Below are 40871 nucleotides of genomic sequence, written 5' to 3' on the forward strand. Positions count from 1 at the left end.
GGCATGGGTTAGTCTCCTTTGCTGGATTGATAGCAGGTTTGACTTTGGCAACGCTCATTTTTGATAATGATAATCATTATAATCACAGATGACAATTTTGTCGTCGGTAAAAAATCGATTTGAGTCAGTTGCCACCGTCCAAATGAACAGCAGGGGACTCAAGTCTGGCGGGTAATGTGTGCGATCGCATTGCTTCGTCCCAATTCTGAGGCGGCGCGAGGTGTTGAGGGGAAACCGTCTCAGGGTCATCAAAGTGTTAGCGCCAGTCTCTGTGAGATGATTAGGGTGGCGGATGAGGAAGAACTGGAAGCCGCTATGCTGCTTTCTTGTCCGTCGTATGGAGAGGGCGTCAAACAGAGGTTGAACGGGTTAAATCGACTCTTTGACTCCCGAACAGTGGGTTACATCTGAATTAAAATGACTGGAAAGTAGGAGGACAAGCAAGCCGATGAGTTTAGTTATTTCTGATGAAATTATTAGGGCAAGTGGATTATCTGAACCTGATTTCCTCTTAGAAATTGTTCTGTTGCTATTTAAGCAGAAAAAAATCAGTCTGGCTAAGGCAAGTCATTTGTTAGGGATACCCCGAATTCGGTTTCAGCACGAATTAGCGTCTCGTCAGATTCCGATTCACTATGATGTGGAGGATTTTGAGACAGATTTAAGCAATTTACGGGCAGCCGGACGATTGTGATTGTTATTAGTGATACGTCTCCTATTACTAATCTGGCGGCTGTCGGACATTTGTCTTTATTGCAGCAACTCTATGGGGATATCATTATTCCTGTTCTTCATTTATAGAGTTCATCTCTCTTTTAAATAGTCACAGGTAACTGGCTAATTATCTCAAGGTATCAATCCTCAGTAAAGTGAGTATTTATGCTTAGTGTTCTCGGAGACCAACCTGTAACCTATCGTGCTACATATTGAAGTGCGGACTGTGGGTTATAGGGCGGTGAGTGTCAAAAATTCGTGAGTAACCGAGTTTTGGTGAGAATCAAGTTGAGAACGGTTTCTTCTGTGGCGATAATATCGGCTCTGCCTTCCATACCCGATTGAATGACACAAGGGCGTTCACCTTCACTCAACTGAAACATTCCTGGCTGAATCGTGACTTCATAAACAGCATGATTAGCAGAGGTTGTACTGGTTTGAGTGGAACTTGCGATCGCCTGTGGGGTTAGGGTGGGCGTAGTCACATCTGGAGAAATGGCAGTCACTGTACCTGGGAGAGTGCCGTAGTCCGGATAGGGACAGGCTGAGACGCGCATTTGCACCCGTTGACCCATTTCGACTTGGCTGATATCTTGAGATGACACGAAGGCTTTAATCACCAAAGGTGCTGCACTGGGGGAAATTTGCGCGATCGCATCTCCGGCACGGACAACTTGTTGGACGTTGCGAAGATGCAGTTGCTGGATAATACCAGAGGCTGAGGCGCGGATCATCGTGTTTTGAAGTTCCGTTTCAATTTGCTGAAGTTCATCCTTGTTGCGACTGAGTTGGTTCAAGAGTTCCCCGCGACGTTGAATGAGCTGCTCTCGTTCTTGGTTTAATCGAGATAGGCTGGCTTTTCCAGTGGCGCGTTCTTGGGCAATTTTCTCCTTCGCCATTGTCACCATTGCCTCACTGGGGTTGAGCGCGGCTAATGCCCCTTTTCGTCTAGCTTGGGCAGCATCTACACCCGATGAGAGTCGTTCAATCTCTTCTTTTTGTGCCAGGATGGTGGCTTTTTGGGCTTCTAGGGCTTGTTCTTGTTGAGTCACAGCAAGTTGAACTTCCTGGAATTGATCCTGAGAAAGAGCGCCAGATTCGGCGATTGGCTGATAGCGATCGCGTCTGGCTTTGGCAGCGTTTAACGCGGCTTCCGTAGAGTTTAAGTGAGCTTGGGCGGCGTTTAACTCAGCCTCACTTCTTTGTAACTCTTCTTGCGCTTGCTTCAAATGGGCTTCGGCTTCTTGGACTTGGGCTGTTGCGGTTATTTGTTGATCTTGGTACTCCCGTTGACTGCGACTGAGTTCGGCTTGCGCTGAGGCAACTGTGCGTTTCGTGCGATCGCGTTCAGCAATAATCTGCCGATCAAGCGCCATTATCTGGGCATCGATTTGAGTCAGTTGACCCTGGTTGTGTTGAATATTACTTTGAAGCTGACTCTTTTGCGTCTGGAGGCGAGAGTCGTCAATCGTGGCAATAATGTCCCCTTGTTCAACTTGCTGGTTCTCCTTCACTTCAATGGTTTTAACTGTTCCTTCCATTGCCACTTGTACGAGGCGTTGTTCACCAGAAGGACGAATTGTCGCCCTGGCGTTCACGGTGACGTTGTAGGTGAAAATAGCTGCTAGGGTAAACGCTGCACCGACTGCGCCGACTAAACATAGTCCGCCCCAACTCAGCCAAGGGCTGATGGGAGGCAGAAAATCTGCATTCTTAACTGTTGATAGGTTTGCCGATTGGTCACGGTTGAGTATTCTTTCGGAAATCATGGAGTGTAAACTAGGAAAAGACCCAGAAAGGGTTCCGGGTCAATACACAATGGCTTAAAACCGTCACCACAGGTGAATTTGAGAAAATCAGCCAAATCCAACTCAGTCACCTTGGCTGGCGTTTTAAGCCCTCAACACTGGGCGATCATGACCCATCGTTGCCTAGCCAATGGTCAAGCCATCACCAGGTTCAACCGAAATCTTGCAAGAGCTGTTGTAAGTGTGAATCGTGGGTATAGTCGTCCCCGTGCAGGTGGTGCAGCCACCGGAGAGCGACGACATATCTTCATCGCTCAGTTCAATCAACCCCGCCGGGTTTTCCGGCAAGAGGCTGAGTTGTTCGGCACTCAAACTGGCACGGTAGTCTTCATCTTTCCACGCACGGATGATATCAAGTTGAGACATTTTCGTCCTCCTATTGATCTAGTCTTGAAGCGGCTTTTTTGCCGCAAGACTATATTAACCTAATTTTGATAATGATTATCATTTTTACTGCAAAGTTTGTTTAAGCGCTTACAGTACATTTGTACTATATTAAAGTCAAGCCTGATCCCGTGGTTAACAGGGATGAATGTCCAGCCAACCTGATCAGGGAGTCAAAAAATCTAGGTGAGAACCTGACTTAGAGAGCAAATCCGAGGGAGTCCCTTGGAGTTGCACTCGTCCTGTGTCGAGTAGTACAATCCAATCCGCCCGATTAATAACTCGCGGACGATGACTAATCAGAATCGTGGTTTGACCTTGACGATGACAAAGGAGGCGATCAAGGACTTCAGCTTCACTCACCGGATCAAGGCTAGCCGTCGATTCATCAAGGATGAGGATCGGAGGATTCGTTACAATACCCAGCGCGATCGCCAGTCGCTGGCGCTGTCCTCCGGAAAGATTGGCTCCAAACTCACCTAAAATAGTTTGATATTTATTAGGAAGTTTACTAATAAATTCATCAGCTTGAGCAATTTTGCAGGCTTGAACAATCTCAGAAAACCCAACAGGTAAATCGCCCAAACTAAGATTTTCGATAATCGAGCGACTCCAAAAATGAGCCTCTTGAGGAATCAAAACAATTTGCTGTCTGAGACAATCTAAAGACAAGTCATCAAGATTGTAATCGCCAATACGAATTGTGCCAGAGTCCGGAAAATATAACCCAGCCAACAGTTTTGCCAACGTACTCTTCCCACAACCCGATTTCCCGATTAAAGCAATCGCTTTACCCCCAGGAAGGGTCAGGGAGAAGTCGTTGAGTAGCTCAACTCGACCGGGATGATGAAAGGTTAAATTATTACAAATAATTTCAGCATTATTCGCCAAGTTAACCTGGGGTTTAAATAGGTTATCTTGCTCCTCCGGTGTCGCATCAATCACATCATTTAACCGCTGTAGAGCAGCTTCCGTAAACGCAAATTGGTTGACAAAATCGATAACACTGGTGATGAAATTTAGACAATTGCGATTCAGTGCATTAAACGCAATTAATTGTCCGATGCTCATTTGATTAGCAAAAACCAACTGACCGCCAAACCACAGTAAAATTCCTTCACCACTCAACAAAACAAACCCCGAAAACACTGCATTAATAATCGCAATTTTCAACCGTTTAAAATTCAAATTTGCCTGTCGTCCAAATCGAGATTGGAATTCTTCCCAAAACTGAGGCACCGCATTTTTAGTTTTCAGAACCAGCGCTCCCTTGAACGTTTCTACTAAAATCCCTTGGTTTTCGGCAGTTAACGCCAGAAGACTGTGGGTTTTCTGTTTCAGTTGGCGAAGAAACACTAACGTTGAAAGCGTCATGGTTGCTGAAATCACCAACGTCACCAGCAAGAGTCTTGGGCTATAAACGAGCATAAATCCCAGAGATGCCAACGCAATAAACAACTGACTGGGAAGTAAAATCCCCACTTGAGAAATCAGTTGATTAACCGCTTGAATATCACGCAAACGACTCGCCACCTCACCACTGCGATGAGATTCGTAATACGCCAGAGGAAGTCCGAGAATTGAACGGCAAAACTCCAGGACTAAATTCAGCTCTAAACCTTGGGCAAAATGGGCAATTAAATGAGACTGGACAAATCGCAGACTACTCCGGAGTAAGTGCGACAGTAAGACGGCGATAATCACACCATTGAGCAGTTGCTCATCACCGCGAATTAAGACATCATCGGTGAGAATTTGCAGTAAAAATGGAGAGGTGAGAGATAGACAGCCAAAAACCCCGTTAATCAGCAACACTTCCGCCAAAAGACCTCGTTTTTCCCAGAAGCGTTGAGTTAAACGTTGAAAACTGCCAATTTTATGACGATCATCCGGTTGAGAGGGAAATTCTGGACGCGGTTGGAGTAAAAGCATGGCTCCATTAGTCCACCCCGTTAGCAACTCTTTTTTCGATAAATACCGAATCCCAATGGCTGGATCAGCAATCGCGTATTTTTTTCCTTTGCGTTCGTACAACACTACCCAATGATTCCCGTTCCAGTGAATAATTCCGGGTAAAGGAATTATTTTTTGATCAATGAGTTCAATCGGAACTTTCACACCTCTCGGATCGAATCGAAGGGCTTTTGCCCCTTGTTTGAGGTTGAGTAATGTAGTCCCCAATGGTCCAGTACCCGCGACTTCTCGAACCCGATTAATCGAGAAAATCCGACCATAATATTTAGCGATCGCGGCTAAACAGGCGGCACCGCAATCTTCTTCATTGTGCTGTAAAATAATTTGGTATTTCATCCCCATTTTGGATTTGGTTCCATCAGTCTAATGTTTGTTGGACAGCGTTTGCGACAAGCTGACAACGCGATCGTAATCTTCGTCTCCCAATCCACTACTCGTTATTTGGCTCTTCCAAGCGATGCAAGCACTCCTGAACTGATAACACAGGTACGGATGAATTCAAAAAACCTTGATTGTCGCGGGTCAAGATAGCATCAAGCCCTTGAGCTACAGCACAAGCAACTTGAATCGCATCCTCAAAATCAGCAAAACCTGAGCTAAACGCTACCTCTAAAACCTCTCGGTTCACAGGGCAAATCTCCATCGCTGTCAATGTCTCTGAAACTGCTTCCCGTGCTTGCTCAATACTGCGTGTGTGTCTTCGAGCAATGTAAAAAATGTCTGTGAGCGTTGTAGCTGTGGCATACCCAACGATCTGACCAGAATCGATCGCCTGAAACAGTCGCTCTGCATCGTGGAAAAATGGCTCTCTTTGTAATAGAAAATCTAGGAGAATATTGGTGTCAACTAAAATGTTCACTGAAGATATTTCTCCACCCGACGCTCTTCCAACATCGCAGCTACTTCTTGGTCGGTTGGTGCGGGTTGGTCTGTTTTGAGTAAGCCACGCATTCGTCGAATTGCACTAGAACGACCAGGCTTGGCAATTGGGGTATTCTGCAAGGATTCAATGATGGCACTAACCAGCGCAAGCCGATCGCTCGGTGATAACTTGACAGCTTCTTCCTTTAGCTCTTGCAGTAGCATAGACACCTCTCAGGGCTGGATAGTCTGGGTTCTATTGAAATAATTATATAGAAGCCGATAGTAATCTATATATTAGTTTAGAAACACCCATAATACCAAATCCAGCCGAATTTAACCAATTTTTAGTAGCACTCATGTAGGTTAGTCCCTTGGGAATGCCGGGAAATAGGCGGATCGAGAACTAAAACCGAAGGAACGCGATCGGGGTGAACCAAACGCAGTAAGCCATAACCGATTCCGGCTAAACCGTTCATTAAACCGAGAACTTCTGTTCCCCCAGGTACACCACAGTAACACCCCTGCTGTTCAAGGCTGTCCAAAACAGCAGCCGTTTTCTGGAGATAACGTTTATGCCATAACTCTTGAGACTCGTTTTCCACTTCTATTCCAAAATTTCCCCGCCAAAGCAATTCTAAGTTTCCTAAATCTCCGTTGCATAACGAATGATTGTAACCAAAGCCTCGATTTAGGGTTGTTTCCCTAGCGGCATCAATTTCTGAGTAAATTTCTGGATCATCTAAATAGGCGCTCATTCTCCAGCGAGCCAAACCTATTCCCGTTGCACCATGACTCCACCCCATGGCAAAATTTTCTTCGTCTTCCTCTAATCTATTTCGCCAATTTTTAGCGGGTTCCGAAAAGAGACTTCGCTCATATTCTAAAGCAGCCACCGCCGCATTTTTGTAGCGTTCTTCTCCTGTAAATGCTGCTAACTCTAACAAGGCTAAAGCAATTCCCGCCGCACCGTGAGAAAATCCGCCCAGGGGTTTTTTATGGGGAATGGTTACCCAACCGATGCCTCGTTCCATGGGTTGGGCACAAGCCAAAAGACGTTCACCGCATTGTAAAGCAACAGCTTTAATGTCTTCATTACCAATACAGCGATAAAGATTCATTAAGGCGATAATACATCCGGCTGAACCGTAAACAATATCCAATTGTTTGTCTTGTTCGATTAACTTAGGCAGTTGGTTAACCCATTTCAAGGCACGATCATATAACTCCTGATTTTGCCATAAACTGCCTAAATGAGTGACCGTATAAATTAATCCACCCCAACCACTAAATCCCCCAATCGAACGAATTAAATTTTGATCAAACTCCACCTGACGCAATACCGTAGATAGGGCATCTCGCGCTAAGATTTCATAGCGTTCTGTTTGAGTCATCGCCCCGAAATAACCCAGAAATAGAGCAATCCCAGAAATTCCGGCAAATAAATCCCAACTCAGCGGTTTAAGCGTCCAATACCCTTGACTGACGGAGACTAACCCAATCCAACTGGCTTGATGGTTATCGTGCAAGGCAAGGGATTCCAATCGTGAGGCAATGTTTCCGGCTATTTGTAACAAGCGTTTGCACAATTGTTTAGGATCTGGAATCGTTTCCGGTTCTACTAAATGATAACTTGAATGCCCAGGGTTTTGGGATTCCAGTTTTAACGCCGTTAAAGCTGTGCGAATAAACCAACGTTGCTCGTCTAAATCGGTTTCACTCAATTGTCGAATTCGACGTTCTACTCGTTCAATTCCCGATTGATCAAAAAAGTTCGTAATTCGTTCACCATCACTCCACAAATCACACGAATTGACATGGGTTGAAAACAAGGGAATATCACCACGCCATAAAGCTTTTTTCTCCCAGGGAATCACCTGATCCAGAAACGGGCGATTCGGGACATCAACCCAAAGCCGATCAAAGAGGCGATCGCGATCCAGTGCATCCCGTAAAACATCGGGATGAAAACTCTCTTGTAATAATAATCCATAGAGTCGAGTATCCCGCAAAACCACTCGGATTTCGTCCTGAGCAAAGGTTGTTATCCATGTAGAACAAAAGTCTTCTTGATGTTCTTTAATTAACCGATAAATCGTGGCAAATCCAGTTTCTATTGCCTCTTGGTAGTCTAAAACATTAACCACGTCCCCATTCAACGTCGGTCGATTTTTACTTCTATTTAACCTCCCTGGCTGGCGACGCACGCGCATTTCATCGGTTCCTATCCCAGTTAATTGAGGGGATTGAGTGGGCAGAGTTTGACCCCCAATGGCACCGATTCCACTGGTATCAATTCCTGGTGAGGCTTCTTGGATGTTAGTGCGTTGGGGTAATAGTCCCACTCCCATTACAGACTCACCCATTTTCCGGTTAGCAATCAATACAAATGCTGGGGAATCGGGGGCGCTTCGCACGGGACGGAATAAGGTTTCTAAGTCGATGGGAACGGGATGTTCGCCAGCGGCAATCAGGTTTTCTAGGTGAAAATCTGTTGCTTCTAAAACGTAGAATAGTGCTAAATAACCGCCCATGCGCCAGTAAAATCGCTCAAGTTGTTCAAGCGTGGTACAACTGGAGGCAGACAGGAATTCAACCCATCCATAGGTGTCCCGATTGATGATTTTTAAAGTTAAAAACGGTGGATGCTTCCCGCGTTGATTGAGCCACTGAAGCAGTTCTTGAAAATGGCAGTCAATGGCTAATGATTTGGGCTTATAAACCACCTGAAACCCGGAGCTAAATTTTAGGATCATGACCGATCGCCCACCGCGATGGGTGTCGCCCGCGCCTTGTTGCACTTGCACTAAAATCCCTGGATGGGTTTGGGGCGTGAACGTCTGGCAAATGTCCTGCCAATCTGAACAGAGACGGTCTAAAAATTCTAAGCTGGCGTCCACCCATTGTTCCAGGTGAATGACTAATTGTCTGGCTAAAACGGGATACTCTTGCAGCAGGGCGATGGCTCGCTCTGGATTGTCTAATTCTTGGATAAAATTGTGCAATCGTTCGGTTGGTGTCTCCCCAGATAATTGTCCTTGTAACCGAGCCACATTCAGTTCCAATACCATGGTTTGACTGATCATTGTGATCAACTGATCAGGGAGATTGGCAACTAAAAGTCCCTTAATAGTCTGCCGATCAAAGGGTAAAGTGGGGTAACGTTTCTCTAATTCGCCAATTCCGGCATCTAAACGAGCGATCGCATGACTCAGTAAGGGTTTAATCCCGTAGAGGAAACCTAGTGTTGCTCGCTCAGGAGAGAGTTGCGCCACAGGTGCGATCTGAACATTTGTGAAATTTGGGCGAGAAAACGCCTGCTGGAGTTCCTCTAACCAATGGGGTGGATGGGGAAAACGCTTGACCAAAGATTCAACGGATTCACCGAGGCGATCGCGAAACTGCTCTCGGGTCATTCCCTCAATAGCCAATCGCTGATCAAAATAAGCCGAATTTGTAAAGGGGATTTGGGAACACCAGCGCTGCATTTTGCGTTCGGCTAAGTCCTGATTAAAGCCATCTGTGTCAGAGTCTTCCCTGATTGTCCCTGAGTCTGGGATTCGTTCAATTAACGTCAGCGCCCGATACCACGGTGCTGTTTGCCCGATCACGCGATCCATCCTGTTCTGCCTTGTGTAGTGGTTTTCCCGTATTTCCTTTTTGGGTGATAATGATTATCATACTCAAATATACCAGAATGATTTTCATTTTCACCTACTAAGGTGTGAGGAGGAGAAAATGCTACAGATGTACAGGTTCCGGGGTAAGGTGATTGTCGGTATTTCAGCGGTTGTCCTGCTGTGTGGTCGTGCTGATACCGCCGTAGCAAGGGAAGAAGTCATCCGTGAAGTCCCGTCCATGTCCAGTGTTCAGTTCCACGTCGATGAATCGGTGGTGCTTTTTCCAGAGGAAGGTGATCCCATGAGCCAAGTTAACTCCGTGTCTCAACTGCGGGATGTTTTCCCTGGAGACTGGGCGTATGAAGCCTTACGGACTCTGGTTGAGCGCTATGGGTGTATCGCTGGCTATCCCAATGGCACATTTCAAGGGAATCGAGCGTTGAGTCGGTATGAATTTGCCGCCGGATTGAATGCTTGCTTGCAGCAAATCGAGCGTATCTTCGCGGAAAACCCAGGGGATTTAGGTCACCAGGACGACGTAAACACTTTGCAACGGCTGGTACAAGAGTTTGAAACCGAATTAGTCACCCTGGGTACACGGGTGGATAATCTAGAAGATCGTACCGCGTCTCTGGAAGCGAATCAGTTTTCCACCACCACCAAACTGCAAGGAGAAGTGATCATCGCCGTTACCGATGTTTTAGCAGGAGACAGCACCCAAGTGACGTTCCCGTCAGTCATTAGCCCAACGGGAACCACAACTCGTGACAGTCCTGAACAAAATACGGTTTTTGCCAACCGCGTTCGTCTCAATTTCCTCACCAGTTTCACGGGTGAGGATGAGCTAAAAATAGGACTTGCCAGTGGGAACTTTCCCCACCCGTCTCGTCTCGACGGCGGATTTCAATATGGTCCAAGTCCCCTGTTGGGTTTCTTTGGGGGACCGGAATTTTCCCCTGAAGGTCAGCAAACCTTTAACGATATCGCGTCCTTACCCGCTAATAATACTGTAGGGTTGACGAGTTTGAGCTATGAGTTTTCCCTGGGTGAAAAGCTGAGAACCGTGATTATGGCAGAAGGCGGCGAACATCACGACTACATTCCCACCACGTTTAGTTCTTGGGATGACGACAATGGGGGTACAGGTTCTCTGTCGGTTTTTGGACAACGCAGTGGCATTTATAATTTTGAGTCAGGAGCCGGTCTAGGATTCACTTACCAGTTGAGTGATGCCATTAGTCTGAGTGCGGGTTATATCGCCACATACGCCAATGAACCCAGTTCCGCCCGTTCGACGAATCCTCTCGCTGGGGGTTTATTTGGCGGTCGATATTCGGCTTTGGCACAATTAACGGTCAAACCCAGCGATACTTTTTCCTTTGGTTTGACCTATAACCACAGCTATCATCCTGCGGGGGGACCATTTAGCAGTACACCCATCTTTTTGTCGGATCAAGGAACAGTCTTGAGCAATTTTCCGATTATTCCGGCTCAAGAGGTATCGGTTGATTCCTATGGTGTTGGTGCGTTGTGGCAAGTGAGTCCCCAGTTTGCCATCAATGGCTGGTTTGCCTACAGTCGCGTCAATAGTAATTCGGACAGCGCCAGCATTTTTCAAGGGGGAAGCTTCGTCGATGTAGATTATGAAGGCAGTAGCGCTGATATTCTGACCTATGGCATCGCTCTGGCATTTCCCGACTTAGGAGGGGAAGGAAATCTCGGTGGTTTGGTTATCGGCGCTTCTCCTTATGCGACTAGAGCAGAAGTTCCAACACCGTTCCAGACTGGAGGAAATTGGTTCTTGGGTTCTGATTTAGGAGAAGATTTTACTGACCTGATTCCAGATAATGCGATTCCTTGGCATATTGAGGGATTCTATCGGTATAAGCTGACCGATCATATTTATCTGACTCCTGGTGTAATTTGGTTGACGGCGCCTAACCAATCTGCGCGAAATCCGGATGTAGTGATTGGTACGCTCCGAGCGACGTTCCTTTTCTAAGGGGAACCCGTTTGAGTTATTATAATGATAATCATTCCCACAATGTTCCTCAATGATTATTGCTGTCGCTGGTTTACCGGGAGCCGGAAAAACCACTTGGATTCGACAACAGCTAGCCGTTGCTAACCAACCCGTGCTGTATTTTAGTCCGGGTTCTCAGCCTGTTCCCATTGATATAACGGGTATCACTGTCGAATTTCCCCAAGTCACACTTCTCAAAGAAGGGGATGAGTATAGGTTGTTAGACTTAGCTCGGCTGGAGTGTCTTGCCTATATATAGAACTGGGATTTCATCTAGATTTAGAGTCCCTCGAGCCACTGTTGTCCGCATTAGATCACCTCTGCTATCGTCGCGTTGCCGTGATGCCACCCAATGTTCAGGATACCGGATGGCACGTTTGGGCAGACCAAGTCGTGCCTGGGGTGACAATTGCCACCCCAGAGGGAAATCCTGAGCTTTGGCGTGCGCCGATTAGCGGTCAAGTGCTTGATCCAGCTAGTCTGGATGTCTTTTGGGCGGAGTTAACCCAGGGAGCCTATGGCAATGTGAATCGAGCCAAGGGAATTTTTGACCTAGCCGATGGACGCGCCTTTTATTTTGATTTTGTCGCGGGGATAAATAGTACCTACACCGAGTTAGCGCTTCCGCGTTGGCTTGAAGGTCGTCCCCAGCGCTTCAGTGGGATTGAAGTGGTGGGTGTGGCGTTGGATAAGAGCGCGATCGCCCAAACACTGAAAGATTGCTGTTTATCGGATGTAGCTGTTCATCATTACCAACAACAAATCAAAGAATCCTTAGCTATTTTAGATCCAGAAGAAGAAGAAGAAGAAGCATGAAACTTGCTGTTATCTCCTGCATTCACGGAAACTACCCAGCCTTAGATGCCGTTTTATTAGATATTGATCACCAAAACGCTGACAAAATCGTTTGTGTTGGCGACTTAGTGGGTTATGGACCCCATCCCAATGCTGTAGTCGAACAAATTCGCTCTCTCGATATTCCCACCTGTCAGGGATGTTGGGATGAAGATGTTGTTGAAGGATTAAACGCTTGCGAATGTTCCTATCCTTCACTATTAGCCGAAAAACGAGGACGCATTGCTCACGAATGGACGAATCAGGAAATTCACCCTGAAACACGAGAATTCCTCGCCCAACTACCTTATAGCTTAAAAGAAGGGAACCTCTGTTTTGTTCATGGGAGTCCTCACAGTAATCATGAATACCTGTTGCCGGAGTTAGATGCTTTTTTAGCCGTGGAACGAGTTCTCTCGACGGGTGCTGATGTCCTTTTCTGTGGACATACCCATCTGCCTTATGTGCGGACGTTAGCAGGGGGTCAACTGCAAGTCAAGATGAGTAGCGAGGAACAGCAACAACAGCAAACTTTCCAGGCTCCCCTGAAACGGATTATCAATGTGGGTTCTGTCGGAGAACCTCGTCACGGACGCCCGAATGCCACCTATGTTATTTACGATAATGAAACCGAACAGGTAACGTTGAGGGAGGTTGAGTACGACTACCAAAAAACCTGTGCGGCAATTATTGATAAAGGCTTACCTCCTATTTTTGCGTGGCGATTGGCACGAGGATTGGAGTATGCCGAAAAAGCGGATGATCCAACTCATATTTGTGCGCGATAAACCTTTCTTGGTCATAAGTTAACAGAAGGCAGACGGTTGTCACGTTTATCCTGTCTTTAAAGCCTGACAAATGACAAACGACTTCTCCACCGTTAAGTCCAATTCTCCCCCATACTGAATAACAATGGAAACCTGGGCAATTTTAAGTGGAATTGAAGGAAATATTGTTGCTTATGAAGCGGTAATTTCCGATATTCAACACCAGAATAGAGGCGTAAATGATATTTATATTTTGGGGGATTTTATTAGTTCTCGACCCGAAAGTGAACAGGTCGTGCGGCGAATTCGTTCTCCAAAACCCAACGAATGTTTACCCAAAATCTGTACAGGTTGGTGGGAGGAACAATGTCTGATTCTTCATGGATTGGCAGCTACAGGCGAACCGACTCAACTGATTGAGAACTATGGTGCTGACACCGTAAAATTGCTTTGGGATGCTGTTTCCCGGCAAACGGTTGAATGGATTCGCCGCCTAGATTTTGGGTTCTTAGAACTCGATTGTCTACTGATTCATGGTAGCAGCGTGAGTGTGGATGATGAATTGACGCCTCAGACACCCCCTTGGCAGATGTGCGATCGCTTGATGCGTGTGGGTGCAACTAACCTATTTTGTGGTCGATCGGGTTTAACTTTTGAGTACCAACTGCAAGGAGGTTCTGTGTCTTCACAAATCACCACGCTTGAGGGTCAACAGTCGGTTCAGACAGCAACAGCATCTCCTCGTCGGGTTATTGGGGTGGGTAATGTGGGACGAGAACCCGGAAAAGCCACTTACACATTTTATGAGCCGGATACAAACCGTGTGGACTTTCGGACAATTCGTTACGGCTGAAGCAGAGGGAGCATGTCACCTCTCTGGCTAATGGTTACGATGCCAGAGGCTCATATCATCTGTTTTGTGGATATCTGCTGGCAACAGAGAGTCATAAAACTTAACCATTTCCACCATTCCCCTTGTTTATTCCCCTGCTGAGCAAAATCAGGGGAGCTGGGGAGACAAAAAAGACATAATGGTGATATAGTGAAAATCAACCTTCGGTTCTAACGGGGATCAGCCGTTAGAAGTAATGGGGAAAGTTCGGTGCAAATCCGACGCTGTCCCGCAGCTGTAATGAGACTGAGGTCTTTGAGTCAGAATGCCCGCCGAATGTCAAGCAATTTTAGTCAAATCATTTCATCCATCTGCGAGGTACAGATGTATACAATCATGAATAGTCTCATCCCGCGATTTTACGCTCTGATCGTGCCAGAAATACGCTACAGATGCTAACTGGCATTACTCGATTGGTTTGGCAATTTATCCATCCAAGGCAGTGCTTCTGCTGTCCGGAAATATAGCATTACTATATCCAAGGCTTTCCCGCCTAGGTCAGAATCGCCTGAACCGTTGAACCGGATTTTCTGGCACAGATTCTGCCTTTGAGGAAATTGCACCAATTAAACACAACCTATAGCATTTCATCGCTCTAATGACTCCGGGAACACCGATTAATTGCCTGAGGCATTAGATAGCTTGAGTGCTGTTCCTTGATGGTGAAGTGCTACCCTTAGCGCTTGATCAAATCCGGGCTATTACACCTTAATTAAACCCAGAAAAACCATGTCCATTCAAACCGCAACAGTAGGCTATCCTCGCATCGGCAAAAACCGCGAAGTCAAAAAAGCCTTAGAAGCCTTCTGGAGTAACAAATTAGACGCAGAATCCTTATGGGAAACTGTGCGCCAGGTTGAAGAAACCAACTGGCAAACCCAACGTGAAGCCGGTATCGATCGCATCGGGATTGGTGACGCTACCCTCTATGACTCTGTACTCGATTGGTCTATTTATTTGGGATTGATTCCAGAACGATTTCGCCATCTATCCGGTTTAGAACAATACTTTGCCATGGCACGGGGGAAAGAAGGCATTCCCGCCCTAGAAATGACCAAATGGTTTGATACGAATTACCACTACCTCGTACCGGAAATTTCCGCCCCACTGCAACCGACAGATTTTAATCCGGTTTTGGCAACCGTTAAACGCGCCCAGTACATTCTGGGGAAACGGGCAACTCCGATTATTTTAGGACCGATGACACTCCTAGGATTGAGTCGGTTAGATATGCCGATTTCGGAGATCATTCGTCCCCTGTGCGATCGCTATGTGAATCTGCTACAGGCACTCAAACCCTTGGGTATAGAGGAAGTCCAAATTCATGAACCTGCCCTGGTTTTGGGAGATACGGCTAAGTTTAAAGACGACTATGAATCAACTTACGCCTCATTGGCGCAGGTGGGTATACCGCTAGATTTGGTCACCTATTTTGATGATTTGGGTGAAAGTTATCCCTGGGTGATCCAATTACCCGTTGCCAGCATCAGTTTAGACTTTACCCGGGGGCGCAATCTAGACCAACTTAAACGCCATGGGTTTCCCAGCGATAAACGCCTGGGTGTGGGTATTGTGGATGGACGAAACGTCTGGCAAATTCGACCCGATCGCCTTTTACCCATCCTAGACGAGATTAAACCGATTACCTCCAACCTATCCATTCAACCCTCCGCCTCCCTACAGTTTGTTCCCTACGACGCCACACGGGAAACTAAGTTACCCGAACCCCTACGAAATGTACTGAGTTTTGCGGAACAAAAACTCCAAGAAGTGGTCATTTTGGCGCAAACCCTCCAAGGGGAAGACAGGCGATCGCAATTGCAGGATATTGCCACACGCCAAACAGCATTTGAGCAATTCAGTCCCCCTAATGCACAGGTTCAACAACAGCTTCAGTCATTGAATGTTGATGCCTTTGAGCGATTGCTCCCCTATACCCAACGACAGCCACTACAACTTCAACTTCCCCCATTTCCCACCACCACAATTGGCTCATTTCCGCAAACCTCACAGGTGCGGAAACTACGGCGGCAATGGAAGCGCGGCGAAATCACTCTGGCTGATTACCAAAAGGCAATTGATGCCGAAATTGCTCAGTGTATTCGCTATCAAGAAGAAGCCGGATTGGATGTGCTGGTACATGGTGAATTTGAACGCACTGATATGGTAGAGTTTTTTGGACAGCAACTCCAAGGTTTTGCCTTCACTCAACATGGATGGGTGCAAAGTTATGGCAGTCGCTATGTTCGTCCCCCAATTATTTACGGTGATGTCGTGCGTCAGATGCCGATGACGGTTCGTGAGTTTAACGTTGCCCAGTCATTAACGGAAAAACCGATTAAAGGGATGCTCACCGGACCCGTAACCATGATTAATTGGTCGTACCCCCGTACCGACATTTCCCGACAGGAACAGGCATTCCAAATTGCCTTAGCCTTGCGGCAAGAAGTGGCGGATTTAGAAGCAGCGGGAGCGACGATTATTCAGATTGATGAACCGGCATTGCGAGAAGGTTTACCGCTGAAACCAGAACGGTGGCAGGATTATCTGTCTTGGGCAGTGGATGCGTTTCGTCTCAGTGCTGGAATTGCCAAACCCCAAACCCAAATTCATACTCATATGTGTTATTCCGAATTTGGGGATATTATTCAGCACATTCAGCGTCTGGATGCGGATGTTTTATCGATTGAGAATAGCCGCAGTAATAATGAAACCTTGTTTGAAATTACCAATGCTGGATATGCTCATCAGGTGGGGAATGGGATTTATGACATCCATAGTCCAGTAATTCCCACAACAGAACACCTTCTGAAACAACTACGGACAGGAGTGGCTAATTTGCCCGTTGAACAAATTTGGGTGAATCCCGACTGTGGCTTGAAAACTCGCCATTGGGACGAAGTGATTCCGGCGTTGAAAAATATGGTAGAAGCGGCAAAAATGCTGCGGGAGGAAACCCATGCGTCCGGAAAATAGTGTTTGGCAAGGTAATTTTGGCTACTGGCAAAATGAGTTTATTCATGCCAATTTGTTGGTGATTGGGTATTACGCTTGGAACGGTTATGTTGAATCCGGTCGCGGGATAGTTTGTGTGGATGTGCAGGATACCGCGATCGCATCGAAGATAATCAGTCTGGATTGGATACCGTTCCATGCTGAATTCATTGCTAAACCCCAGGTGGTGAGTCAGATGCAAGCACACAAATTTGAGGAAGGTGTCATTGACCAACTTATGCTCTTGGTGGATCGTTATCACCCTGACGAAGATGTAATCTTGCTACTCACGGCGCAGACTCAAACCGAAATTCATCTGTTGCATAACCTAAAAATTTCCCCTCCTGAATGTGACCGACAAGTTTGTCGGCGTTGGCATGAATTTCAGCCCTGTTTCCGGTAAGAATTGTTAAATTTTTGAGCATTTGTATGTCAAATATACCCCGTCCACGTTGGACAATTATTCTCGCGACTGGCGCGTTACACCTATTAGCTCTCTTGGCATTTTTGCCGAGTAATTTTAACTGGAGTGCTGTTGGTGTTGCCCTATTGTTGCACTGGATAACGATTGGACTCGGTATTTCTTTGGGTTTCCATCGTTTAGCCAGTCACCGTAGTTTACAAGTGCCTCAATGGTTGGAATATTGTCTAATTTTCTGCGGTACGTTGGCGGGACAAGGAGCGGTTCTGGGTTGGGTTGGTTACCATCGAATTCATCATTTGTATAGTGATCAACCCTTTGATCCCCATGATTCGACTCAGGGATTGTGGTGGAGTCATATCAGTTGGTTAATGCATGAGGTGTCAGCAAAAACTGAATTGTCTCGGTTTACTCAAGACATTGCTGATGATCAATTTTATCGGTTCTGCCACCAGCATTACATTAGTTTGCAAGTGGGGTTGGCGATTTTATTGTATGGGTTAGGAGGAATGCCGTTTGTGGTGTGGGGCATTTTTGTGCGCCTGTTTGTCGGATTTCATAGTACCTGTTGCGTGAATAGCGTATGCCACAAATTTGGTTATCGCAGCCACGCGACAGGCGATTACTCCACGAATTGCTGGTGGGTGGCTTTGCTGACGTTTGGTGAAGGATGGCACAACAATCACCATGCTTGCCAATCTTGTGCACGGTACGGTGTATTGTGGTGGGAAATTGACCTGGTTTGGCTGATGATTCGTCTGTTGCGAAGACTGGGATTGGCGACTAAGGTCAGAGTTTTCTAAACCTACAGGATTAAGTGCTTGGGGAAGATGGAAAAGCAATTATAAAATCTATTGTAGGGGTGTAGGGGCGGGTTTCACTACCATCGTTTTTTGTCCACCCTAACATCACTAAACCCGCCCAGACCTAACCATTCAATTATCACAAATGACAAATGACAAATGACAAATGACAAATGGCTGAAACAAACTCTCAAGATTGGCAGCACGATTTTATCGCCACTAACCTATTAATCAGCGGCATTTTTTAATTTGACAAATTTACCCATTGCCCCACCAAAATGTTACGAGATTGTCTGTAGAGGATGGGCAGAATTCCAACCGGAGGACACCCAATCCAAAGAACGAAAAAGATGAGGCGACGGGTTAACCAAAAAAAAGACGCGATCGCCCCGAATTATAGCAACCGCCATGGCTGTTAGGACACATCATTTATGTAGAGACGTTGCATTTTAGTCTCTACAATGGTGCCGAACTATAACAGACGGGTATGATGACATCAGCATAGAGTGCGATCGCCCCTAATAATAGATTTGACCGTTTGTCTTTTGACAAAACACAAGACAAGCATGATCATCGATTCGGCATTTCTCAAACGTTGTGCCGCACCGAAACAACAACATCAACACAATTGTCAAACGGCTTGAGGTATAAATATTATGCAACAGGGCAGTGGCAGAGTAGGTAGAGGGGCGATCGCACTTTTAGGCGCAGTGCTGGTATTACCGTTAGCTACGCCATTACCGGGTTACGCCCAACCTAGGGAGATCACACCCAACACAGGGGAGGAAATTACCCCGGCTAACCCGCAGAACATTATTGTGCATCTTCAACACAGCACCGATGATCTTCACGCTGTTTTGATGGCGCTGAAGCTGGGGGGTAGTATGCAAAGGAAAGGGGCACAGGTTACGCTAGTGCTAACCCTGGAAGGCGTGCGACTGGCAGATGTTCGACAACCCTTAGATCTGCGTTGGGGCGACAGTACCATGACTGTTGCTGAACTCTATGAGGATTTTGTGACAGCAGGTGGCAAGATTATCGTCTGTCCGGTTTGTGCCAGCGCCGTCGGGATTGATGAAAATTCTTTGCGTCCTGGAAGCCAACTTGCCTTGGAGGATAATGAAATCCCTAACTTAATTTTAGCGGCTGACAAGGTGCTGGATTTCTAACGATCAAAAGTCAATAAGGCACGCTAATTAAGGCGGGTGGGCAATGCCCACCCTAAGGTATATCAAGGTTTTGATGCTTCCAAAATGCTTATTCATTATACCGAGAAGGTTTACCCGTGGTGAGGATGAGATTTCGACGCGATCGCACGATACCTTGTTCAATTTCCCAAAAATAGTCTGAACCCAGAGGTAGCAAGTCTTTGCGATTAAACTGATTAAATCCTGCTTGAGAACGGGTATGAGTCTTCGTACCATCAGGGGACAGTGACAGCCAAACAGGTTGTAAACCATCTGGGTTAACACAACGTCGCGGGGTAGGAGCAGCATTTGGCGTTGAATATAGTAGTGTGCTTGCCAATCCACCCCTGGATAAACGCCGACGGATAGAAGTGTTAGCGATCGCACACGTTCAGGATAGCGATGAGCATACAGGAGTCCTAACAATCCGCCTGTGCTGTGTCCGAGAAGATGCAGGGGGCGATCGCTAGACTTGAGATAGTCATGGAGTAATACCAAGGCGGCGTCTAGAGACGTCGGTTCGTCCAGTGTTTGGTGATAGTGCCACCGAGCGATCGCACCGTACTCCGAAAGATGACTCAGTAAGGGACGATCAAATCGTGCTAAAGCTGGACTGACATGGAGCCAAAGGGCATCGGGAAATTTAGACATTTCAAAAATCCAAGAAAAACGCTATGGATGAACCTTGATCCCTCAAGCTGTTTTCTGACAAGACTGTTTTGGCTTGGCTGAGATCGCTAATCGAGATTTACAACTGAATGTTGAGGAATAATGTTCTGGCAAGAATGAGCGACAATCGCCAGGGTGGGGTCAAACCAGGATATCTCAAACAGGGTGAATGCGCCTGCCCAGAAGGTGATGAGGGCAGCTTGAGCAACGTGGGTGGCAATGAATAAGCCAGAGAGATCGGCAAACCGGGCATTGCCTGCCCACCAATCGTACTTTACGTCTGGATTGTCATAGGTTTGCATAAGTGTCCGTCGATTGAGGTGTGCAATTTGTTGCGAAAGATATTCAACAAGATAGCGCTAGTTTAGATAAATTATCAATAAGCTAGTATTAAGTTTTATGACAAAACTGACGCACTCCGGTTTTGATAACCCGTTTAATCAACGTTTTGTAAGGGTTTGCTGACTTGTGAGGCGTTCAAAATCTGTCCAAATCTCTTAGTTGAGCTGGAATGAGACGACAATAAGTTAAGAATTTTTATCAACTGAATTCGGATTAACAGAAGTGGTTTTCCCAGCTAATCACAGCCCCTAGCCAAGGGATGAATGGCTCTTGAGTGGCAAAATGTCTGCGCTGAACAACGGCTACTGTGGGTCAACACTACAATTGCTATGGCGTTCATGCGATCGCGCCATGATCAAGGTTCACTTGACAGCTCAGGTAAACATGGAGTTAACTTATCTGTAATTAACAATTAATTGCAATAGTCGGGGAGCGGTAGCCATGCAGCAATCCAAACACAACTTTCTGTATCCCCGCGCCCGTTATCGCGGAGCCGTCAAGCCGGAGCATCTGGTGCTGAATGCCAATCTGCAAGAGTTTGCCCAGCGAGTCAGCTATATTTGCAACTTACAAACGGCGGGTAAATTGTCTCCCGATCAGGCGTTCGAGCAGATCGAGTCTCTTTGGCATCAGTTGCAACAATGTCAAGCCCAGTTGAGTACAAACGAGCTGGAAAATCTTCAAGGGCATGGTTTGTAGGGGCGGGTTTTACAACTATCGTTTCTTAAGGTGGGTTTTGTTGTCCAGTTTGGGATTAATCGATTGCCGTCCGGTGGGGAAATGGACAGGTTTTGTTGTTCATTGATCGGTGGGGAGGGCGGGTTTTGTTGTTCCGTTAGTAGTGACTAGCTGAATTGATTCCCTAAACCCGCCCCTACAATTGTCCCTAAACCCGCCGCTACATCTAATTTTTATACCCCAAATGCATTGGCTAATAAATTACGCAAATTTATTGTTTTTGTCCACAGTCCAATGAACCGAAAATGCGATACATCCTTTGAGGAGATCGGGGAATGGAATCAATAGCTATCCCCGTCTGTTGAGCCTTTACCACTGGGGTAAATTAATCATTAACTGTTCTGCGGCTTGCCGATTCAATGGCTTAGAGAAAAAGTATCCTTGACCATATTCACATCGCCGCCCTCTCAGTTGGGCTAACTGCATAGTCGTTTCTATCCCTTCTGCTACAACATCCATACCTAAATTGTGAGCCAAGGTTACAATCGCTTGCACAATCTCCCCATTTTCCCCAGCATCCCCCATGCGACTGACAAAGGAACGGTCAATTTTTAAGGCATCAATGGGAAACTGATGTAAGCGACTTAACGACGAATACCCGGTGCCAAAATCATCAATGTACAACTCAATATTCAATGCCTTCAATCGCTCCAATAAAGCCGACGCCGAATCGGAATGTTCCATAATCCCGCTTTCGGTAATTTCCAACTTGAGAGTGCTGGGATTGACATCTGTCTCTTGAATAATTTGGTCAATTTGCTCAATTAAATCCGCTTGGGAAAACTGTTTCCCCGACAAATTAACGCTCATGGTTAACGGGGGATAGTGGCTAAACTGTCGTTGCCATTGGCGTAGCTGATAGCAGGATGTTCGCAACACCCACTGACCAATGGGAATAATTAAACCCGTTTCCTCAGCTAACGGAATAAACGCGCCCGGTGAAATCATTCCCTGTTCTGGATGCTGCCAACGCACCAGCGCTTCAAACCCGGTAATCTTACCTGTCGCCAGGGAAATAATTGGTTGGTAATAAACCTCAAGTTCTTGGCGTTCAATTGCCCATCGCAGTTCGGTTTCCAAGCGTAACTGAGCAAGGGCGCGACCGGACATGGCGGTGTCAAACATGACATAACAAGCGGTTCCCTGAAGCTTTGCCCGATGCATGGCGGTATCGGCATCTCGGAGCAAATCTTCCGCTCGGTTATACCCCATACCACTCAGGGCAATCCCGATACTGGCTGTGGCAAACACCTCATACCCATCTAAGTTAAATGAAGATTCCAACGTTTGGTGAATCGATTTGGCGATATCTTTGGCTGCTCCCGTATTGGGAATATCATCGAGTAGAATCGTAAATTCGTCTCCCCCTAACCGAGCTAAGGTATCGCTGGGGCGTAAGCACCCTTGTAATCGGTCGGCGATCGCACTCAGCAGTCGATCACCGACCAGATGACCCAAACTATCATTGATCACCTTGAAACGGTCTAAATCCAAGACAATCACCGCACATAAATAGTCCCAGCGTTGCCCTGCCCGTCGCAACGCATACTCGAGCCTATCCATGAATAATGCCCGATTCGGTAATCCGGTCAATACATCGTGGAAAGCATCGTGGAGTAACTGTTCCTCCATGCGTTTGCGATCGCTAATATCCACCACCTGACTAATATAGTGCAGGGGTTGACCTTGAGAGTCTCTAACTAACACAACCTTCAAAATAGCATTGACAATTCTGCCAGATTCTGATATAAAACGCCGTTCAGTTTGCAAATGGGAGAGTTCTCCCCGCCGCAACGATTGATGTTGGGTATCGTCGAGTGTCCGTTCAGTCGGGTGGATAATTTCTGTCAACGTGAGAGCCAACAGTTCCTGAGCCGTATACCCCAAGGCGTCACACAATGCCTGATTAACCTTGAGGAATTGACCCTCAAGGGAAGTCATTGCCATGCCAATGGGAGCAAGTTCAAAGGTGAGGCGAAACTGCTCCTCACTTTTGAGTAAAGCCGCCTCAGCTTGTTTGCGTTTGGTCGTATCGGTAGCAATTCCATCCATACGAATGGCAGTACCTCTGTGATCGTAAATTAGGCGGGCGCGATCGCGCAGCCAACGCACTTCGCCATCCGGTCGTACAACCCTATATTCTATATCTTTACTCCCCTGGTGCATCAGCGTTTGAGATGCTATTTCCACCCGTTGGCGATCATCAGGATGAACGACTAACTCCCAAAGACTGGGACAATCCACAAAGTCGGATACGGGGCGACCATAAACTCGTTCTGTCGCCGGATTCAGGTAAATAAACTGTTGAGTCTTCAGGGACGCTGACCAGACCACATCGTCTAGAGACCTGAGAATACTCTCCAGCTTTTCCTCACTCTGTCGCAGGGCTTCCTCTGCCTGCTTCCGTTTAGTAATATCGGTTTGAATCCCGACAAAGTGGGTTAAATAGCCATCCCCATCAAAGACGGGCGAAACATAGAGTTCATTCCAGAAAAGGCTGCCATCTTTACGATAGTTCTGTAAAATGACATGGCACTCTCGTTGCTCTTGAATCGCTGTCGCTAACTTAGTCACCCCGGCTTGATTATAATCAGGTTCTTGCCAGAAACGACAGTTGTGTCCAATCACCTCCTCTGCGGTATAACCCGTCATTGACTCGAAGGCAGGGTTAACATAAATAACTGGGTTATCCGGTTGATTAGGATCAGTAATAATCACCCCATTATTACTCGCCGCGATCGCTCGCTGCATCAGATAGAGATTCGCCTCTGACTGCTGATGTCCAATCGCCAAGGCTAAAACATTGGCAACCGCTTGGAGAAAGTGAATCTCATCTTCACTAAAACGGCGCTGGCTGGTGGTATGCGCCCCCAACACTCCAAAGGGTTGCTCTTGACCCGGAATCACCACACTCACACCACTGACTACGCGATGATTGTAGAGCAGAGGGGGTCCACTAAAGCGAGTATCAATCGGTAGATCTTCAACCACGACAGGTTCTTGAGATATCAGATTATAACCCGCTTGGGAATTCCTGTTGGCACCGACTAAAGCATACCCAACTAATCCCGGCGACCAACCCACACCCGCTTTTAGTAAAAACACATTACCATTGGGTAGGAGTTCTAACACTTTGCAATACTCAACCTCTAAGGTTTGAGCAATCGTACTTACCGCTTCGTCCATCAGGGTATTTAAATCCAGTCCCGAAAGCGCCCGTTGGCTCAATTTAGCGATAGTTGCTTGCTGACGCGCCCGTACTCTGAGTTCTCGGTCTGGCTGTTCTCTATGGGTCAGATCTCGAATAACCAGTTGGGTTGCTCTTTGACCTTGATAAATGGCGGGTAAACGGGCAATTTCCACATCAATGATCTGACCGTCTAACTGCACAACTTGTTCGGTAACAAATTTTGTGGGTAATGTTAGGGTGTGAGGTGGATTCGTCCTTCGTTTGTGATCAGAGAATTTCTCTGTATGCTCAGAACCAACAACTCGGTGATCTTCCCTATCTCTCTGATTTCCCTGATCCTTAGGGTTAAACTCTGACCAAGGTTTACCGATAAGTTGACTTTTACTAATGGCTCCCAGTAGTTTGACACCTTTAGGATTGATATAAACCAGTGTACCCTGACTTTCGAGGGCGATCGCGTCGGGAGACTGTTCAACCAACCTCTGATAGCAAGCTTCACTGTCTTTGAGAACGGCTTCTGTTTGCTGATATTGGGTAATTTGCTGATAGGTATCGCTGATATCATGGAATACACTCAAAATAGTTTTTTCCTGATTTAAGGTCAACAGCTGCATCGATACCGTTACCAACAAGGGCGTGCCATTAATTGTATGAACACGAACTTGAGCATTCTGGACAACACCCTTTTGGTCTAATGTGGCTAACAGTTTTTGCCAGTCGGCAGGATTTTCATAAAAATCGGGCATTGAGTTACCGACTAACTCTGAGGTAGCGACGCCAAACATTACGTTAGCGTGGGAATTTCCGTAGACAATTGTGCCATCAGAGACTCGGGCGATCGCCACAGGTACAGGGAAGGCTTGGGTAATTGCCCGAAATTGTTCTTCTTGCTGTTGCAGTTCGGCTTTAGTGTTTAGACAGTCTGCTATCTCTTGCTTCAGTTCATCCGACTGGGCGATCGTGCCGCCTTGATCGTATAATTTGCAGGTATGATAGTCTTCCCAGTTAGGGTATGAAGGGGACAAAATGTCTAGCTTCTTTACCTTGGCAACAAACGGTAACCATTGCCATAAGCCGATAAGCAACAGTCCAAATCCCACCAGATATGCCAGCGTCATTGGAATCAGCGTATCAATTGGATTCGAGTTTAGGGTGGTCAACCCAAGAGTACGGTTAACTAAATCCATAAACCCATCCAGACAAATTAAGCCGTAACCCGCCAGCATATAAAACCAGCCCGGTTGTCGTTCAATCTGTGATTTTGAGCCGATCCACCACAAATAACCAAGAATAGGCATCATTAGGGACACCCTGAGGCTCCCGATTACAATTTCCCTCATAATTTATTTAGGGCAAGTGTGAGTCATCAACAAAAGGAACAGTCTATTTTGGAAGATCCAAACGTTTGTCAGATGTTTTCTTGAAAACGAAATAATACCAAACATCCACTTTAAGCTGGCTACGAGTAGAACTCCCTGGTGTCAGATTAAGTTTGGCTCGATGCATCTGCCCTGATATTTCTTCGCCAGAGTGGTATATTCAGTAATTTTTCAGCAACATCTGCTTATTGACACCAACTTGGGGATAATAAGGAACAGTAGATTGATGACGACAACTACGTCGCCATCTATTTGTATATTAGAACACTAACTTCGTCTTAATAGTTGACAAAATTGTCATACCATGCGTTGAAAAAGCGAGTATTCTAGTCTGATTTTCCCAATCCAGTACCAACGCCCATAGGATGACTCGACTGACTCTAGCCCTGTAGTCTCTTGTCCCTTCAAAGACGTTCAGCCAATCTCAACTTGGCAGAACGAGCGCGGGGATTTTCATCCCGTTCCGTGGGTTGTGGAGTTATGGGTTTTTTGGTAAGCACCCGCAATATTGGTGAATCCCGCAAGTGGTGTTTAACCAGACGGTCTTCCAAGCTGTGAAAACTAATAATACCAATTCTGCCGCCTGGTTTTAACCAAGTTGGCGCACAATTGAGAAATTTTTCTAGGGAGGATAATTCTTGGTTCACGGCAATGCGAAGAGCTTGAAAGGTGCGAGTGGCAGGGTGAATCCTACCATAGCGGTATTTTTTGGGAACTGATCGCGCGATCGCCTCGGCTAATTGGGTGGTGGTTTCAAAGGGGCGACGTTCCACAATTGCCCGGGCAATCCGCCGGGATAAGCGTTCTTCACCATACTCATAAATCATGTTTGCCAGTTGGGTTTCATCCCAGTGATTGATAATCTGGGCGGCGGTTAAGGATTGGCGTTGATCCATCCGCATATCTAGAGGGGCTTGATGGCGAAAACTAAAGCCGCGATCGGGAATATCCAGTTGGGCGGAACTAACGCCTAAATCAGCAACAATGCCATCAAATAACGAGTCCGGCGGTTGATAGTCCACAAAATTCCCCCGCCAAAATTGGATGCTCACGCCATAGGGTGCTAACCTGGCTTTAGCCGCTGCGATCGCCTGGGCATCTTGGTCAATAGCGGTGACACGGACATCTGGGACAGCAGATAGAATTAACTCACTATGTCCACCTCCACCCACCGTCGCATCCAAATAATGCCCACCTGGACGAATCGCCAATCCAGCGATTAACTCCTGACTTAAGACTGAACGATGAAAAAACTGCGCTGCTTGCGCCTCAAACTCCATATAATTAAAGGGATGCAACAAAAGTAAACATAAGCGAAGCGATCAGCGATGAGCAATAACGGTTGTCAATCCGTAGGGTTGGTCAATTCAATCCCAAGGTGGACACAAATCAATAGACAATAGGGATATTCAGAAAAAGATTCGTGCTAATCGCGCTCTCTGGGACAGGGTGTTATTGTACCCTTACCCTAGACCATTACCTGAATGTCTATGTTAAAGCGTCATCGCTAAAAATTGGGTAAACCAAATACATCACTATGGCACAACTCGAAACCAGAACCGACCCAATGGTTCTCAACTTGGGTCCTCACCATCCGTCCATGCACGGCGTTCTCCGCTTAATCGTCACTTTAGACGGGGAGGATGTGATCGATTGCGAACCGGTTATCGGCTACCTGCATCGCGGTATGGAGAAAATAGCTGAGAACCGCACGAATATTATGTATGTCCCCTATGTGAGTCGGTGGGACTATGCAGCGGGCATGTTTAACGAAGCGATTACCGTTAACGCCCCGGAAAAATTAGCGGATATTGAGGTACCCAAACGCGCCAGCTATATCCGCGTGATTATGCTGGAGTTGAATCGCATCGCCAATCACCTGCTGTGGTTAGGACCCTTTCTGGCTGATGTAGGGGCGCAAACGCCTTTCTTCTACATCTTCCGGGAACGGGAATTAATTTACGACTTGTGGGAAGCCGCCAGCGGACAACGCCTGATTAATAATAATTACTTCCGTATTGGTGGAGTAGCGGTTGATATTCCTTATGGGTGGGTTGACAAATGTGAAGACTTTTGCGATTACTTCGCCCCTAAAGTCGATGAATACGAACGCCTAATTACCAACAACCCCATCTTCCGCCGTCGTGTTGAAGGGGTGGGTACGATTACCCGCGAAGAAGCGATTAACTGGGGACTATCCGGTCCGATGTTACGGGGATCTGGCGTGAAGTGGGACTTGCGGAAAGTTGACCACTATGAATGTTACGACGACTTTGATTGGGACATCCATTGGGAAACCGCTGGGGATTGTCTCGCCCGATATTTAATTCGGATTCGGGAAATGCGGGAATCCCTGAAAATTATTCGTCAGGCATTAAAAGGATTACCGGGTGGTCCTTATGAAAATCTGGAAGCCAAACGTATGGCTGAAGGAAAGAAATCTAAGTGGAATGATTTTGATTATCAGTTTAGTGGTAAGAGAATTCCGCCAACCTTTAAGATTCCCCAGGGTGAACACTATGTTCGCTTGGAAAGTGGCAAGGGAGAATTGGGAATTTTCATTATCGGAGATGATAATATCTTTCCTTGGCGTTGGAAGATTCGTCCACCGGATTTCAATAATTTGCAAATTGTTCCCCATATTTTGCGGGGAGTGAAAGTGGCAGATATTATGGCGATTCTTGGTAGTGTTGACGTAATCATGGGTTCAGTAGACCGCTGATTAAGTTATAGATACTGGGAGGAAGTGGCACGTTGCTGGATGTGCCACTTTTTTTGGCGATATTTAGGGCTGGCTGCACAAAGCCAAAATTATTAGCTATCAATACTTTTGAGCTTCATTTACAGAGGGTTTTATTCAAGGAAATGGGGTAGCATTTTTCATAAGTATGGCATCACCTTGCTCAGGGAAAATGTACCCCTTGCTTCCCCAGCTTCCCCTGCTTCCCCAGCTCCCCCAGCTTCCCCAGCTTCCCCAGCTTCCCCAGCTTCCCCTGCTTCCCCAGCTCCCCCAGCTTCCCCAGCTTCCCCTGCTTCCCCTCACCACAACACTTATTCAGCAAACCCTAAGTACTCCCTACGACTCTTGCTTGTGAACCCGATTCACCGGAAACTAGAAAAGTTGTGCCAAAACTCGTCCAGTTGAGGGGGAGAAAATTGTGACGTTTACTTCAATTCATGCTTGTCGAAAAAGCATCCGCCAAAGGATGGAAAAATGCCGCAGGGGTACGTTAGTTCTCATCGAAGGGATTGACGAGACCAGATTTTACCGACAAGCGCATCCGGATTTTAGTCCCGTGGGTTGGCATTTGGGTCATATTGCGTTTACGGAAGCGTACTGGATTCTAGAACGCTATGCTGGCTTAAAACCCCTGTTCCCAGAGTATCATCGGCTTTTTGCGGCGGATGGTTTACCCAAGTGCGATCGCCAAAAATTACCGTCCTTGGCAGAAATTCAAGATTATCTGGATATCGTCAGAACTCAAGTCTTTGACTATCTGGAAATTGCCCCCCTGGATCACCAAGAACGCTTATGGCGATGGTTAGTGCAGCACGAGAGTCAACATACTGAAACCATTGCCTTTATCTTGCAATTACACCGCCTATCGGCTCATGGTAATACCTTGTGCCAAACTGGACGCACGCCTAGGTCATTCGTTCTGACTGAATCCTTTGCACCTCAAGGAGATAAGACGCCGGATAAAGGACAGATGATTGAAATTCCGGCGGGTGAGTTTGAGATGGGAAGCGATGAGATTGATGCAATGGATAACGAACGCCCATGCGATCGCGTTTTTTTAGATACCTACTGGATCGATCGCTACCCGGTTACCTGTCAACAGTATCGGGCTTTTAGTGAAGCGGGGGGATATCAAAATCATAACTGGTGGTCTATAGAAGGATGGAAATGGTTGCAGGATAATCCTGTCGCCTATCCCCTCTATTGGTCCGATGAACCCTTTTGGGATAATCATCCGGTTTATGGGGTGAGTTGGTATGAAGCCGAAGCTTATGCTAATTTTGTCGGCAAGCGATTACCCAGTGAAGCTGAATGGGAAAAGGCGGCGAGTTGGGATGTACAAAAGGGATGTCGTCACATCTATCCCTGGGGTGATACGGAACCCACATCCTATTCTTGTAACTACGATAATACGGTAGGACACACCACGCCAGTTGACGCCTATCCCCAGGGAAAAAGTGCATCAGGTTGCTACGACTTGTTGGGGAATGTTTGGGAATGGACAGCTAGTTGGTTTGATGGATACAAAGGGTTTGTCAGTTATCCTTATCGCGGCTATTCTCAAGCCTATTTTGATGGCGAACATCGAGTTTTGCGCGGTGGTAGTTGGACAACTCGTCCGTGGGCGATGCGGTGTAGTTTCCGTAATTGGTATTATCCCAGTGTGCGTCAGATTTTGGCTGGGTTTCGCTGTGCGACGGATGGATAATTAGTTAGGACTTACGCAAAGCCTCTATGTGTAGTGGCGTGGCACACCTTATTTGGTGGATTAGAATTGTAGGGGCGCAAGGCTTGCGCCCGGTTTAAACGTCAAATCTATTCCACAATTTTAGCTGTGCCACGTCAGTAGGGTGTGTTAGCGTAGCGTAACGCACCTTTGTCTCGATATGTGGTGTAGCTGCGGAAGTCCTGATTAGCGACAGATGATCAGGGCGGGTTTTGAATTGACGTTATCATCAATAGCGAAACGTAATTCCCTAAACCCGCCCCTACAGACGCGATGCGCGAAACGTCTTTAACCCTAAAATCTATTGTTTATCTTTATAAACTTTTAACCTATTAACGACTTCTACTATTAATTACAGCCGCAAACAGCAGATAAAGCACACCAAAGGCAATGGCAACTTCTTCAGCCCATTTCGAGCCATAGATTCTATACCAGTTATCGAAACTTCGTAAAATACGAAGGATTGCATCTATGCCCCAATCCAGAAGTTGAAACCCAATATAAATTAATGCAGCTACTCCTAATGCTTGGATAAAAGCATTCTTGAATAAATCATTCATGACATTTTTTTATTTAGCCTTAAGCAAGATCCCCGACTTCTTGGAGAAGTCGGGGATCTGTCTGTATACTGCACTGTATGCGATCGCCTAACTTTATTTGGTATCTTTGGCTACAGTTTTCTCCGTCGATTCCGGAAAGGCAGGTTAAACTTAATAGAAAAAGCTGCTGAAGGGAGGTTATAAAAATGGATGAAGTTGTCAAAAAAATTGCCGCATTGGGATTACCTGGGGTGATTCTGGTGGTGACGATGGCGGCGACAGGATTGACAGGGGCGGCGGCGATCACGGCGGCTTTAGCTTTTCTGGGGGGTCCGGCGGGAATGTTAGGCGGAATTGCGGTTTTGGGATTGACGGGTTGAATTCTGCGATCGCACAAATTAGACGAGATTTGGCTTAACTTTTATCCGATGGAGGTGCTACATAGGCGAGAGATTCTTCATTCCGCTTCGCTCCATTCAGAATGACACTAATATAGTGATATAACAATGTCATGCTGAGTGGAGTCCGTAGCGAAGCGAAGGAACGGAACGAAGCATCTCATTACTCAATTCAAGAGACCAAGGTTTCATATTCCGAAAAATGCTCCAATTATACTAATCCAACCAAGAAAGTGAATACGTATTACGTCTACATGATGACGAATCGTTCAAAAACGCTTTATACTGGCGTGACAAATGATTTATATCGTCGCGTATACGAACATAAACAAAAGCTGATTCCTGGATTTACTCAAAAATATAATATTAATCGACTCGTTTATTATCAGGAAACTTCAGATATCAGGGAAGCAATCGCCCGTGAAAAGCAGATTAAAGGGTGGTTACGTGCTAAAAAGATTGCTTTGATTGAATCGGCAAATCCTCAATGGCGTGATTTGAGTGCGGATTGGTTTGAGACGTAGTGCTATATGTTCGTGACATATTGGCACATAGTCTTCGTTGCGCGATCGCTCCCCTGAGAATGACACAATTGAGTTCAGGGATGAAAAGCGAGAATTATAACGGATATAATTATAAGAATCATAGTATAGCGATCGCCTTTAAGTCGTGAGTTAAGACAATCCAGAATAAACGCGATCGCAACTCCCACAAGCCTATATAGTCCTGACTAGCACCCAGGTGCGCTCGTTTGTAGTGAGCACTTTAGTGCCATCCATAAGCCAGCGCTATAGCTTTTCCGATTGATTCAAACACGCTTTAATTAACCGGGGTAAAATTATGATTAGTTCTCATGATACCCACACCGAGGACACTCGCCCACTGAACCGTGATCCGAAAATCGAATCCGTTTGCCAGTTTCTGGAGGATATCGAATCTCATTTTAAGTATAAAACCCTTTTACATACCCAACACCCAGTTCCCCGTAAATCTCTCTATATCCCCATTCAAGTAACCCGCGAACGCAATTATCGTCATGAGGTGGAAACCTTCTGGGGATACGCCGAATCAGAAGCTGAACTTAAACGCGCTTATGCGATAAAAAATCGCGACGTTGACAGCAAACGATACCGCGTTCCCTGGGAACAGGCAAAGAAAAATTATCAGCGCTTGATGGTTCTAGCTGATCCGGGAATGGGGAAAAGTGCGCTACTCCGACGAGAAGCCGCATTAACGGCAGCCAGTGAACGACAGAAATTGGTGGATGCTAAAATTACCGTTGAGGATGCAGTGTTTCCGCTGTTTATTCGCCTCGTCGATCTCTATGAAACCGCTGATGATATTGCGGTGGCGATCGCATCCCAGGTTCAACGGGATTATCCCACAACTTGGGCGGATATTCAACCCTGGTTACAGGCGAAACTGCGTCAAGGGAAATGTCTGTTGTTGTTCAATGCCTTGGATGAAGTCCCCAAACGCGATCGCAATACCTTAGCCGCGAAACTGAACCAATTCCTGGAAACCCATCCCTGTCCGATTATTTGTACTTCTCGGATTGTCGGGTATGGTGGCGCGTTTATTAATGGGGCAAAGGAAGTCGAAATTATTCCACTGAGTCAACCCCAGATTGAACGATTTATTCACGCCTGGTTTAAACATGGCACCGATTCAGAAAAAGACGGGATTTCCGCTGACAGCTTAATTGAACAACTGCGACAAAATCCCCAACTGCGCGGCTTGGCACAAAATCCCCGATTACTTTATTTACTGTGCAGCTTATATTATGAGCAAGTCCTCACCTTACCCGCCCGTCGCAGTCAAATTTATCAGAAAACTGTCGAGTATCTCCTGAGTCAATGGACGTATCATCGGGGGTCAGAGAGTGGGGTTAAAATTCGCTTATTGGAAGACCTAGCTTATCAGTTTACCTGTAAAGGGCAAGATGTGTTTGATTCCCAGGAATTGAAACAGGAAATCGCTAACGCCCTAAACCAGGATCAGGCGTTAGAACCCTTAAGCCAACAAACCCCCGCCCAACTCTTGGTACAACTGTCTGGAGAACAGGGGATTCTGCATCGATTGACTCAAGAAGGCGATCGTTATGTGTTTATTCACCGAATTACCCAGGATTATTTAACCGCCTGTTATTTGCAGCGGGTGATTCAAGAGAATCCCAGTCAGGGTATGGCATTGGTGAAAGCCCATTTGTGGGATTATGATTGGCATCAAAGCATCAGTCTCCTGGCGGGATTAATGGATGATCCGATTCCGTTACTCGAAGCCATTACTCAGGAAAAAGATGATATCTTCTCTACCTTACTCCTGTTAACTGGGCGGGCGATCGCTGAATGTGATCAATTGTCTCATCCCTTAATTACTGAGGTAATTGACCACATTTATGACTTGTGGCATCATTATCCCTTCGTTGGCTTCATTGCCTCCACCGTTGTCGCCTTGGGGCAAACCAATTCCCAGATGGCAGAGAAGTTACAGCAGGATTTGGATGAGAAACAATATTATACCCGCAAAGATTTCGTCGCCGCCTTAATTGCCGCCTTGGGTCAAATTGGTAGTCCCTCCGCCGTCGCCACGTTAATTAAAGCCCTAAATCAGGGACCTTGGTATGTTCGTGGAGAAGCCGCTACCGCCTTGGGTTATATTGGCGATGCCGAAACCGTGAAAGCCTTAATCCCCGCCCTCCGGGATGAGGATAGCGTGGTTCGGGGTGAAGCCGCCGCAGCGATGGGGCGGATTGGCACATCGGCGGCGATACAGGCGTTAATTGTCGCCCTCCATGATCAGGAGAGTTATGTCCGAGGCGAAGCGGCGATGGCATTGGCGCAGATTGGTACACCGGAAGCCTTGCAGGAATTGGTTAAGGTGCTGAATCACCCGGATAGCTTTGTCCGTTGGCAAGCCAGTGGTGCGATTCACCTGGACAATCCCACGGTAGTGCAGGCGTTAATCCAAGCCCTGAACCATCCCCAGAATCAGATTCGCGAAGAAGCGGCGATGGTATTGGGGAAAATCGCCACCAAGGAAACCCTGGAGGCATTAATTCCGGCGCTACAAGATGCTGATCCAGTGGTACGGGAAGAAGCAGCGGAGGCTTTGGCGCGTTCCGGGAATCCTCAGACGTTGGAGGTGTTAATTCCAGCGTTAGCGGATACTGATCCAGTGGTGCGCCAGGAAGCAGCAGCGGCGTTAGGGCGGATGGGAACAACCCCTGCGTTAACCGCGTTAATCCCGATTCTTCAGGATCAGGATAAACGGGTGCGAAAACAGGGGATTGAGTCATTGGGGAGAATGGGGACTCCAGCGGCGCTACAAGCGTTAATTCCCCTATTAAAGGATGGCGATGGGGATATCCGAGGCGCAACGGCGACAGCCTTGGGGCGTATCGGTACTGCACCTGCTTTACAGGCATTAATGCCCTTGCTTAAGGATAATGATTGGTTTGTCCGGGAGCAAGCGGCAATGGCATTAAGTCGGATTGGTACACCGCAGACATTGGAGGCGTTATTGCAATTCCCGACAACTGAGATTGAACGCCCGGAAATCTTGACCTTGATTCGCACGTTGGCGGTGCGGTTTAGTCGGGAGAAGTCCCCATTGGTGCCAGTGTATCCGGAGTTGGTGGGAGCTATGGGGGGATTCCGTCGGTTAGGGCGGAAGTTGAGTGGAAAGCGATAAAACCCATTTGTCTTATGTCATTTGTCTTGTGTCATTCGTAGGGACGGTAGGGACGGTAGGAGCGGTAGGGGCAAAGCATTCGCGCCCAAATTGATTGTACGATTAAATGTTAATCGTGAATGCGAGAGCCCATGCTATTGGCATCGTGCCTTAAGCGACAAACCAATTCGCGATCGCGGGATACCAATGGATAAGATTAGGGTACTAAGTAGGGGCATGATTACTACTGGAGGGAGTTTTATTTTTCTGAAAGTGATATCTGGAGAGTCGCCCCAGTATGGGTTGTCCCGGTTATTCTCGCTGCTGAATCCGGGTAATGATTTATATACGGTGCTGCGGATTTTAAAGCAGTTAGCTCGATTTTAACTTTAGTCAGGGCGATCGCGTCTTCAGATATGGATAGATAAAATTAGGCGATCGCTCTGTGGTTGGTACATTCAAACCCCAATCATTGTCCTTACTTTTCATCGGCTCTCTCCAAACCTCTCTCCAAACCTCTCTCCTACAAGGAGAGAGGCTTTGAATTCTACCCTTTCCGTTATCGGTGTTTAATGGATGTGCGATCGCCTTTTCAGATATGGATAGAGACGTTTCGGCGGAGGAGTCTCTACCATAAGGTTTCTATCTACTCCTAAACATTTCCCCCTCATCCCCTAACCCCAACTCCGGACCCCCCTCGTTCCCCCCTGCGAGGAGGGATGACAGAGGATGCTTCGCTTTTGTTGCATGGGAGAAGGGGAACCGGATTCTCTTGCTCCCCTCTTGCTCCCCTCTTGCTCCCCTCTTGCTCCCCTCTTGCTCCCCTCTTGCTCCCCTCTTGCTCCCCTCTCCCAAGCTTGGGAGAGGGGCTGGGGGTGAGGGCTGGCGTGGGTGAGGGGTGAAACTTAAGTTGACACCAATGCCCCGCTTTGCTTAATTAACAACACCACTCCATTTAATGCGATCGCGTCGCCCTGTCCTAGTTTACTCACTCACGAGTGTTTGATACTCATCAACGAGTCTTTATCGCTCTTTTGTCAATCTGGGAAAAGAATTATCAAACCCGTTGCGTTCAGATGTAGAACACTCTGGTGTCTCCCTGTCTCTGCGTCTCCCCATCTCCCCATTTTCCCCATCGGCTACAGTAAGAAAAGAGGATTCAAGGCGGGCTGATGACAGAGAACGAACTACTCCAACTCATTGAACAAGCAGCGCGGGAAGAATGGACAGAACTTGACCTGTCTGGCAATGATTTAACCGTGCTACCGCCGGACATTGGCAAGCTGACTCACTTAAAAAAACTGATTCTGGGTAAATGTAAGTCTACCTCTAAGGGTTATTTTGCCTTTTTTAGGACTATCAGGAACAAGTTAAGCGCCTTACCTAGGGAAATTGGACAGCTTCATCAGCTTGAAGAACTTCAGGTTGTTGGTAATCAACTCCAAGAACTGCCCCCAGAAATCGGTAAACTCACCGCCCTGCAATCCCTTAACCTCAGCCACAATAATATTCAAGAACTGCCCCCAGAAATTGTTCAACTCACTTCCCTAAAATCCCTTTATCTCTGGGACAATAATATCCAAGAACTGCCCCCAGAAATTGTTCAACTCACTTCCCTAAAATCCCTTGACCTCTGGGACAATAATATCCAAGAACTGCCTGCCCAAATCGGTAAACTCACTGCCCTGCAATCCCTTGACCTCAGCGTCAATAAACTCCAAGAACTGCCCTCCGAAATCCTTCAACTCACCGCCCTGCAATCCCTTAACCTCAGAAGCAATAAAATCCAAGAACTGCCCTCCGAAATCCTTCAACTCACTGCCCTGCAATCCCTTGACCTCAGCCACAATAATATCCAAGAATTGCCGCCCGAAATCGGTCAACTCACCTCCCTGCAATCCCTTGACCTCAGCAGCAATAAAATTCAAGAACTGCCCCCCCAAATCGGTCAACTCACTTCCCTGCAATCCCTTTACCTATACTGCAATAAAATTCAAGGACTGCCCTCCGAAATCCTTCAACTTACCGCCCTGCAATCCCTTGACCTCAGCCACAATAATATCCAAGAACTGCCTGCCCAAATCGGTAAACTCACTGCCCTGCAATCCCTTGACCTCAGAAGCAATAAAATCCAAGAACTGCCGCCCCAAATTTGTCAACTCACCGCCCTGCAATCCCTTAATCTATACGACAATAAAATCCAAGAACTGCCGCCCCAAATTTGTCAACTCACCGCCCTGCAATCCCTTGACCTGGGCAGTAATAGAATCCAAGAACTGCCGCCCCAAATTTGTCAACTCACCTCCCTGCAATCCCTTGACTTCATCGGCAATAATATCCAAGAACTGCCGCCCCAAATTTGTCAACTCACCGCCCTGCAATCCCTTGACCTCAGCGTCAATAAACTCCAAGAACTGCCCCAGGAAATCAGACAACTACCCAATCTAAAGATGCTAGATTTACGCAACAATTCCCTCCCCATCCCCCCAGAGATTTTAGGGTCAAAAGAATCGTACCAAAACCCCGGCGATGTCCAAGAAATTCTGGACTTCTATTTCCGCATCCAAGACTCCACAGAAACCGCCCCCCTCTACGAAGCCAAATTCATCATTGTCGGTGAAGGCGCAGCCGGAAAAACCACCCTAGCCAAGAAAATCGAACGCGAAACCTACAAACTCCAACCCGATGAAAAATCCACCCAAGGCATTGATGTCATCCAATGGCACTTTCCCCTCGCCAACGGAGAAGACTTTCGCGTCAATATCTGGGACTTTGGCGGACAGGAAATCTATCATCAAACTCACCAATTCTTCCTCACAAAACGTTCCCTCTATGCCTTAGTCGCCGATGACCGCAAAGAAAACACCGATTTTTACTGGTGGCTAAAAGTCGTGGAACTCCTCAGCGAAAATAGCCCCGTTCTGATTATCAAGAATGAAAAACAAGACTGTCAATGTCTCATTAACGAACGCCAACTCCGGGGACAATTCACCAATCTCAAAGCAGTTATCCCCGCCAACTTTGCCACCAATCGCGGACTTGATCACATCAAAGACGCCATTCAACAATATATTACCCACCTCCCCCATGTAGGCAACCCCTTACCAAAACTCTGGGTACGGGTTCGCGCAGCCTTAGAAAACGATTCCCGCAACTATATCACCCAACAAGACTACGACCAAATTTGCCGCCGCAATCAATTAACTGACCGCCAAGATAGGCGGCGTCTCAGTCGCTATTTACATGACCTCGGCGTCTGCCTCCATTTCCAAGATGACCCCACCCTAAAACACTATATTATTCTCAAACCCGAATGGGGAACCAGCGCCGTCTATAATGTCTTAGATAATCCCACGGTTCAGAAAAATCTCGGCTGTTTTACCCAAGACACCCTGGCTGATATTTGGCATGAAGATGAATATAACTCAATGCAGGATGAACTGCTGCAATTAATGATCCGGTTCAAACTCTGCTACCCCATCCCCAATCAGACGAATACCTACATCGCCCCCCAACTTTTAGATATCAATCAACCCGACTACGATTGGGATGAGCAAAACAATCTCATCTTGCGCTATGACTACGAGTTTATGCCCAAAGGAATCCTCACCCGCTTCATAGTCGAAACCCACCCCTGGATAGAAAACCAAACCCTAGTCTGGCGCAGTGGCGTAATCCTCAACAAATACCAAACCCGCGCCGAAATTATCGAATATTACTATCAGCGCCAACTCAAAATCCGGGTATCCGGAAACCGCAAAAAAGAACTCCTGGCGGTAATTACCCATGAACTGGAAAAAATCCACCAGTCTTATGAACGATTGCGGTATAATACCCTCGTTCCCTGTAACTGTAGCGAATGCCTCGGCAGTCCGAATCCCTATTCCTATCCCCTCGACAACCTCCGCAAACGCTTAAACGCGGGTCGCTATGAGATTGAATGCGATAATAGTTATCAAATGGTGGATGTGCGCCGTTTAATTGATGATGTGAACCTCTCCCCCTACCCGCAAGATAAACTAGGCATAGACTCACCCTTTGATAAAGCTAGAGATTCCCAATTACAACAGGAATTGAAACAGGAAAGAGAAGCCTCCTTTAGCCATCCCCACCGCCAAACCTCCGCCAAGGATTCCCAGATGAATGAAGCAAACGCCGCCAACTTCGAGAAAAAAATCTTTATCTCTTACGCTTGGGGAGGGGAAAGTGAGGAATTTGTCAACCGTCTATATGAAGTGTTTCAATCCCAGGGAATCACGATTGTCAGGGATAAGCAAGATTTAGGGTATAAAGGGCTAATCAAGGAATTCATGCAGCGCATCGGTAAGGGGAAATGCGTTATTGTGGTGATTAGCGATCGCTATCTCAAATCCGACAACTGTATGTATGAACTCGTCCAGATTGCCAAAAATGGCGAATTCTACAACAGAATCTTCCCGATTGTTCTATCTGATGCCACAATTTATGACCCAGTAGATCGGGCTGATTATATCATTCATTGGCAAGAACAAATCGATAAACTCGAAACCAAAATAAAATTAATCGCCTCTTCCGCCAACCTCCCCAGTTTACAACGTTCCATCAACGAATACACCGAGATTCGCGCCACAATCGATGGACTCACCGATACGCTACAAAACATGAATACCCTCACCCCCGATATTCACAGCGAATCGGGGTTTAATCATCTAATTAACGCCATTCAAGAACAACTATTGTAGGGGCGGGTTTAGGGATAAGCTGTCATGCATTTAAATTGGGTATTAGTAGCGAGCAAGATGCTCGCACTACAAGGATTGCGCCATTATTGATATTAAGGTTTAAATGCCGAACAGCTTACAATGAATGGGGATACCGATAACTTACCAACGAAACCCGCCCGGATTCAAGTAGGGGCGGGTTTAGGGATAAAATAAATGGGGATACCAATAACTTACCAACGAAACCCGCCCGGATTCAAGTAGGGGCGGGTTTAGGGATAAAATAAATGGGGATACCAATAACTTACCCACAAAACCCGCCCGGATTCAAGTAGGGGCGGGTTCCGTTACTATTATCAGGGGATTCAGCCTATGGGAAGACGTTACGCCATAATTGGTACAGGTGCGATTGGAGGCTTTTACGGCGCTTGCTTGCAAAAAGCGGGACTCAATGTCCATTTTCTCCTCCGGCGCGATTATGACTATGTAAAAGAGCATGGTTTGGCAATTTCGTCAACCTGGGGAGACTTCACTTTACCCCAGGTGAATGCCTACAACCAGGTCAAAGATATGCCCGCTTGTGATGTCGTTTTAATCGCCCTCAAAACCACCCAAAATCATCTCCTCCCGCACCTGCTTCCGCCTCTGCTTAAACCTGGAACTGTGGTGATTACCTTACAAAATGGGTTAGGGGTTGAACCTGAAATTGCCGCCATCGTCGGGGAAGATATCGAAGTTTTAGGGGGACTTTGCTTTGTCTGTTCTAATAAAATTGGATTGGGTCAAATTCACCATCTCGATTATGGTCAAATCCAGCTAGGTGCCTATGGAAATAACCATCAGCCTCAAGGAATTACGTCAACAATGCGTCAGATTGCGGCTGACTTTGAACAAGCCAATATTCCGATTCAGCTTGCTGAGAACTTACTCCTCTCCCGGTGGAAAAAATTGGTGTGGAATATTCCCTATAATGGTCTATCTGTCGTCTTAGATGCCACAACTGATGCGATTATGAAAGATAGTCATGGGCATCAGCTATCGGAACAACTGATGCGAGAGGTTGTAGCTGGGGCGGCGGGGTATGGTTTAGCAATCAAAGAGAGCTTTATTCAAAAAATGCTGGATTATACGATGAAAATGAAACCCTATCGCACCAGCATGAAAATTGACTATGATTGTCATCGTCCATTAGAAGTAGAAGCCATGTTTGGTAACCCGATGCGGGCGGCGCAAGCGGTTGGGGTGGCGGTTCCTAAAATAACCATGCTTTATCAGCAATTAAAATTTTTAGATGCTAGAAATACCGCGATTGGCGATTAGGGATTGGGTTTGTAGGGGCGGGTTTAGGAAATTTCATGTCGCCATTGCTGATAACTTTTAGGCAAAACCCGCCCTGACTAACTTTTAATTTTTGCCCAAAATTGCGGCATGACACAGCTAAAATTGTGGAATAGATTTGACGATTAAATCGGGCGCAAGCTTTGCGCCCCTACAGT

General features: G+C 46.7%; 33 protein-coding genes, 2 pseudogenes and 1 riboswitch (1 of these 36 only partly in view). Of the genes and pseudogenes, 22 read left to right on the plus strand and 13 right to left on the minus strand.

Annotated features, from left to right (window positions below):
• Positions 1 to 5, minus strand: the start of a protein-coding gene (locus RIB93_RS08200; protein WP_446372074.1) for a metal ABC transporter solute-binding protein, Zn/Mn family. 1039 nt of this gene lie to the left of the window's left edge; only the first 5 of its 1044 coding nucleotides appear in the window; the start codon lies at positions 3 to 5; its stop codon lies off the left edge, out of view.
• Positions 6 to 189: 184 nt separating this feature from the next.
• On the opposite strand from RIB93_RS08200, the gene RIB93_RS08205 reads away from it, so the two are divergent.
• From RIB93_RS08205 to RIB93_RS08215, 3 genes and pseudogenes are all read left to right on the plus strand, one after another.
• Complete coding sequence (locus tag RIB93_RS08205) at positions 190 to 411, plus strand: hypothetical protein (protein ID WP_157453365.1); 222 nt, start codon at positions 190 to 192, stop codon at positions 409 to 411.
• Positions 412 to 448: 37 nt separating this feature from the next.
• A complete protein-coding gene (locus tag RIB93_RS08210) occupies positions 449 to 694 on the plus strand; it encodes a UPF0175 family protein (protein WP_006104906.1) in 246 nt (81 codons plus the stop codon).
• Positions 691 to 786, plus strand: a pseudogene (locus RIB93_RS08215) (DUF3368 domain-containing protein); the annotation flags it as partial. The gene RIB93_RS08210 and the pseudogene RIB93_RS08215, both read left to right, overlap by 4 nt.
• A gap of 176 nt (positions 787 to 962) precedes the next feature.
• Here the strand turns inward: RIB93_RS08215 and RIB93_RS08220 are convergent.
• The 6 genes from RIB93_RS08220 to RIB93_RS08245 all read right to left on the minus strand — a co-directional run bounded on the left by RIB93_RS08220 (position 963) and on the right by RIB93_RS08245 (position 9361).
• Positions 963 to 2483, minus strand: a complete 1521-nt coding sequence (locus RIB93_RS08220; protein WP_446372076.1) for an HlyD family efflux transporter periplasmic adaptor subunit — start codon at positions 2481 to 2483, stop codon at positions 963 to 965.
• A gap of 162 nt (positions 2484 to 2645) precedes the next feature.
• Positions 2646 to 2888 (minus strand): mersacidin/lichenicidin family type 2 lantibiotic, encoded by a 243-nt coding sequence (locus RIB93_RS08225; protein ID WP_446372078.1) that lies wholly within the window; start codon positions 2886 to 2888, stop codon positions 2646 to 2648.
• Between the two features lie 183 nt (positions 2889 to 3071).
• Positions 3072 to 5216 (minus strand): peptidase domain-containing ABC transporter, encoded by a 2145-nt coding sequence (locus tag RIB93_RS08230; protein WP_446372080.1) that lies wholly within the window; start codon positions 5214 to 5216, stop codon positions 3072 to 3074.
• Between the two features lie 94 nt (positions 5217 to 5310).
• Positions 5311 to 5739: a type II toxin-antitoxin system VapC family toxin gene (locus RIB93_RS08235; RefSeq protein ID WP_446372082.1), complete on the minus strand. Its 429-nt coding sequence runs from the start codon at positions 5737 to 5739 to the stop codon at positions 5311 to 5313.
• A complete protein-coding gene (locus RIB93_RS08240) occupies positions 5736 to 5966 on the minus strand; it encodes a hypothetical protein (RefSeq protein ID WP_446372084.1) in 231 nt (76 codons plus the stop codon). Before RIB93_RS08240 ends, RIB93_RS08235 begins: the two co-directional genes overlap by 4 nt.
• A gap of 122 nt (positions 5967 to 6088) precedes the next feature.
• Positions 6089 to 9361, minus strand: coding sequence for a type 2 lanthipeptide synthetase LanM family protein (locus RIB93_RS08245; protein ID WP_446372086.1), 3273 nt, complete (start codon positions 9359 to 9361; stop codon positions 6089 to 6091).
• 118 nt (positions 9362 to 9479) lie between these two features.
• Between RIB93_RS08245 and RIB93_RS08250 the strand changes: the two genes are divergently transcribed.
• The 5 genes from RIB93_RS08250 (at position 9480) to RIB93_RS08270 (ending at position 13838) form a co-directional block, all read left to right on the plus strand.
• Positions 9480 to 11363 carry an iron uptake porin gene (locus RIB93_RS08250; RefSeq protein WP_446372088.1) on the plus strand — a complete coding sequence of 628 codons (1884 nt, stop codon included), beginning with the start codon at positions 9480 to 9482 and terminating at the stop codon, positions 11361 to 11363.
• Positions 11364 to 11415: 52 nt separating this feature from the next.
• Positions 11416 to 11643 carry a hypothetical protein gene (locus RIB93_RS08255; RefSeq protein ID WP_446372090.1) on the plus strand — a complete coding sequence of 76 codons (228 nt, stop codon included), beginning with the start codon at positions 11416 to 11418 and terminating at the stop codon, positions 11641 to 11643.
• Positions 11644 to 11684: 41 nt separating this feature from the next.
• Positions 11685 to 12200, plus strand: a complete 516-nt coding sequence (locus tag RIB93_RS08260; protein ID WP_446372092.1) for a GTP-binding protein — start codon at positions 11685 to 11687, stop codon at positions 12198 to 12200.
• Positions 12197 to 13006 carry a metallophosphoesterase family protein gene (locus RIB93_RS08265; protein ID WP_446372094.1) on the plus strand — a complete coding sequence of 270 codons (810 nt, stop codon included), beginning with the start codon at positions 12197 to 12199 and terminating at the stop codon, positions 13004 to 13006. Before RIB93_RS08260 ends, RIB93_RS08265 begins: the two co-directional genes overlap by 4 nt.
• Positions 13007 to 13130: 124 nt before the next feature.
• Complete coding sequence (locus RIB93_RS08270) at positions 13131 to 13838, plus strand: metallophosphatase (RefSeq protein ID WP_446372096.1); 708 nt, start codon at positions 13131 to 13133, stop codon at positions 13836 to 13838.
• A 187-nt stretch (positions 13839 to 14025) separates the two neighbouring features.
• Positions 14026 to 14168: riboswitch (cobalamin riboswitch) on the plus strand.
• A 104-nt stretch (positions 14169 to 14272) separates the two neighbouring features.
• Here the strand turns inward: RIB93_RS08270 and RIB93_RS08275 are convergent.
• Entirely contained in the window at positions 14273 to 14443 is a 171-nt protein-coding gene (locus RIB93_RS08275; RefSeq protein ID WP_446372098.1) for a hypothetical protein, read from the minus strand.
• A 163-nt stretch (positions 14444 to 14606) separates the two neighbouring features.
• Between RIB93_RS08275 and metE the strand changes: the two genes are divergently transcribed.
• The 4 genes from metE (at position 14607) to RIB93_RS08295 (ending at position 19264) form a co-directional block, all read left to right on the plus strand.
• A complete protein-coding gene (gene metE / locus RIB93_RS08280; protein WP_446372100.1) occupies positions 14607 to 16853 on the plus strand; it encodes a 5-methyltetrahydropteroyltriglutamate--homocysteine S-methyltransferase in 2247 nt (748 codons plus the stop codon).
• Entirely contained in the window at positions 16837 to 17274 is a 438-nt protein-coding gene (locus RIB93_RS08285; RefSeq protein WP_446372102.1) for a hypothetical protein, read from the plus strand. The genes metE and RIB93_RS08285 overlap by 17 nt, the downstream gene beginning before the upstream one ends.
• 26 nt (positions 17275 to 17300) lie before the next feature.
• Entirely contained in the window at positions 17301 to 18095 is a 795-nt protein-coding gene (locus RIB93_RS08290; RefSeq protein ID WP_446372104.1) for an acyl-CoA desaturase, read from the plus strand.
• Positions 18096 to 18751: 656 nt separating this feature from the next.
• A complete protein-coding gene (locus tag RIB93_RS08295; protein WP_446372106.1) occupies positions 18752 to 19264 on the plus strand; it encodes a DsrE family protein in 513 nt (170 codons plus the stop codon).
• Positions 19265 to 19291: 27 nt separating this feature from the next.
• Here the strand turns inward: RIB93_RS08295 and RIB93_RS08300 are convergent, their stop codons facing one another.
• Positions 19292 to 19933: an alpha/beta fold hydrolase gene (locus tag RIB93_RS08300; protein ID WP_446372108.1), complete on the minus strand. Its 642-nt coding sequence runs from the start codon at positions 19931 to 19933 to the stop codon at positions 19292 to 19294.
• Between the two features lie 149 nt (positions 19934 to 20082).
• Positions 20083 to 20253, minus strand: a pseudogene (locus RIB93_RS08305) (chlorophyll a/b binding light-harvesting protein); the annotation flags it as partial.
• A gap of 303 nt (positions 20254 to 20556) precedes the next feature.
• On the opposite strand from RIB93_RS08305, the gene RIB93_RS08310 reads away from it, so the two are divergent.
• Positions 20557 to 20709 (plus strand): hypothetical protein, encoded by a 153-nt coding sequence (locus RIB93_RS08310; RefSeq protein WP_446372110.1) that lies wholly within the window; start codon positions 20557 to 20559, stop codon positions 20707 to 20709.
• Between the two features lie 25 nt (positions 20710 to 20734).
• Positions 20735 to 20992: a DUF7219 family protein gene (locus RIB93_RS08315; protein ID WP_446372112.1), complete on the plus strand. Its 258-nt coding sequence runs from the start codon at positions 20735 to 20737 to the stop codon at positions 20990 to 20992.
• 348 nt (positions 20993 to 21340) lie between these two features.
• On the opposite strand, the gene RIB93_RS08320 is transcribed toward RIB93_RS08315, so the two are convergent.
• Both RIB93_RS08320 and rsmH read right to left on the minus strand, forming a co-directional pair.
• A complete protein-coding gene (locus tag RIB93_RS08320) occupies positions 21341 to 25522 on the minus strand; it encodes a PAS domain S-box protein (RefSeq protein WP_446372114.1) in 4182 nt (1393 codons plus the stop codon).
• Positions 25523 to 26004: 482 nt separating this feature from the next.
• Complete coding sequence (gene rsmH / locus RIB93_RS08325) at positions 26005 to 26880, minus strand: 16S rRNA (cytosine(1402)-N(4))-methyltransferase RsmH (protein WP_446372130.1); 876 nt, start codon at positions 26878 to 26880, stop codon at positions 26005 to 26007.
• A 257-nt stretch (positions 26881 to 27137) separates the two neighbouring features.
• Between rsmH and RIB93_RS08330 the strand changes: the two genes are divergently transcribed.
• The gene (locus RIB93_RS08330; RefSeq protein ID WP_446372116.1) at positions 27138 to 28322 is read left to right on the plus strand and encodes an NAD(P)H-quinone oxidoreductase subunit H; all 1185 of its coding nucleotides are present in this window, start codon (positions 27138 to 27140) and stop codon (positions 28320 to 28322) included.
• A gap of 436 nt (positions 28323 to 28758) precedes the next feature.
• Entirely contained in the window at positions 28759 to 30048 is a 1290-nt protein-coding gene (locus tag RIB93_RS08335; RefSeq protein WP_446372118.1) for an SUMF1/EgtB/PvdO family nonheme iron enzyme, read from the plus strand.
• A 350-nt stretch (positions 30049 to 30398) separates the two neighbouring features.
• On the opposite strand, the gene RIB93_RS08340 is transcribed toward RIB93_RS08335, so the two are convergent.
• Positions 30399 to 30626 carry a hypothetical protein gene (locus tag RIB93_RS08340; RefSeq protein ID WP_446372120.1) on the minus strand — a complete coding sequence of 76 codons (228 nt, stop codon included), beginning with the start codon at positions 30624 to 30626 and terminating at the stop codon, positions 30399 to 30401.
• 185 nt (positions 30627 to 30811) lie between these two features.
• Between RIB93_RS08340 and RIB93_RS08345 the strand changes: the two genes are divergently transcribed.
• The 6 genes from RIB93_RS08345 to RIB93_RS08370 all read left to right on the plus strand — a co-directional run bounded on the left by RIB93_RS08345 (position 30812) and on the right by RIB93_RS08370 (position 40695).
• Entirely contained in the window at positions 30812 to 30985 is a 174-nt protein-coding gene (locus tag RIB93_RS08345) for a hypothetical protein (RefSeq protein ID WP_446372134.1), read from the plus strand.
• Between the two features lie 272 nt (positions 30986 to 31257).
• Complete coding sequence (locus RIB93_RS08350; protein ID WP_446372132.1) at positions 31258 to 31527, plus strand: GIY-YIG nuclease family protein; 270 nt, start codon at positions 31258 to 31260, stop codon at positions 31525 to 31527.
• A gap of 316 nt (positions 31528 to 31843) precedes the next feature.
• Positions 31844 to 34696 (plus strand): NACHT domain-containing protein, encoded by a 2853-nt coding sequence (locus tag RIB93_RS08355; protein WP_446372122.1) that lies wholly within the window; start codon positions 31844 to 31846, stop codon positions 34694 to 34696.
• A 216-nt stretch (positions 34697 to 34912) separates the two neighbouring features.
• Complete coding sequence (locus tag RIB93_RS08360) at positions 34913 to 35062, plus strand: hypothetical protein (protein WP_446372124.1); 150 nt, start codon at positions 34913 to 34915, stop codon at positions 35060 to 35062.
• 785 nt (positions 35063 to 35847) lie between these two features.
• On the plus strand, positions 35848 to 39396 hold the full coding sequence (locus RIB93_RS08365) for a leucine-rich repeat domain-containing protein (RefSeq protein ID WP_446372126.1): 3549 nt from the start codon (positions 35848 to 35850) through the stop codon (positions 39394 to 39396).
• A 351-nt stretch (positions 39397 to 39747) separates the two neighbouring features.
• On the plus strand, positions 39748 to 40695 hold the full coding sequence (locus RIB93_RS08370) for a putative 2-dehydropantoate 2-reductase (RefSeq protein ID WP_446372128.1): 948 nt from the start codon (positions 39748 to 39750) through the stop codon (positions 40693 to 40695).
• The last annotated feature ends 176 nt before the right edge of the window (positions 40696 to 40871 follow it).

Origin of the sequence: Coleofasciculus sp. D1-CHI-01 (assembly GCF_040218875.1) — a bacterium.
GTDB lineage: Bacteria > Cyanobacteriota > Cyanobacteriia > Cyanobacteriales > Coleofasciculaceae > Coleofasciculus.

What these genes read in the sequence shown, in the direction of transcription:
- RIB93_RS08365 (WP_446372126.1), top strand. Translation starts at nt 35,848, where the DNA reads ATGACAGAGAACGAACTACTCCAACTCATTGAACAAGCAGCGCGGGAA.
- RIB93_RS08210 (WP_006104906.1), top strand. Translation starts at nt 449, where the DNA reads ATGAGTTTAGTTATTTCTGATGAAATTATTAGGGCAAGTGGATTATCT.
- RIB93_RS08250 (WP_446372088.1), top strand. Translation starts at nt 9,480, where the DNA reads ATGCTACAGATGTACAGGTTCCGGGGTAAGGTGATTGTCGGTATTTCA.
- RIB93_RS08360 (WP_446372124.1), top strand. Translation starts at nt 34,913, where the DNA reads ATGATTACTACTGGAGGGAGTTTTATTTTTCTGAAAGTGATATCTGGA.
- RIB93_RS08285 (WP_446372102.1), top strand. Translation starts at nt 16,837, where the DNA reads ATGCGTCCGGAAAATAGTGTTTGGCAAGGTAATTTTGGCTACTGGCAA.
- RIB93_RS08255 (WP_446372090.1), top strand. Translation starts at nt 11,416, where the DNA reads ATGATTATTGCTGTCGCTGGTTTACCGGGAGCCGGAAAAACCACTTGG.
- RIB93_RS08370 (WP_446372128.1), top strand. Translation starts at nt 39,748, where the DNA reads ATGGGAAGACGTTACGCCATAATTGGTACAGGTGCGATTGGAGGCTTT.
- RIB93_RS08350 (WP_446372132.1), top strand. Translation starts at nt 31,258, where the DNA reads ATGATGACGAATCGTTCAAAAACGCTTTATACTGGCGTGACAAATGAT.
- RIB93_RS08240 (WP_446372084.1), bottom strand. Translation starts at nt 5,966, where the DNA reads ATGCTACTGCAAGAGCTAAAGGAAGAAGCTGTCAAGTTATCACCGAGC.
- RIB93_RS08320 (WP_446372114.1), bottom strand. Translation starts at nt 25,522, where the DNA reads ATGATGCCTATTCTTGGTTATTTGTGGTGGATCGGCTCAAAATCACAG.
- RIB93_RS08310 (WP_446372110.1), top strand. Translation starts at nt 20,557, where the DNA reads ATGGCTCTTGAGTGGCAAAATGTCTGCGCTGAACAACGGCTACTGTGG.
- RIB93_RS08330 (WP_446372116.1), top strand. Translation starts at nt 27,138, where the DNA reads ATGGCACAACTCGAAACCAGAACCGACCCAATGGTTCTCAACTTGGGT.
- RIB93_RS08230 (WP_446372080.1), bottom strand. Translation starts at nt 5,216, where the DNA reads ATGAAATACCAAATTATTTTACAGCACAATGAAGAAGATTGCGGTGCC.
- RIB93_RS08295 (WP_446372106.1), top strand. Translation starts at nt 18,752, where the DNA reads ATGCAACAGGGCAGTGGCAGAGTAGGTAGAGGGGCGATCGCACTTTTA.
- RIB93_RS08220 (WP_446372076.1), bottom strand. Translation starts at nt 2,483, where the DNA reads ATGATTTCCGAAAGAATACTCAACCGTGACCAATCGGCAAACCTATCA.
- RIB93_RS08225 (WP_446372078.1), bottom strand. Translation starts at nt 2,888, where the DNA reads ATGTCTCAACTTGATATCATCCGTGCGTGGAAAGATGAAGACTACCGT.
- RIB93_RS08300 (WP_446372108.1), bottom strand. Translation starts at nt 19,933, where the DNA reads ATGTCTAAATTTCCCGATGCCCTTTGGCTCCATGTCAGTCCAGCTTTA.
- RIB93_RS08270 (WP_446372096.1), top strand. Translation starts at nt 13,131, where the DNA reads ATGGAAACCTGGGCAATTTTAAGTGGAATTGAAGGAAATATTGTTGCT.
- RIB93_RS08290 (WP_446372104.1), top strand. Translation starts at nt 17,301, where the DNA reads ATGTCAAATATACCCCGTCCACGTTGGACAATTATTCTCGCGACTGGC.
- RIB93_RS08345 (WP_446372134.1), top strand. Translation starts at nt 30,812, where the DNA reads ATGGATGAAGTTGTCAAAAAAATTGCCGCATTGGGATTACCTGGGGTG.
- metE (WP_446372100.1), top strand. Translation starts at nt 14,607, where the DNA reads ATGTCCATTCAAACCGCAACAGTAGGCTATCCTCGCATCGGCAAAAAC.
- rsmH (WP_446372130.1), bottom strand. Translation starts at nt 26,880, where the DNA reads ATGGAGTTTGAGGCGCAAGCAGCGCAGTTTTTTCATCGTTCAGTCTTA.
- RIB93_RS08265 (WP_446372094.1), top strand. Translation starts at nt 12,197, where the DNA reads ATGAAACTTGCTGTTATCTCCTGCATTCACGGAAACTACCCAGCCTTA.
- RIB93_RS08315 (WP_446372112.1), top strand. Translation starts at nt 20,735, where the DNA reads ATGCAGCAATCCAAACACAACTTTCTGTATCCCCGCGCCCGTTATCGC.
- RIB93_RS08340 (WP_446372120.1), bottom strand. Translation starts at nt 30,626, where the DNA reads ATGAATGATTTATTCAAGAATGCTTTTATCCAAGCATTAGGAGTAGCT.
- RIB93_RS08245 (WP_446372086.1), bottom strand. Translation starts at nt 9,361, where the DNA reads ATGGATCGCGTGATCGGGCAAACAGCACCGTGGTATCGGGCGCTGACG.
- RIB93_RS08355 (WP_446372122.1), top strand. Translation starts at nt 31,844, where the DNA reads ATGATTAGTTCTCATGATACCCACACCGAGGACACTCGCCCACTGAAC.